The organism is Streptomyces sp. NPDC007905 (assembly GCF_042959345.1).
GTDB lineage: Bacteria > Actinomycetota > Actinomycetes > Streptomycetales > Streptomycetaceae > Streptomyces.
Map to the genome: position 1 here is coordinate 1 of NZ_JBIBKS010000040.1, position 50,208 is coordinate 50,208.

Consider the following 50,208-nt stretch of genomic DNA (forward strand, 5'->3'; position numbering starts at 1 on the left):
CCTCCAGCACCACACGCTGTTCGAGGAACACACGGCCTTTCCAACCGCTCTCGCCGCAGCTGCTTGACACGTTGAGTGCCTGAGGTGTCTCTACCGCCGGATTTAACGAACTACCGGTAATCAGGCTTGCGCTTCGCTCCAGCCTGATCGGCGGGCCCGCTGACGCGGGCCAAGCTGGCTACGAGGGAAGCATGGGCGTGGCATCCGTTGACAGGCCGTCAACGGATGCCACACCCACGGGGGTCAGCGTCTGCGGGCCCAGCCGGCACCGACTCCGGCCACATGCAAAGCCAAAGCCGTCAGCCCCAGCAGCATGACGTTCGTCGAAGAGAACGCATCGTTGGTACTGATATCAGCCGCGTTGATCAAAAACGCAAAGAAGAACAGCACTGCCGCGACTATGCCAAGCATGACGAGCTCCTTCCACAAGGCGTGAAGCCCGTATGCCCGGCTATCGCTCCCGCAGACGCTCGGATGCTCCGGACCCTTCGCCAGCGGTACATCAGGCGTGCGCAGGGCGTGGCCGAGTCGCCCGCCGTGGTGCGGCATGGTGGGCGGGCTCGGCCGAGCCCGCGGGTTGGAGACGCTGCAGCCATATGGAGGAGGTGAGCAGCAGGCCGGTGAAGATGGCCAGCAGGAGGGCGGATACCCACATCTGCCGGCTTCCGGGGGTATGCCAGCCGGTCCAGGCGGTCGATGCCGCCCACACCAGGACGCCCACCGCGTAGAAGGTGCGGACCCGGCGCAGCTGCCGCACGGCCCGCAGGGACAGGATGCGATCAGTCGTGGATGCCATGCCGGCCCGTGTACCCCCGTGCACGCTGTTCAGCGGACCGGTTCGCTGCTGTTTCGCTTACCAGTGCTCTCGCTGCTGGCTGCGTCCTTCGAAGTCACGCCGTATGGCTGCCCCTTCGTCTTCGATGAGCCCTGCACTGTCGGGGAGGTCCAGGGCGGCGCCGCAGTGGTTGCATAGTTTCCCGACTTCGGCGGGCGTGCCGCAGGCCTTGCAGAACCGGTTGCCTTGGTGGTTCTCGGTCTTCTGTTCCATGGTCTCTCCCCGATGGTGGGCAGTGTTGACTGCGGAGTACCCGTGGCTTCCGTGTAGATTCTTCTGGGGGGATACCGGGTGGGGCTATAAGAACGCGCGGGCCGCCGCCCGGCGAGCGGCAGTGAACGAGCAGCGGCGAGCCGAGGGGCTCCCCATCCAGTCGGCGGCCGGCACGCTGCCAGAGGAGCGGCGCGAGCAGTTCGAGGACATCGACCCCGCCTGGTGCCCCGCCTGGCCCGTCGACTGGCAACGCTGCTTCCACCTCACCCGACAGCACCTCGACACCGGCGGCACACTGCCTATGACGCCGGGCGACGTTGTGCACCAGGGCGAGGATCTGGGGCGGTGGGTACGAGCACAACGGCTGGGCTGGGAGAAGCTCACCACGGTGCAGCAGTGGATGCTGGAGCACATCCTCGGCATCCAACCCGCCAGCGACGACGAGAAACCGGCCGCGTTCAACGACGCCGCGAAGGATCCCTTCGGCAACGAGCGCGTGGGCTTCGAGAGCAAGGCCGAGATCAAGCGCTCCGAGTGGGGCCTGACCTGGAACGCCATCCTGGAGACGGGCGGCGTCCTGGTCTCCGACAAGATCAAGCTGAACTTCGGCATCTCCGCGATCAAGAACGCGTGACCCGGTCGCCGCGAATCAGCAGGTGCGCCGGTACGGGAGATCCGGGAGATACGTCTTCCAGACGGACTCGGACAGCCCCGAACCGGCGCGCTCGCAGACCTCGGTGATCAGATGGTATGGGTTCAGGTCGTACCGCTGTTCGGGGACGTGGGTGCCGGAGGCGTGGAGCGACCCGTCGGCGCCGAACGCGAGGGCGCGTATCTCGTCGCCCGCGGTGGGCAGGGTGGTCGCCAGGAGTCGTTGGGACGCCAGGTCCCACAGCTGGAGACCGCCCGCCGAACCGGCGACGGCGAGCGTACGCCCGTCGTGGGAGAAGGCGAGCGCGGTCACCGCGCCGGTGGTGTCTGTCGTCGGGTCGGACGTGGTGCCGTCCAGCACACCGAGGCGCACCCGCGCGGTCCCGTCCCAGAGGGTGACCCGGCCCAGGACGTCTCCCACGGCCAGCCGTGAGCCGTCGGGGCCGAAGGCCGCGGTGGTGATCAGGTCCTCGCCGAGCACGCGCGGCTCCATGCGCCCGGCGCGCAGGTCGGCGACCAGGCCCTCCTGGGTGACCAGGGCGGCCCCGTCGTACCGCAGGGCGAGGCCCACGCCCTCCGATGCGGAGGTGACGACGTCGCTGGGACGGGCACTGCGCACGGTCTTCACCCGCTTGTGCCGACGCACGTCCCACACCTCCACGGAGGGCCGTTCCAGGGACCGGTAGACCAGCAGGGTGCGGCCATGGGTGTCGAGGGCGAGACCGTCCGCCGCGAGGGACCCGTCTTCGGCGGCACCGATGACCACGGCGGCGTGTGCGCGACGGGTCTTGAGGTCCCAGACCGTGATCCGGGCCCGGTCAGGCCGCGTCCTCTCCTCGGAGTGGTACGGGTTCGGGCCGGTCGCCAGATATCTGCCGTCGCCACTGAGCGCCATGAGGTCGGCGCAGGAGTCCGTGCCGGGACACGGCCGCGCCGGGGGCTCGAAGACCACCCCTCCCCCTCGGGTGTCGAGCACCTGCACCCGCCGCTTGCCGCCCGTCTCCACGGAGCGGGCCAGGACGCGGCCGTCGTCGGAGAGTTCCGCGCGGTACGCCGTGGGCTGCCGCTGGCTGGCCGTCGCGGCGGCGCCGAGGGCCAGTGAGCGGACGACGGTCGCCGAGCCGCCGAGGTAGCGCACCACCCCCGCGGCACGGTCGTAGGCAACGTCGGTCCACTCGTCCGCGACGATCCGCCGGCTCAGCACGGGCACCTGCGGGCGGTCCGCCCGCGCCACCACGAGCCGGTGGGGTCCGGTGCCCACGAGGAAGGTGCCGCCCGGCCACACCTGGGTCAGTCCCTCGCCCTTGCAGGACGGGGTTTCGCGGCCGGTGCGCAGATCCCATCCGTGGATCCCGTCGTCGCCGGCGACGGTGAGCGTGCGGCTGTCGGGGGTGAACGCCAGGGCGTGGTCGCGGCATTGGGCGGCCCGCGCCTTCGCCGTCCACGGCGCCGAGACCTTCCGTCGGTGCGCGAGATCCCAGAGCTCCAGCGCGTGACCGCCCGTGCACAGGGCGAGCCACCGCCCGTCGGGGCTGGCGGCGAGGCCGTCGACGCCCCCGTCCGGTTCGGGAATCTGCAGCGTCGGGCGGCCGCTGCGCGGGTCGTAGGCGTGCACATCGCCGTCGTCCCAGTCGACGGCGACCAAGGCGCGCCCGGTGAAGTCGAACGGGGTCTGCATCGCGTCCACTCCGGGGAGCGTCCTCGTGACCCGCCCGGACCGCACGTCCCACAGCTCAATGCGGTCTCCCGCCAGCAGCGCGAGAGTCCGGCCGTCCGGGCCCACGGCGGCCGGGACGCCGTCCATCAGCTTGCCGGGGCCCCGCGTGGACAGCGTGAGCCGACGCGTGCGCAGGTCCCAAATCCGGACCCGGTCCGCCGTCACGGACACCACGGACCTGCCGTCCGCCGTCAGCCGGTGCACGTCGTTGCCCGAGCCGTCGAAACCGGCGTCCGCGCCCGGCACCGCGAACACGTCCTCGTCCCGCTGGGCCATCGCCCCGATCAGCGTCGACCGGGTCTCCGTCGTGTCGGCCAGCCGCGCAGCGGCGACGCTGAGCCGCATCGCGGTGCGCGGATCGGAGAACCGCATGCCGTCCGCGACGGCAGCGACCCGACGGGCCTCGGCCTCCACTCGACGGCGGTCGCTGGTGCGGTTCTGCTGCCAGGCGGCGGCCCCGGCGACGAGTGCGAGCACGAGAAGCGTGGCGAGGGCGCCGACGAGTCCGCGGCGTCTGCGGCGCTCGCTCCGGCGCGCGGCACCACTCGCCGTCAGGAACGCCCGCTCCTGCTGGGTGAGCGCCGCTCCGGCCAGCTGTTCCTGCGCCGTGGCCAGCCGGGTGCCGCGGTATAGGGCACCCGGATCACGGCCGAGGTCCTCCCAGGTGCGGGCCGCCTCGGTCAGCCGTCGGTGCACCCGCAGCTGTTCGCGTTCCTCGTCGATCCAGCCGGACAGCCGGGGCCAGCCGGTGATCAGCGCCTCGTGGGCGAGGTCCACGGTGCCGTGATCGAGGGTCACGAGCCGGGCCCGCGCCAGACGATCGAGGACGAGGGAGACGTCGGCGGGGGCCGGCGGGCCTGCTGACGGGGCGGTGGCGGCGGGACTCGGCTGCCCGGTGAAGTCGAGTTCGGTGCGGTCGACCGGACGGCGGGTGTCCTGGGAGCCCTCACCCGGGGTGATGAGTCGCAGCAGGACAAGGCGGGCGAGTTCCGCGTGTTCGGGGGACAGGTCCGCCCAGACCTCCTCGGCGCTCTGGGCGATGGCCCCGTGGACACCGCCCGCGGCCTCGTACGCCTCCTCGGTGAGTGCCCGGCCGTGGCGGCGGCGCCAGGTCTCGCGCAGGACGTGCGACAGCAACGGGAGTCCGCCGGGCTCGTCGGCCATCTCGTCGACCAGGCGGGCGGTCAGGGTCCGTTCGACGATGTGTCCGGCGCTCTGGGCGGGCTTGACGATCACCTCGCGTAGCTCGGCCGGGTCCATCGGGCCGACCAGCAGGCCCGCCTCCCCCAACGCCTCGGTCAGACCCCTATGTTCGGCGCAGCGGCCGTAGAAGTCCGCCCGTACGGCGATGACGACCCGCAGCCCGCTCTCCGGCTCCCGGGCGGCGAGCAGCAGGTCGAGGAACGCCCGGCGCTCGTCCGGGTCCCGGCAGAGGGTGAAGACCTCCTCGAACTGGTCGACGACGACCAGGGTGTCGCCCGTCCCCGCCGGTCGAAGCGCGCCCGTGTGGGTGCGGGCCGGATGCGGGCCCGGGGTGAGAACGCGGATCGCGGCCAGCTCGCGCTCGGCACGCAGGGCCGGGATCAGTCCGGCCCGCAGGAGCGAGGACTTGCCGCTGCCGGAGGGGCCGAAGACCGCGGTGAAACGCCGGTCGCGGACCCGCTGCCGCAGGGCCGTGACAAGTCGGTCGCGGCCGAAGTACCGGTCGTGGTCGTCGAGTTCGAAGCGGGCGAGTCCCTGGTAGGGCGGCTCCGTGTCGTCGTCCTGGCCGGCGGCCGCCTCGCGGACCTCCCGGTCGGCCTCCTGCCAGCGGCGCTCCCACTCCCCCGGGTCGCCCCCGCAGGCCGTGGCGTAGGCCAGGGCCACCTGGAGCGAGGGCAGGTGCTCGCCGGCCGCGGCCTGGGAGAGCGCGGTCACGGAGAAGTGCGCCCGGCGGGCGAGTTCGCGGTAGGTGGGGCCTCCGGCCTCCTGGCGGAGCTTGCGGAGGGCGTACGCGAACCTCGGCACCGGCCCGGCGGCCGGATCGACCGGAGTCTCCCGACGGCCCATGTGTGCTCCGTCTCCCCGTGTCCGCCCGCGCCCCCGTGCCGTGAACGCGTATCCATCGCCGCCACCCTAAGGAACCTTCCGGACCGCCCGCAAGGTTCCGCAGCGGCCGCCACCAGGCACTTTGTTTTGTTCACAGTGGCGTGCGGTGGCTGCTGAACAACGCGCCGAGCGCTGGACTCGTGGTCACGGGCCTCGTTCCAGGGGCCGGTACCGCAGCGCGCGGTCCCTGCGCACAGACGCCACGAGAGACGACATGACCCTCACGAAGGGGGCGGCGACACCGCCCTCACGCACTGCCCGAGGTGTCCTCACGGGGGTGGGACACCTCGGGCAGGCCTCCCCGCTCGCGCTGCCCGGGCGACGGCGCTTCTCCCTCGCGCGCCGGGCCCTGGCCCACTGGCTCGGGTGCGCGGTCTTCGCGCTGATCCTGGCGATGACGACGGGGCTCGGCCCGCACCGCATCTGGGGTGCCTGTGCGGCGGCCGGATACGGTACGGCGGCACTGCTCGCCATGCGCGACTCACGCACCGGGAAACGGGCCGCGGTGACGGCCGCGCTCCTCGGGGCGGTCGTGGTGCCGCTGGTGGTGCTGGTCGTCTCGGGTGCGGCCCAGTCGGAGGTCGGAGTCGTCGAGCGCTCGGGGGCGCTGTTGCTGCACACCGGCAGCCCCTATCTGCCGCATCCGGCCCACACCGTGGACTACAACCCGTATCTGCCCGGGATGGCCCTCTTCGGCGTCCCCCGCGCTCTGTTCGGCGACGGTCCGCTCACCGACGCCCGCGTCTGGTTCTGCCTCACCTTCCTGGTCTGCATGTTCTTCGCCGGGCGGCGCCCCGCCGGGGGTCCTGGCCCGACGCCGGCGGGCGCGGTGTCGCTGCTCGCCGCCTTCCCCGCGGTGGCGCTGCCGCTGGCCGTCGGCGGGGTGGACCTGCCGGTGGTGGGGCTGATGTGCCTGAGTCTGGCGCTGGCCAGCCGTGGCGGCTCGGGCACGGCGGCCGGCGTGGCGATGGGCGCGGCGGCCGCGCTGAAGTGGACGGCGTGGCCGCTGCTGCCGGTGGGGCTGGTCCTGCTCGCGGTCACGGCGGGCCGCCGCACGGCGTTGCGGGCGGCTCTGGCCGCGCTGTCGGTGGCGGCCACGGCCGTCGTGCCCGTCGCTCTCGCCGACCCGCACGCCTTCGTCGAGCACGTGGTGCTCTTCCCGCTCGGTGCGGGCGGGGTCCGCTCGCCGGCGGCCAGCCCACTGCCGGGCCGTCTGCTGGCCGTGTACGTGCCGGGCGGCGCCGCTCTCGCGACGGCCGCGCTGGGGGCCGCCGCGCTGGGGGTGACGGTCTCGCTGCTGATACGGCCGCCCCGTACCGTCCGTGCGGCGGCGGACCGGCTGACGGTCGGCTTGGGGCTCGCCATCTGCCTGATCCCGGCGACCCGCTTCGGCTATCTCGTCCTGCCGTTGGTCCTCGCAGGCTGGTTCCGGTACACGTCGAAAACCGGCATCCGCCGTACCGGCCCACCACTCCGAGAAAGCCCACCGCACAGGGCATCGGGCTGGTCCCGGAACTCCGCTGCTGGTTCATGACAACTGACCGCGTTCGCTGGACTCGGGCTGGAGTGGGCGGCGCAGGTACAAAGCGGGGAGCAGCCGGCACTGGTGGCCAGCCGCTGCGTGCGCTCTCGGAAGGTTCGGGCGAGAGCCCTGGTCGAAGCGGCTCGGGATCGCTGAACGCGAACGCCAGTTTCCCGGGCCTGTCCCCGCCCTTCGAGCGGGGTCGGTGTCTACCTGCCGCTGCTCGCAGCCCCGGTGCACCTCCCCTCCTACTGTGGAGACCGTGACCGGAGGGATAGTTGGGGGTCATGGCATCCAGGAAGCGCATCTACGACGCCGAGTTCCGGGAGGGGGCGGTGCGGATCGTGACGGAGACCGGAAAGCCGATTCCGGAGGTGGCCGAGGATCTGGGCATCCATCCCGGGACGCTGCACAGCTGGGTCTCGCGGGCATGGCGCAACGGGTCGCCGTCGTCGGACCGGCCGGTGGCCGAGCCGTCTGGTGGCCGGTTTGCGGGCACGGCGCAACGTGCTCAAGGTCGAGTACGTCCACCGGCACACCTTCCGCACCCGCACCGAGGCCCGCATCAAGATTGCCACCTGGATCACCGACTTCTACAACGCCAGGCGGCTACACAGCGTGTGCGGGTTCAAGAGCCCGATCGACTACGAACGCGAGTACCGAGCCACCCTCGCCAAGGGCCTGGCCGCATAGACCGTCTCCACGCTTCGAGGGGATTGACACCCGCAACAAGATGGTCCGCCGACTCCGTCGGCGGACCATCAAGAAAGATCGAGGTTAGTGATTCTGAAGCAGATCTGGTGCGTCGGAGGCATTCCGTATCCCCGACCACGCGCGCAGGGCTACGGCATGCTCCTGAATCAGGGACATCCTGGCCTCCCACTCGGATCCGGCGCTATGGGCAGGATGTGTAGTGATCTGATCTGCATGCTTCCGGTACAAGAGGCCGATTTCATCGCTGAACCACCCGTGACTTAGGGCATCCAGCCCGAGCAGGAGCCCGGTGTCGCCAGAGGCAGGTAGCGCCATCCACCCGCCAAGCAGCGCAAGGAGCGGCCGACGCACACACAAGGTGGCCGGATGGATCTGAGGCCGGCGGTGCTGCTCCCAAAACGCGTAGCTGCTACCGCGGGGGAGAAGACCCGCTTCCGGGTCACCTTCGAAGGCGCGCGTCGTCCCGTCCTCCATCAGGTCCAACACACGCGATGTGGTCCAGCCGACGTCCGCACGAGAGGTCAGAACAGCGATGTCGCGCGCGAGGACGCCTGGCGCCAGCCTGTCGTCAGCATCAAGGCTCTTCACGTACTGCCCCGTCGACCGGGCAAACGCCATGGTGCGTGCCACGTGTGGTCCGCCCTGCCGCGAGGACCCGACGAGAATTCGAGGGTCGTCGGAAGGGAGCTGGACTGCGGCGTCGACCCCGTCTCCGTCTTCCTGCACGCACCATTCCCATGACCACCCGTCAGGGAGTTCCTGAGCGTCAATGGATCTGTAGGCGTCGGTGATGAATCGAACCCCAGGGCCATGAACGGGCGTGACGATTGAAATGATCTTGGTCACGAGGATGCCTTTCGGGCAGCCAGAGGAACCTTGGGCTTCCAGCTCCAGCCCAGACTTCGCAGGGCCTCAAGCCGCGGCAAGAGGAGATCATCGAGCGCGGCCCGCTCGTCTGGGTCCCAATGAGCCTGTTGTGCTGTTGCCTGCGACGAATGCGTGCGGTAGATGGCGCCGGGTTCATTAATCATCCAACCCTGCGATACCGCCTCGCAGAGCAGGAGCAGTGCGACGTCCTCCGAGGCTGGCAGCATTGGCCACCCTCCTACGGCGTGCACCAAGTCGGTGTGGGCCGTGAGCGTCGTACCGACGACCGGGAACCGCTCGGCTCGATAGCCGGCGAGCATGGTGTCACCAACCAAGCTGCCTGCCGGGGGGTCATGAGGGCCGGGGTGGAGCGAGCCGTCAGGTAGAAGGTCTAGGCACGCGGATACACACCAGGCGACGTCTGGGTGATCTGTGAGCGTGGTGATGGCTCGGCTGAGTGCTCCTGTCGGCAACAGATCATCCGCATCTAGGGCGCGGACGAGGTCACCACGCACGCGGGACATAGCGATGCTCCGAGCCATGGCGGCGCCGCCCTTGCGGTTGGAGCCGATGGAGATCCTGCTGTCGGTGGGCAGGACTGAAGCAGGGTTGCCGGGACCGTCCTCCTGCACGATCCATTCCCACTCCCAGCCCGGCGGGAGAGTTTGTGCTTTCAGTGAATCGTATGTTCCGCGCATGTACGCCTGCCCCCCGTCGTCAACGGGGGTGATGATGCTAATCATTGGCATTCCAGCGCTCCAGCCGGGTGGTATAAATCAGTTCAATTCGATCGGCGGCAATCGGAATATCCATCAGCTCTACAGGATCCCCGTCCGTTGAATAACTGATCTTTCGGATGCGGATCACAGGGACGTGCGGTGGGATGTCGAAGTCCCTAACCTCATCAGCCGTGGGCATGTCGGCGGTCACGTGATCCACGATCTTGTCGAGTTCTACCCCGATGGTGTGCAGTTGGTGCATAGTTCCTCCGGGCCAGGGTTCTCTGGCGGAGTCAAGCAGGTCAGGGTTTCCCTTGATCACGTCGTACGGGAGGTAGCTTGTGGATCGGTCTACACCCGCACGTTCGGCGTGCTGGCGCGTGTAGATCCGGCGCAGCACAGACGCTCCACTGGGAAGCCCGAGAGCCTCCCGAACATCGTCCGGTGCCTCGATGACGGAGTATTCGGCTCGATCTTCATGTAGCTCATCAAGAGGGATTCCGGAATCGGATTCTGAAACCCCCGAATTTGATCGCTGGGATTTCGGGAGCAGTACCGAAGATTTTTCTGCGTGATACCGCTCGTTGCTGCGCTTCTTGTGCTGCGGCGGCACACGCACCCACGTATACCCACCGGCCAGGCCCGAGAGAACACCCGTTGCCTTGAGGTTCATTACGGCCTTGGAGGCGGTGTTTTTGTTTACGCCGTATTGCTCGGCGAGAGCGGCGATCGTGGGGATCTGATCGCCAGGGCGCAGCGTGCCTCTTTCAATCTGCGCCATGAGCGCGTCGGCGAGGCGCTGGGCGCCGCCACGCGCTCCCTTCGTGGACTCCGTCATAGTTGCACCACCCTGGCAGATCAGACACGCCCTAGCAGCCCCTTCCTAGTAAGGAGTTGACGGGTGTCGGTTGCCTGCGCCAGCCTCTCCTCGCTGGATCTTCCTAGGAAGCCTAACTTAATACGTCTGGCTGTCCGTGCTTACGCGCGGCTGGGGTGACGAGGTCCACGCGGTCCCCGAGAGCAGCAGCTAGCTGTCCCACCCGCAGCCGTTGCGCTGCCCGCCCGCCACAGACCGCCCGCTTCCCAAGGGCGACCTGCGGTGGCGGCATCAGACCCCGACGCGCGTTCGACGAGGCTCTACAGCGCCTGAACAAGCTCGTGCAGCGCCTGGACGACGAGGGCGATCAAACGGCTCCGAGCCCAGCAGGCCGTCTGCAGATCGCGCCACTGCACGCCCGTCCGGATCCGGTACAGCACTCCGTTGATTACCTGCCGATGGTCCCGCCATCGGCCACAGCGTCGGTTGCTCACTGGCAGGAGCGGCTCAAGTCGCTCCCACTGGGCGTCAGTCAGATCACCCCTGTGTCCCACAGTCCTATCAACGACTCAACTGATCGGCAGGGCACTGCCTAACTCCTGATCCACAGTCAGGAGCGGAGCCGTCGGAGAAAGCCAGGAGCGAGCGTCGAAGATCGCTGGGTATAGTGCAGGCGCTTTGCCCGATGACCCCGTCGCCGAGGAGGCAGTCCCATGGACCCCGTCACGCTGATCACCGGTGGCTCGACCGGAATCGGCGCCGCCACCGCCCGCGCCCTGCTCAAGCAGGGCCACCGCGTGGCCGTCACCGGACGCGACGCGGGCAAGCTGGCCGCCTTCGCCACCACCGCGGGGGCGGGCGAGCGGCTGCTGACGATCACCGGCGACGCCAGCGAAGCGGATGACGTAGCCGCTGCCGTCCGCCACGTGCTGGACACCTGGGGCCAGCTGGACAACGTCATAGCCAACGCTGGTTTCTCGCTGCCCGGCAACCTGGAGACCCACGCCCCTGAGGACATGCGCGCCATGATCCTCACCAACGTCCTGGGCCCCGCCCTGCTGATCCAGGAGACCCTGCCCCACCTGAGGACCTCCAAGGGCCGAATCGTGATCATCGGCTCGGTCGCCGGCGTCCGCCACACCCCCGGCAACCTCTACTCCGTCACCAAGTGGGCCGCCCACGCCCTCGCCGAGAACACCCGCCTCCTGGTCGGCCAGGACGGAGTCGGCGTCACCGTTGTCGCCCCCGGCATCGTGGACACCCCCTTCTGGCACGCCCGCGGCGGCACCCCCGAGGCAGCCGCCACGATGACCGCCGAGCAGATCGCGGACACCATTGTGTTCGCCATCAACCAGCCCGCGGGCGTGGACATCAACCACATCACGATGCGGCCGACGGGGCAGGTTGGCTGAGGGATCGACCGGACAACCCCTAGTAGTGCCTGGTCAAATTCACTCGCCGGTGGCGTGTCCGTTGATCGCTTGTTCCATTGACCTTTTGTGATGGGTGAGGAGTTGGCCGCGGTCCGGTGTGATCTGGAGGACTTCGCGGTGGAGATGTTTGAGCCGTTCGCGCGGGCGGATCAACGCCGGTGGGGAACGGTCTATCTGCGGGGTCTGCTGCTGGACGGGCGGCGCAAATCGGTGGAACCGATGGCCGCCCGGCTGGGCGAGGACGGCAACCGGCAGGCCCTGGCGAACTTCATCACCACCAGCCCGTGGGACGCGGCGCATGTCCGCGCCCGCCTCGCCTGGCGGATGCAGCACGTGATCAAACCGACCGCGCTGATCGTGGATGACACCGGCTTCCTCAAAGACGGCGACGCCTCGGCATGCGTGGCCCGCCAGTACACCGGCACCGCAGGCAAGGTCAGCCCTGGTACAGCAGGTGGCCGGCGTGCCGACCGATGGCGAGCCGTTTGCGCGGCTTCACCGGGACACGCCCCGGCGCACTCCCTCACCTTGATCGGCTACACCACGACAAGGGACGCCACCCCGGCTGCGGCGGCCGCCCTGGCCGATACCGCAAAGCGGGCCCAAGACCGAGGCGCCTTGCCCGCTGCCTGTCGCGCCTACGAGCGCGCCGCCGACCTGACGTCCTCCCCCGTCGACCGGCCCCGCTCCCGATGATCGACTGATGGTCACCGATTACTGAGCATTTTCAGGGTGGCCACTGATCGGGCGACGGGGTCGACGTCCCCAACGCACGAGGCTCCTGTGCCGTTGAGAGAGGTGTTCGACGTCTCAACTCATCAACGCAGGCGGATCGTTGGTCCTTATCCTGCCGCACTCGACCTGCCTCACGCCCTAGTCGAGTGGGTAACCATGCTCATCGTCACCCGTGAGGGTGGCCCCCGCTGCAAGCTCTCGCCTCACCAGCGGCGTGCGAGTAATTGCCAATATCTGTGGATCAATTGAGCTCGCTCAGGTGGCGATAAGGGCCTGTCCTTCCTTCAGGGAAGCCTCCTTGCGGCCGGTCCACGCAGGGGCGGACGCCTGTGCGAAGATCGCGGCGTGAAGGATCTACGCTTTCGGCTCGCTGACGACGCCGATCTTGCCGCCGTCGTGCGTCTGCGGGACGACGCGGCTCGCTGGATGCTTGCCCAAGGCGTCACTGGTCAGTGGCAGCCTGGTGAGCTGGGCGGGGACCACTTCCGCCGGATCATGGAGAGCGGGGAGGTATGGCTCGCGGAGGCTGCCGATCGTGTGGTCGGGGCTTGGGAGCTCTGGTGGGAGGACGAGGACGCCTGGGGGCCGCAGCCGCCGACGACCGGCTATGTGCACCGGCTGATGGTGGACCGCAGAAGTGCCCCGCCCGGGACAGGGCGGCAGCTTCTGCGAGTCGCGGAGCGACGCGTGGCCGAGGCGGGCCGGCCATTGGTTCGTCTGGACTGCCTGGCCACCAACGCACGCCTGAGTGCGTACTACCTCAACGCCGGATACCGGGTTGTGGGACGCAAGGAGGGCAAGCCGCAGCCGGGCGGTACGCCCAAGTCGTTCACGCTCCTCGAAAAGTCCGTACGGGATGAGTTGAGATAGGTCAAGCGACGAGGGCCTCAGGACGCTCAACGAGCTGGCCGCGTTCGAAGCGGGCTCCGGCGCGGACGAGGGCAACGAGGTGGGGTCCGTTCACGGCCCGCCAGCGGGCCTGGGCAGACTCGACGAGCTTGAGGACCATGGCCAGGGCGGCGGCCGCGCTGCCGGCGCCTCGGGTGACCTCGGTCCGCAAGCGGACGGTGGCGAAGGTCGACTCAATCGGACTCGTGGTGCGCAAGTGGATCCAGTGCTCGGCGAGGAAGTCGTAGAACGCCAGCAGCTCGTCCATGTCGTCGGTGATCTTCTTGAGGGCCTTGGAAAATTTCGCGCCGTAACTCTTCTCGAACGCGGCGACGGCCTTGAGGTGTGGTCGCGGTCCTCGGCGTCGTAGATCTCCTGCAATGCCTTCTTCGCCCCGGCTGGGCGGACTTCGGCCGCCCGCTGAGCCGGAGGCTGCGCCGGACGCCGACTGGCTTGTGCTGGTCCTCGACGAGCCGCTGCGCGAGGCCCTCGCCGTACTGCGCGCCACCCGCGGCGCGCCGGACACCCCGAAGCAGAACGAGGCCGTCGCGCGCGCCGCCATCAGCGCCGTGGCAGACACCGACCTCGAGGGCCCGGCCGAGCACACAAGAAAGGTGCAGGCCGTGATCGCACCGGCATCCGTGCAGGCGATCCAGAGCGAGCTGGCGGACCATCTGCGCGCATGAAGCGAGTGGGACGAAGTCCCAGCGCTGTTCACCGCCCATGAGATCGAGGGACACGGCGTCCGAATGGTGCAGATCCCCGTTCCGGAGCCGTCTGGACATCCCAGGGACACCCGCCGACCGCGGTCGCCTCGCCCACCTGCCGCGCCCGCAGCGGCGCGTCGGCCGCGGCGAACACCGCCATGATCTGCTGGCAGGCCAGATGGTCCGGCAGCTTCGGTCCGCCGACGCGGGCGGCTGCGGATCGGGCAGCTCCAGCAGCGTCTTGCGGGTGATCCGGACCTCCTCGGCGGTCCGGCCGAGTTCGTCCAGCCGTGCGCCTGGAGAGATCTGCCCCCTCGTCGTCTCGGCCTGCGCGGCGATCTCCCGTTCCCACTCCTCCAGCCGTGCCGGCACCCGCTCCGAGGGTCAGCTCCTCGCCGGTCATGTGCTGCACCAAGCCGCAGCGGTGGCCCCAAGACGGCGGTTGGGCCAGGCGGCGCAGATCGCGCGTGTGGTGGGTCCGGATCTGCTCGGTGATGACGTAGCCGGCTGCGGCCCCCGATGACAGCGGGGATAGCGGCCCAGCCGATCAGGGCCAGCGGCCACGCGCATCACTGGGGGCGGACGGCCGCGGGCGAGGTGATCCCGATCAGTACGTCGTAGGCGTTCGACCAGCCGATCAGGAACCCGTTGCGTACATACAGGGCCGCGCACACCGCGAGCACGACGGCGCCCCGGCTGAGGAGCCAGTAGCCGAACCGGGGCAGGGCGCGCCGGTCGGCCCACCGTGCCCGCAGCCGTAACGCGTCGCCGAGGGGTAGGGATGTCCTGGCCGATCCGGAAGGACCGCAGCCGGAGCAGTCGACACCGAAGTGATGCACCGTCACTGCGACCGGGATTCCTGTTCGGCACCGGCGGACCGGTGCAATGGGGCCGGGACCTGGAGCAGTACGCCGCCGACGCCGTTGCGCACGGCATCGAGCTCGGGGCGTCCGCCCGGAGCTCGAAGGCGGGGTCCACCCCGGTTGCCGGGCGGTCACTCTCTCCGGGCGGTCACTCAGGCGATGTCGACCGGATCCCCGGACGGTCGCCCGTTCACTGGCCCCGCTCCAACCGTTCGACGCGCTCCACGAGTTCGGCCGCCATCGTTTTGATGGTCTCCAGTCCCTGGTGGCCCCAGGGATGCGGGTCCTGGTCCACCGCACAGATCGTGCCCAGCACCATGCCCGTGTGGTCGATCAGCGGGGCTCCCAGGTAGGAGTGGATCCCGATGGCATCGACGACGTGATTTCCGGCGAAGCGTGGGAAGTCGCGGACATCGTCCAGCACCAGAGCCTTGCGCCGTCTGACCACGTGCGGGCAGAAACCGATGTCGAGGTCACGAGGCATCACCCGGCCCGGCACAGGGTCGTCGAGCAGGGGGGACTCCAGTTCCACCGTCACGTCCGAGGCCGCGCTGTACAAGCCCGCGAAGTACTGGCGGTTCTCGTCGATGAAGAAGTTGACACCCGCATAGCATGCACCGGTGCGCTCCGCCAGTTCACGCGCGAAGTCGTCGAACTCCGGAACCGGCTTGTCCTCGATCCCCAGTTCCCGCAACCGGCGTGCCCGGGCCTGTGCCTCAGGGTCCTGCGGCGGGAGAAGCAGATGACGCACGGCGATCCCTGTCTCCCCTCCGAAGGGCGTTTTGGGCACCATCGCTGTCATGGGAACTCCTTGAAGTGATCAGATGCTGCACGAGTGAAAGTAGAGCGCGGATGCCCGAGCTGGACAGGCGAGCGTCACACAGGACCACCGGCACCTCGGGCTTGAGGTCCAGCGCCGCCCGCACCTCGTCCGGCTGGTAGTGGTGCGCGCCGTCGAACTCGTTGACCGCGACGATGAAGCCGATGCCACGCGCTTCGAAGAAGTCGACCGCCGGGAAACAGTGCTCCAGCCGGCGGGTGTCGGCGAGTACGACCGCACCCAGTGCACCGGCGGACAGTTCGTCCCACATGAACCAGAAGCGCTCCTGTCCGGGTGTGCCGAACAGATAGAGCACGTGCTGCGGGCTGATGGTGATCCGGCCGAAGTCCATGGCCACCGTGGTGGTGGCCTTGCTCTCCACTCCGTCCAGCCGGTCCGTGGCAGCACTGACCTCGGTCAGCAGCTCCTCCGTGTTCAGCGGCTCGATCTCGCTGACCGCCCCCACGAAGGTGGTCTTGCCCACCCCGAAACCGCCGGCGACCAGGATCTTGATCCCCATCGGAAGGGAGTCGGCGCCGAGTGCCTCAGAGTCGTTTGAGGAGCCCATCCCGCAAGGCCTCCAATAGATCCAGATCGGGGGCAGAGGATGACCCCTGCATTGCCAGGTTGAAGGGCCGTGTGGCGACCGCGCCACGCTCGACCAGGTCGGACAGCAGGACCTTGATCACCGCTGCGGGCATGCGGGTGAGCCCCGCGATCTCCGCCACCGTGACCGGCGACCGGCACAGCTCCAGCACATGGGTGTGGTCCAGTCCGAGGTTGCTCCGCAGTGTGGTACCGGTGGCCACCACCATGGTCATCAGGTCGAACTGGCACGTGGGTCTGGTGCGTCCTTCGCTGACGGTGTACGGCCGGACCATCCGTCCGACGGCGTCGTCGAGCAGCGGCCTTTCCGGGTCACCCGGGGCGTCCGGCATCTCTCACTGCCCCACCGACTGACGTGGAGCGGCCCCCAGGTGTCTGCGGACGCTCTTGACCATCATGGTCATCTCGTAGCCCAACACGGCCGCATCCGCCTCACGCCCGGCGAGCACTGCCAGCAGGGCACCTTGCCCGGCTGCCGAGACGAAGAGCAGCGAGTTGCTGAGTTCGGTCACGATCTGCTGCACGTCACCGCCGTCGTCGAATCGCTTGCCGGCACTGCGGGCCAGGGAGTAGAGCCCGCTGGACAGGGCCGCCAAATGATCCGCTGCGTCGGTGTCCAGTCCGTCCGCGGCCATCACCAGGCCGTCCGAGGACAACAGCAGTGCGCTGCGCGTATGGGGTACACGCTGTATGAGGCCGGTCAACAGCCAAGAAAGGTCTTCGCTCATCACGATCGCGTACTTCTCCTCAATGACGTGAAACGGTTAGTGGGCTTCTTCGGCTGCCAGCGGTTCTTCGGCTGCCTCGGACTTCTCGGCCCGGCGGACGCCGGTCTGGAAGGCGGCCATCAGGCCCGGATCGTTCTCGGCTTCCTTCTTCTCCACGTTCGTGTCCGTGCGGGGGGCCTCGCGCAGTTGGGGGGCGAGGTTTTCCTGACGGCGGCGCTTGGGCAGCGACGGGCGGTCGTCTTTCGGCGTGGGGGGCGCGACGGGGGCCGGCAGCGGTTCGGGTACCGAGGTTCGGGCGGCGGCCTTTTCCGGCGCCGGTGCCTGAGCCGGGGATGTGACGCCCGACGGTTGCTGCTGCGGTTCCGTCGCCTCCTGCTGCCGGCCCAGCAGTTCGTGCGGCAGCACGACGACCGCCTGTGTACCGCCGTAGACGTTGTTCTGGAGCCGTACGGCGATCCCGTGCCGCCGGGCAAGCGCGGAGACCACGTACAGGCCGATCCGGCCGTCCTTGAGCAGCTCGCCCAGAGCGACCCCCTCGGGCGAGGCGAGCAGGGAGTTCATCTGGTTCCGCTCGGCGGAGGTCATGCCCAGGCCGCGGTCCTCGACCTCGATGGCCAGACCGGCGGTGACGTGCTCGGCACGCAGCAGCACGTCGGTGTGGGGAGGCGAGAACACCGTGGCGTTCTCGACCAGCTCCGCCAGCAGGTGGACCACGTCGACCACCGCGTGCCCGCTCACCGTCCCCTCCACGGGGGGAACCATCTTGACCCGCGCGTACTGCTCGATCTCGGCGGCCGCGGAACGCATCACATCGCTCATGCTGACCGGTTGGGTCCACAGGCGGTGGGAGACGGCCCCGCCGAGCACGGCCAGGTTCTCGGCGTATCGCCGGATGCGGGTCGCCAGGTGGTCCACCCGGAACAGGCCCTTGAGCAGGTCCGGGTTCTCGACGTCGTTCTCCAGGTCGTCCAGCAGCCCGATCTCGCGGTGCACCAGGGACTCGAGTCTGCGGGCCATGTTGGCGAAGACCTCGAAGTGCTCGTCGCCGCGCGGTTGTGCGGCCAGCTCCCGCGCAGTCGCCTCGGCAACGCGCTGGACGGAGGCGACCTCATCGCCGAGCCGGTCCAGCGCGTTCCCCGCCGGGTCCGGCACCGGACCGCCCTGCAGCCGCCGGCGCTCCATCAACTCCTGGCCGCGCTCGAGCTGCAGCCGCAGCTGCGCCAGTTCGGCCTGGCCGCGGGCCGCCAACCTGCTCACCTCGGCATGGCGGCGTCTCAGCCCCCGCGCCTTTTCGGAGGCGAACAGCCCTGCGCCCGCGATGATTCCGCAGACGACCAGCAACGTGCCCGTGAGCAGACCCCGGAAGGCGTCCTTGTCGACGACACGGCCCACGCCCGCGGTGAACAGGAGAGCGGCGGCCGCGACCGAGACGGCCGCGACCAGCCCGGCGGGCAGCACCGCGAGAAGCACCACGTGGCGCTCAACTGCCTTGCCGTTCCCGGCCGGATCACTGTCCGGGGCATGCCACGCCGGAGAGTCGACTGCCGTCGGCTCCTGCGGGGCATGTGGGGGCAGCATCGAAGGTTCCTGCATCACAATCCCTGGTTGCTTATCGGCCAGCAGGCCAAAAGTGTTCGATGCACGTTACAGGTTACGGCAGTCCGCGTCACTACAAGTTACATCTTGGGCAATGATTACCAGGTCAGGCGATCACGAGCCAACCCCCCGGCGCCATGACGCACGCCTGCCGATCATTTCGGTTCGTACGGCGTTCGGCGGCCGTCACCACTCCTTGCTGTACGCGGTGGCGCTGCCGACCAGCGCCGCAGGCGTGCTGTTCAACACCGCCTACCCACCCATCTTCGCCCACCTCGTGCCACGTTCGTCCTACGTCGACGCCAACAGCAAGCTCAGCGCCAGCCGGTGCGCCTCCTACGTCGCCGGCCCCGCCATTGGTGGGGCTCTCATCCAGGCCATCACCGCGCCCGGCGCCGTGATCGCAGACGCCCTGACCTTCCTGGTCTCTGCCGCCCTCGTGGGACCGATCCAGGTGGACGAACCAGCGGCTGTCGGTGGCCGACAGGCAGGCTACTCCCTGCTGCGCCGTGCCAGAGAAGGGCTGGCCTTCATCGTCCGTCACCCAGTTCTGCGAGCGAGTCTCGGCTGTGCGACGACCGTCAACTTCTTCACGTTCCTGTCGGGCACCGGTCTGACCGTGCTGTTCGCCGACCGAGTGGTCAGTCTGTCCGCAGGGGTCATCGGGCTGGCTTTCGGTATCGGATCAACCGGAGCTCTCCTGGGCCCGGTGATCGACCCGACGATTTCGCGATGGTTCGGCCTGGGCCGAAGCATCGCGGTCGGCGCAGTACTGTTCCCGGCCCCCCTCGCTGTCGCCGCCACAGCCAGCGGTCCCACGTGGGCCCGCACTGGGGCCCCGGGTCTCGCGGAATTCCTTGCCGGAATCGGCGTCATGCTGTTCGACGTCAACCTCAACTCCCGGGCCCACACCCCTGTGCCGCTGCAACAGGCGCCCGACGACCCCGACCAACCAACAAAACTGATCAACACCCACGAAACCGGCCCAGAGCGGGAAACAGCGCTTCACAGGCCCGCCCAGCCGTGGCCCGCAAGCAGCGCCAAGCCCCTCGCCAACACACACCACACCGCCGGACCCAACCAACCAACTGATAGACCCACCTCAACGCCCCAGACACCGATCACAAGCAACGAACCGCGAGACCCCGCGTCAGGCTACGCGCCGCGAGAGGCTGGAGGAGATCGGCCTCGGCCGGGAACCGGGCCGGCTTCTCGCGGCCGACTGGGTGCACGGGACGGCATGCCCGCCCCTCGTCGCCTACCTCTACGGCGGCGGGCTCCTCCGCGAGGACGACCTCCAGGCGATCGGCTCCAGGAGGAGGAGTTGCTCTCCTGGCGACTGGTGCCGCGCGAGGAACTCACCACCCACCTGCCGGGCGTCCCTGGGCCGCCGTGTGCTCGCCGCGCTGGACGTGCTGGTGGACGGCGCGGGCACGGCGGAGCTGGAGAACGGGCACCAGGTCGGCTGACCGGACCCAGGCGCAAACAGAGGGTCACACACAGAAAGATCACGTTATAAGGATGATGATCCAATAATTACGGCGCGTCCCACCTTCTGCCTTTCTGTCCGATATTACGCTCCCGCTGGTGATCATCGGCGTGGAGAGGAAATGTCGTGCCCCTTGAGTCCGAGCACAGTCAGCGGTCGGCGGCGAAGTCCGAGCCCGCACGCTTGAAGTCCCCTGTCAGCAGGCGCCTGGGACGGCTGGGCACCGCCGTCGTGACCGGTTGCCTGCTCGCCGGGCTGAGCCCGGTGGCCGCCGGTGCCCAGCCGGCTGCTGCCGCGGCGCCGAACCGCAACGACGATCCGACGCGGTACTGGGACAACGTCCTGCTCCAGACCTTCCGTGACGCCCGGGGCATGGACGCCGCGCCCGGAAGGCTCACCAGAGCCGCCGCGATGGTGCACGCGGCGATCTACAACGCGGAGAGCGCGTATCAGTACACGTACGGAACCATGAGGTACCAGCCGTACCTCAACCGGCCGCTGAGGTACGCGGATCAAGCGCCGCAACGGCGTCCGGACGAGGAAGAGCGGCTGATCGACCGCACGGCGTACCGGATGATCTCGCAGCTCTTCCCGGGCGACCAGACCTACATCGACGCCTGCTTCACCGCCCGGACCGGCTCCGCGCCCGGTTCGTTCGACATCCTCGACCGACTCGTGGTCGACCCGGTGGTGAGGCAGATCAACGAAGCCCGCGCCGGCGACGGTTCGGACAACCCGCAGGTCTACAACGGCGACACCACCACTCCCGGCGCCTGGCGACCGACCGGCGGCAGCTGCCGGCAACCGAGCGACGCGGTCACCCCCTACTGGGGCAGGGTCAGGCCGTTCGTGCTCCGGCGGGGCTCGCAGTTCCGGCCTGCCGCCCTGGGCGCCACCTACGCCGATGTGCTGGCCCGCCCGGACTACCCGGCCCAGGTCGAGGAAGTACGACGGCTCGGTGCCGTCGACTCCACCGAGCGCACCCGCGACCAGACGGCCGCCGCCTGGTTCTGGGCCAACGACCTGGACGGCACCTACAAGGCCCCGGGACAGCTGCTCGAACTGACCGGGACCGTCGCCGGAAGGCTCCGGCTCGACACGTACGAGACCACCCGCTTGTACGCGCTGGTGTCGCTCGCGATGGCGGATGCCGCGATCGCGGTGTGGGACACCAAGTACGACACTCCGATCAAGCTGTGGCGGCCGGTGACCGCTATCCACGCCCTGGGTGGCGCGAACGCGACCTGGCAGCCTCTCAGCGCTGACCGCTCGGGAGCACCGTTCACGCCGTGCTTCCCCTCCTGGACGTCCGGGCACGCCGGCCTCGCGGCTTCCTGGGCGGGAGCCATGAGACATTTCTTCGGCCGTGACAGCGTCTCGTTCACCGCGCACACCGACGATCCGCACGCGCTCATGGCGAACCGGTCGTTCACCAGCTTCAGCCAGGCCGCCCGCGAGGATGCGCTGAGCCGGCTCTGGCTGGGCGTGCACTACCGCTGGGACCTCAGCGACGGGCTGGCAGTCGGTAGCCACGTCGCCGACTACCTGGTCACCCACACGATGCTGCCGACGAGTCCCGGCCGTCCGCCGCGACGGTGAACGGCACACACCTCGCCGCCTGAGAGCTTCCCGGGACCGCACCGCGGTACCGGCCGACCCGCACGGGTTGGCACCCGGGCCCTGCGCCCTCCGCCGCCCCCGCCCTCCGCCGCCCGGCGACACCGGCGGAGGGCGCGGGCCTGGATATCCGTTCGTCCCGAGGGGATGGGCGCCCAACTCTCGGGCACATGGACAAGCCCCTCGTCGCCGTGCTCAGCGGCGCCGGTATCTCCACCGACTCCAGGATCCCCGACTACCGCGGGCCGAACGGGCTGTGGCGGCGGGCCCCGGAAGCCGAGAAGCTCGTGACGTACGAGTACTACATGAGCGATCCGGAGATCCGGCGGCGCTCGTGGCAGCTGCGGCGGCAGAACCGGACACTGAGGGCCGGGCCGAACGCCGCGCACCGGGCCGTGGCCGAGCTGGAGCGATCCGGGGTACCCGTGCGGGTGATCACGCAGAACGTGGACGGGCTGCACCAGCTCGCCGGGATGCCCGCCCGCAAGGTGCTCGAACTGCACGGCACCGCGCGGAGCGTGGTGTGCACGGGGTGCCATGCGCACCGGTCGATGGAGGACGCCCTCGCCCGGGTCGAGGCCGGGGAGGACGACCCCCCGTGCCTGGAGTGCGGCGGGATCCTGAAGTCGGCGACCGTCATGTTCGGTGAGCGGCTGGACCCGGAGGTGCTGGGCGAGGCCGTGGCGATCACCAAGGCGTGCACGGTGTTCCCCGCGGTCGGCAGCAGCCTGCAGGTGCAGCCCGCCGCCGACCTCGTCGGCCTGGCCGCCGACCACGGGGGCCCGGCTGATCATCGTCAACGCCGAGCCCACCCCGTACGACGACCGGGCCGACGAGGTCGTACGGGAACCGATCGGCACCGCACTGCCCAAGCTGCTGCGCGGTCTCCAGCAGGGGTAGGCGGCCCTAGAACAGCGCCGGCCCCTGTCCGAACTCCAGCAGCCGGCGCTTGCGCTCCAGTCCGCCGCCGTAGCCCGTCAGGCCGCCGCTCGTGCCGGGGAAGCGGCGGCCCAAACTCTGGGCGCTATCGCACGTCGACGAAGTCACTGTCAGAGGTCTTGGCGCTCGTGGTCGTGGTGCCGGCGAAAGTCCACCGCCAGTAGCCGTCAGCGGAGGCGGTGACCGTGGTCTTCAACCCGCCAGTGCTGCTGGTCTTCACCGTCTTGACGTTCGTGTAGCTGCTGGAGCCCTTCTTGCGGAACTGCAGCGTGACCGACTGGCTGGTGTAGCCGTGGTACTTATAGTCGTCCCAGCTGGCGCGCTGAAGGGTGCCCGTGACGGTAAGCGTCTTGCCCTTCGTCACCGGCTCGGGGGACGCGTTCGTCGTCAGCGTGCTTGCGCGCTTGAGGCGGAAGCTGTCGATGCGCTCGTCCCATCGGTAGTCGCCGTCGATGGCGTCCACCCAGGATCCGACGTACCAGGTGCCGGCCTGGCTGTTGTCCAGGTCGACGCGGGGGTCGAAGGTGAACGAGTGCGTGCATGTGTAGTCGGTTTCGCAGATGGTCTTATCGCTCGCGTACCCGTAGCCGGGGCCGTCCAGGTCGGTGTCCGCAGACATCAGGCCCGAATCGTCGTAGGCGTCGATCTCCACGTTGAAGGTCTTCGCATAGGTGGTGCCGATGACCACACTGGAGCCGTTGTTGACGGTTATGCCGAGGATCTCGGTGTCGCCGGAGCCGCCGTCGGCGTACGCCGACGGAGCTATCGCGCCGACAACTGCGAGCGCGGCGGCGACAGACAGCGCTATGCGCTTACCCATGTGGTGTTTCTCCTCTTCTCAAGGCAACGGCACGCACCAGGAACGTCGGTTGCCTTGTAGGCAACCTTGACGAACGCGGTTCATCCTCGGTTGCCGGCTTCGCGGTCAAGGCAGGCCGCACCGTAGGTCAGGCGGTGAGCAGCGAGTTTCGCAGAAGGACGCCCCTCATGCAGCATTGGCAACGATCTTGTGATGAATCTGTGAACATGCAGGTCGGGTGCGGTGTCGGCCGATGGCGTAATTCCCCGGGCGGCGGCCCCCCGACGACTGCGTGTACGCGTTCGGCGCCCGCAGGAACCAGGGGGAGAACTATGGAGGTTGTTCGCGGCAGCCAGCAACCACTCGAATAGCTGGTAGTGGCTCGTCCCCACCAGGACCGCCCGCGAAGCCCCTGGCTCCGGCGACATGCTCACTGCCCCGAGTCCTCCTCGCCTGTCCGCACGAACCGCTACTCGGTCCCCATCCGGCTGACCGGCAAGCGGGTGAGGGCCATCCTTCATGCCTCTCATCTGGTGGTTTACGACCAGAACGTGGAGGTGGCCCGGCACGAGCGCTGATCGCCGAGGGCGCCGTCCGTCTGGAACTGGACCACTACCGGGAGGTCCGGGTCCGCAAGCCCGGCGCCTTCCCCGGCTCGACCGCTCTCGAACAGGCCCGCTCGGCAGGCAAGTTCACCCCGGTGCACGACGCTTGGTGGGCCCAGGCCGTGAACATCCATGGCGGGCGGGACGGCACCCGCGCCTTGATCGAGGTGCTGCTGCTCGGGTGCCGCATGGCACACGACCATGCCGTCGCCGGCCTGGCCGCAGCTCTACGAGCCGGGGCGATGACCGCGGATGGGGTCGCGCTGGAGGCCCGCAAGGCCGCCCAGGCCCAGGCCGAGCCCGCATCGGATGCCTGGCGCCCCGGCCGGCCGTCGGCGACGGTGACGTCGCTGCACGAGTGGCGCCTGGCGCAGCTTCCGCCGGACACCAGGCCGCTGGCCTCGGTATCTCACTACGACCAGTTGCTCCGACGCCGCCGCACCACCCTTGCCAGCTGCGAATGGACCAAGACGAGCGAGCCCCTCTGCCTCATCGGCGACTCCGACACGGGCAAGTCCCACATGCTGATCGCTCTGGGACCCGAGGCTACGGGCGCGTTGATCTCCTCTGCTTCGACGAACTCGGCTACATGGAACTCGACCGCCACGGCGCCGAACTCCTCTTCCAAGTTCTGACCGAGCGTGAGGAGAAGAACAGCGTCGCGATCGCCTCGAACGAATCGCTCGGCGGGACCAAGTCGTTCACCGACCCCAGGCTCTGCGTGGCGATCGTCGACCGGCTCACGTTGAACGGCACCATCATCGAGACCGGCACCGACCCCTACCGCCTCGCCAACACCCGAGCCCGAGCCGAGGAACCCGCCAAGGTGGGAGGACCGCAGTCGCGGCAGGCCGGTCGGCGCTCGCTGAGCCGTCCGGCACCGCGACGGGACGCAGCACAGCGAGTCTTCCCGGCTGGGGAACCGGGAGGCGCTCTACCGGCGGACCGCCGAGATCAGTCCGCCGGGCCGCTCCTCGCGCTGCGGAGGGGTGCTGATGGGGCGGCCGTAGGCGGCAGCGCGTTCGCGCAGGGTGTGGCAACTGGCCTCCCAGCCGTGCCCGGCCAGCCAGCCCACCGGGTCGTCGGGCATCTCCGAGACCCACATGGACGCCGCCGATCCCGGCACGGCGTCCGCGCCGAAGCGCTCGATCACACCGCGCGAGCCCAACGTCAGCCCCATCCGACTGCCTGCCGCCGACTGCGCGCTGATCCGGGCCAGCAGCAGCTCCACCGCGTCCTCGGGCAGATAGATCAGCAGTCCTTCGGCGATCCACACGGTCGGCACCGCCGGGTCGTGCCCTGCGGCGGCCAGCGCGGCCGGCCAGTCCTCACGCAGATCCACCGCGACGGTGATCCGCTCGCAGCCTGCGACGGCCCGCTCCTGGCGCAGCACCGAAGCCTTGAAGTCCAGTGGCGCGGCGGTGTCGACCTCGAACAGTCTGGTGCCCTCGGGCCAGTCCATCCGGAAGGCCCGGCTGTCCATGCCGGCGCCGAGCAGCACGACCTGCCGGACCCCGGACGCGGAGGCCTGCTGCAACAGGTCGTCGAGAAACTTCGTCCTGATGACGATGGAGAACGACACGGCCAGCCGGCGGCGTCGCGCCGCCTCGTCGTCGGGCAGCGGCGGCGAGGAGGGCCACAGGCCGCCGGCGGTGGCGAAGGCCTGTGCCAGTGGGTCGCGGAACAGCGCGTTCTCCCGCTCGGTCTCCAGCGCCCGCACCCTGGCCACCCCCACCGCCGTGGCCCACACTCCCGACGGCTGCACCCGCTCCTGCTCATCAGTCACCGCGCCAGCCTAGATGATCGATTCCAAGGGGGGCCTGATGAGGGTGAGCCAGCTTCATGCGCGGCCAGCCAGTCATGCGCGCACTGACCGCCTACGACCACTAAAACCACCATTGGGCAACGATCAAGGGCCTTCCCCCGCGAAGGTGGACACGCGTTCGGGCCGTTATGCGGCCAGCGTGAGCCTAGCTGACTCCTGCTGGTGTCGGTGTTCGTAGTCGACGGGGCTGAGGTGTCCGTTGGCGGAGTGCCTGCGGCGGGTGTTGTAGCGGGCCAGCCACCGGAAGACGGTGCGCCGGCAGAGTTCCGCGCCCGGGTAGTGGTGGGCCCCTTGCAGGGTCTCCCGCTTGAGGGAGGCGTGGAAGCTCTCGCAGGCGGCGTTATCGGCGGAGGTGCCGACCGCGCCCATGGACTGGGTGACCCGCAACTCGCCGCACAGAGCGGCGAATTCACGCGATGTGTACTGGGCGCCGTGATCGGAGTGGAAGACGGCCCCGCTCAGACCGCCGCGGGTGGCGGCTGCCATCCGCAGGGCGTCGGCGACGAGGCCGGTGCGCATGTGGGCGGCGATGGACCACCCGACCACCCGGCGGCTGAAGCAGTCCAGGACAGTTGCCAGATAGAGGAAGTCGCCGTCCCCGGTGGGAAGGTAGGTGATGTCGCCCATGTACTTGACCCCGGGTGCGGGGGCGGTGAAGTCCCGCTGGAACAGGTCCGGGACCGGTATTGCCGACGGCTCGGGGATCGTGGTGCGGACCCGTTTGCGCAGGCGTATGCCCTGGATGGAGAACTTGCGCATCACGCGGGCCACCCGTTTCTCGTTGATCTGGCGGCCGTCGGCGCGGAGCTCGGCGGTGATCCGCGGGGATCCGTAGGCGCCGTCGGAGTCGGCGTGGACGGCGCGGATCTGTTCGGCCAGGGCCCGGTCGGCGGCCCTCCGCGCGGTCCGCGCGTCGGCCCCGTCCCGCCACTTGTAGTAGCTGGACCGGTTCACGCCCAGTACCTGGCACAACCGCTTCACGCCGAAGGCGTCCCGGTGGTCGTGGACGAACTGGAAGCGGTTCACCAGTTCGTCTCGCCGGCGAAATACTTGGCCGCCTTGCGCAGGATGTCCCGCTCGGTGGCCAACTTCCGCTCGCTCGCCTCAAGCTCGGCCACCCGGGCCTCCAGCTGCCGGATCCGCTCGTCCGGGTCAGCGGACGGTACCGGCTGTCCTGCCCGGGCCGGCGCTGCCCTACCTGCCCGAGCGTTCGCAGAGGCGACGCCGCGACGTTCCCGGTCTCGCAGCACCCACTCACGCAGCGTCGCCCTGTTGATGCCCAGGTCAGCGGCGATGCTCTTGTAGGTCGCCCTGGGCGTGGACTCGTACAGGGCCACGGCATCGGCCTTGAACTCGTCCGAGTAGTCCTTCATCGCCATCGGCGGTGTTCTCGCTTCCTCCGGATCAAGCAGATCCAGTATCAGCGTGTCCACCACTCAGGGGGAGGCCCCCAACAGTCACCCTGTGTACGCGACCACACGAAGTGGACCAGAGCGAATTGATGTGGTTCCGAGGCGCCTTTGGGAGTCACCGGCGGACGATTTCCTTGATCGATGTCAGTGAGAAGTGACGTCTCTTGAACGTCTGAAGCTGAGCTGTTCGCCGGTGGGGAGATCGGTGATCGGGTTGAAGTCGCGTACCGGCTCGAAGCCCCCGAGGAAGCCGAGTTGGCAGACCCGGCTCCGGGGGCGGACCGTGGCCAGGGAGTCGCGCAGGACGTTGTTGCCGACGAGATCGAACGCCGCGTCGACAACGTGGTTGCCTGTGTTGACCTGGGCGGCCAGGTGACCGTCGTCGATGAGGACGTCCTCGGCGCAGAGTTCCTTCAGGAGCGGCGCGTGCGCCGGGTTGCGGGTGGTCGCGAGTACTCTCCCGCCGTGGTCGGCGGCGAGTTGACGGCGGCCTGACCGAGGGAGGACGTCGCTCCGCGCACCAGGACCCGCTCACCGGGGCGCAGATCGAGGTTGCCGAACAGGCCGTTCCACGCTGTCGCGTAGCCCTCCGGCACCGCCGCGAGCTCGGCCCAGCCCAGTGACGAGTTCACCGCGGCCACGTTGGTGGCCGGTACGGTGACCAGCTCGGCACAACTTCCGTTTCGGGTGCGGCCCCTGCCGCCGAGGATCGCCACGACTCTGGTTCCGGGGGCGAGTTGGCCCGAGGGATCGGCCTCGACCAATCCGGCGCACTCGATCCCCGGGACGGCCGCGACATCACCCCAGGTGCCTGCGCGCATGTATGCCTCGGCGTGGTTGAGGCCGAATGCCTTGACCGGATCAGCACCTCTCCCTGTGCGAGCACGGGGTCGGGGAGTTCGGTCATGTGCAGCATCTCGGGAGGACCGTAGGCGGAGATGACGATGGCCTTCATGAGGCAGACTCCATTCTTGAATGGTGGTTCAACTACTGGGGCTGAAAAAAGAGCCACCGCATGCGGTGGCCCCCGGGGTGGAGCCGTCAGGCAAGGACGGCGAAGGCGTTGTCGACGATGGTACGCAGGAGCGTCTGGTCGGGATTGACCTTTCCTACGACCATCAGCCCCTGGCACGTCGCGACCAGCAGCTTGGCGTTACCGACCGGGTCCACCGAGGCGCGCACCTCGCCGGCGTCGCGAGCGTTACGGAGGGCCGTGGCCATGCACTGCTCCAGGCGGACCAGATGGCCGCGCACGACGGCGGCGGCCTCATCATCCTCGGCCGCGTTCTCGATCGCGGTATTCACCAGCAGGCACCCCTGTCGGCCCTCCGGACTGAGCAGGTCGCTCACCAGTCCGTCGAAGTAGCCGCGCAGCGCGGCCAGTGAGGCGCCGGACGCCGCCAGCTCGCCCAGCTTCTGGGGAACGACCAACGCGGAATACCGCTCCAGCGATTTCAGGAACAGGGTGCGCTTGCCGCCGGGGAACGCGCCGTAGAGACTGCCGGGCTTCACCCCGGTCGCCTTCACGAGATCCTCGATGGACGTGGCCCGATAGCCCCGCCACCAGAACCGCAGCATGGCCTGGTCCACCACGGCGTCGGGCTCGAACTCTCGGGGTCGGGGCATGGCCCCAAAAAATATATGAGTGACCATTCAAGAACAAGCCCAACTCCACGCCTCCTTGCGCCGACCGCGGTTCCGGCCGATCACACTGCCGGAGTTTCTGGCCGTGCAGCCCCGTACCTCGCGCCCCGCTGCCCACATCGGCGGCGGTGAGGTCGGTCGAACCCGGTCCAGGTGCCGGGAATGCATGACCGCCGCCCCGCCCTCTCTCTTGTTGATCGCCTTGGACGCGGCACCATGCCCATGGACACGGCGGGACCGGCGCGCGACCGGCCGGCCGCGCGGCGCAGGATGGTCGCGGGCCTGTCGGCGGGCACAGCGGTAGCGGTCGCGGTGGGTGGGCTGCTGATTTCCGCGCCCGGCGTGGTGGTCGACCACGATCTCGCCGGGGCGAGCATCGCCGCGCAGGAGACCGGCTGACTGCGGTGAACGAAGTCCGCACCACGCTCCTGCAGGCCGTGGGCGCAGTGGTCGTGCTGCTCGGTGCGTACGCCACCTGGCGGCACTGCCCGTCGTCAACGGTTCGCTCGCCGAAGTGGCCGAAGGCGAGGTAGCAGCTTCTTTCCGGTGGGGCCGATGTGGATGGCCGTGATCATCTGGGGCGAGCAGCTGGGTACACCCACCCCGCTATTTGCGTCATGTCTACGAAAAAGCGCATGTACAAAATGACCCGTACTCGTGCCGGAAGACGGCGCAGTCCTTCTGTGACGGCTTCGCGGTCGATGATGACGTCGTAGGAGCTGTCCGTTGCGGCGAGGGTATCGGCGAGGCTGGGGCCGCCGTCAACCGTGGACAGCTCCATGTCCAGGGAAAAGGTGCTATAGCAATCGAGTGCCTCCAGGCCCGCGATGACGTCTTTTGCGGTCAGGTTGGTGCGGGCGGCGATGTCGGCGTGGGTGGGTTCGGCGGCTGCCAGGGGTCTGCATCAGTTCGATGCGGGCGAGGCGCACCCGGTTGCGTAGTTCCTGTACGCGGCGGGGCACGTGCATGGCCCACGTATGGTCCCGGAAATTCCGTTTGACCTCGCCGGCGATGGTGCGCACGGCATAGCTTTCGAAGGCCCCTCGGGTGGGATCGAACCCGTCGACGGCCCGGATCAGGCCGAGCGCGGCCACCTTACGCAGGTCCTCGACGGACTCGCCGCGAGCAGGAAGTGGTCGGCGATCCGGTGGGCCATGGGCAGCCACGCGGTCACCAGCTCATCACGTACGGCGTCCCACTCGCCTCCTTCGGCGAGTGCCGCCATACGGAGGAAGGGGCGGCGGTGTCAGGCGAGTCGTCATGGCCGCGTCGCGCGCACCGGAGAGGTGCCGGCAAGCCCGCCGAAGCGGCTTGTCGAGGTGTCGGCCGGCATGCGCGTCGCTCCAGTACGACGGCCGACCCGGAGTGCCGGGCATGGCTCATTGCTGGAAGGTAGGAGCCGCCGCACGGGCGCCGTCCGGTCTGCCTCGGAGGGGGCCGCCAGCCGGGTTGTTCCCGCTGGCGCACGCCTCCGGACCGAAGCGCGACCCCGAATCCCCCCTGGCTCCCCTCAGCGAACATGTCTTGGGGCAACCCCGCATATGGGCCGTGACAATGGGAAACCGGAGTGAGCCCCCTTTGGAACCGCGAGGCGGGAGTCCACGATGAGCCAGGTCAGGACGAGTTGGTCGGATCTTCCGCAGTGGGTGCGTGGGATCACCTCTGCACTGCACCGCTTGCCCGGAGCCGAGCAGGTGAGCAGGGCCGCCGACGACGCGCTGGACCGGATCGGCGCGGTCTCTCCGGCAGGCCGCCGGATGGCGGTCTATGCCGGGGCCGGGGTGCTGGGGGTGGCCGGGGCGGTGGAATGGCCGGTCGCTCTCACCGGTGCGGCCGTCGCGTGGCTGACCCAGCCGCGACCGGAACAGCGAGCGCAGCCCGATCAGCAGGCGCAGCCCCCCGCAGGAGCAGACGCGGCCGGCGAGACGATGCCGGAGCGCGAGGCCCACACAGTGGGCGGGCCCGGCCCTACGCACGCGGAACCCAGCGGCGCAACGTCGTACCGCTCGGGTGCCGGTGACAGGTTCCCACCCTCCCACTTCCACCACCGGGAGGGCCCCGTACATGAGCAGCCCGCCAAAGTCGGTGATGCCATCACGACCCGGGGGCTCAAGCAGGTTGCAGAGGCCTCCGCGCACCACCACGGCGCAGCGCCGCCGGAAAAGCACCCCTGACACGGCCAGGGCCGGCGCCGGGACCCGGGCTCCCTGACACGGCCGGGCCCCGCGCCGGGACCCGGGCTCTGGTCGCCTCCGGCGGCGCCTCGCCCGGAGATCCAGCCGATCCTGCGAAGCCGTTTCCTCGGCCCCCGCCGTTGCCGGGACCCCCAGTCCGCCCGCCCGGCATGGGGCCCCGTACCGCGAGATGCGTGTATGAGGGAGGGTAGGCAGAAGCGAAGCATGGTGAACGGGATGGAGCACTTGATGGACTGGCGTGCGTTCGCGCAGCAGATGGCGTCCATGGCCCGGAAGCTGCTCGCGCAGTCCTCGGTCGAGGACACGCTGAAGAGCATCACGTCGGCGGCGACCGACCTGGTGGAGGGCTGCGACGCCGCCGGCATCCTGATCCTGCACGGACGCCAGGTGCAGACGGTGGCCGCGACCGACCAGCTGGTCACCGACAGCGACCAACTTCAAGAACGTCTGGGCGAAGGCCCCTGCTTCGACGCCGCCCGCAGGCGGGAAGGCGAGCGGGTCTTCCGCATCGCCGACTTCACCCATGAGGAGCCGCGCTGGCCCGCCTACGCACCCCAGGCTCGCGACCTGGGGGTGGGCAGCATGATGGGCTTCCTGCTCTACACCGACGACGAAGAACTCGGCGCGCTGAACGTCTACTCACGCAAGCCGGGCTCGTTTACCGACGCCAGCGAAATAGCCGGCTGGCTGCTGGCCTCCCACGCCGCAGTCGCCTTCTCCAGCGCCCGCACCCACGCACAGATGGAACAGGCCGTCGCCACCCGCCATGCGATCGGTGAGGCCATGGGCATCCTCATGGGTAGCCATCACCTGACCGAGGACCAGGCCTTCGACGTGCTGCGCCGCTTCTCCCAGGAGAACAACATCAAACTGCGCGAGGTCGCCCGCCGGGTGTGCGAACAGGGCGGTCTGTAGCCGCTGTGCCCACCCGGGGGTCCCCCGGCACGCTGCCGAGCCGAGGAGCCGACACACAGTCGGCCATGTCGACGGTAGCGCCGCTGAGCATGGGCGATCGGTGATCTCGTCGGCCGGGAACCAGGCCGCCCGCAAGGGTGAAGTGAGCTGCCTCGCAGCACGACGCCGACGGCAGCAGCTGGTGCTGGATTCCGCGGCCAGACTCATCGTCGTGGTGCGCCGGACCCAGTGGAAGCCTCGGCCAGCAGCTCGGCCGCATCACCCGCAGGGGTCACGCGGCGGAGTGTCGCGCTGCGCAACCGCCCAGGTCGCCCAGAACAGGGGCGGCCCGCCTCGCCGGTGTCGCACCGGCGTTTCGTCTTGGGTGGTGGGGGCTACTCGCACAAAAAGCCTGCGCCGCAACCAGGGACGAAAAGAGGTCGGCGCGCTGTCGGCAGTCTGCGCCGACGGGGCCACTCAGAGACAAACGACAAGGGGATGGTCGCGATGACCGTGACCACACAGCAGGGCGGCGGGGGCGGTTCCAGCGGCCTGTACGACGTCCTGGAACTCGTCCTCGACCGCGGACTGGTGATCGACGCGTTCGTGCGGGTCTCCCTGGTCGGTATCGAGATACTCAAGATCGACATCCGGGTCGTGGTGGCCAGCGTCGACACCTACCTCCGCTTCGCCGAGGCCTGCAACCGCCTCGACCTGGAAGCAGGGCCCCACAAGCCGGCCGGGCTCACGGAACTCACCGGAAAGCTCACCAAGTCCGGCGAACAGCTGTCCGAGTCCGAGTCCGGCACCCAGGTCAAGACCAAGGGAGCACTCTCCGGGGCCGCGGAGACCATCTCCGACGCCTTCAACGAGGCACGCGGCGAGGGCCGGGAGCGTCAGGGCGACCGGGCCCCGCGCAGGAGAGGGCAATGACAGATGAGTACCTACGTCTACGGGATCATCCGCGCCTCACACTCCCCGCTCCCCCAGGACCTCGAGGCATCGGAGACCCCCCGCGGCCGGTACGGGTAATGCGCCAGGGTGAGCCGGCCGCGATCGTCAGTGACGCCCCCGAGGAGCTGCGGCCCAAGCGCCGTGATCTGCTCGCGCACCAGCGTGTGCTGGACGAAGCCGGAGCCAGTGGCGTGGTCCTGCCGATGCGGTTCGGCAGTGTTGCCGCGGACGACGACACGGTGACCGCGGTGCTCGACGAACATGCGGAACACTTCCTCGAGCGCCTGCAAACACTGGACGGCACGGCGGAGTACAACATCAAGGCCAACCACGACGAAGAGGCCGTACTCCGGCTGATCACGGCGGACAACGACGACATCCGGTCCCTGGCGGATGCGAACCGGGAGACCGGCGGCGGCACGCAGGAGCAGAAGATCCAGCTCGGGGAGATGATCGCCGCCGCCGTCCAGGCACGCGAGGCGACTGACGCCGAGCTGCTTCAGCAGGCACTGGAGTCGACGGCCGAGGCAGTCAGCACCGGGCCGCAGAGCACCGGCTGGCTGGCCAACCTCTCCTTCCTGGTGAACCGCGGTTCGACGGAGCAATTCCTGTCGGCAACCGACGAATTCCGCACGAAGCACCCGCACCTCGAACTGCGCGTCAACGGCCCGCTACCGCCCTACAGCTTCGTCGACACCTCCTCGTCCGAGCAGGCCGAAGGCGGCACCGCGGAAGCGTTCGGGAACGCGGCAGCCCAGCCGAACGGCTGACGTGGCTCCCGGCCCGAAGGCTGCGGATGCACAACGGTTGAGGCCGGCCCCGCCTCTGCCTGGCCCGGGTGCAGGCTCCCCGGGCGCTGATCGTTGTCTCAAGATCGGCGCGGGCCTGATGCGTTCGCTCCTGGGTGGGGCAGCGGTGCGTCTCACCGGCCGGGTGTCCGCAACGCGGCACTCGACTATCGCAAACCCTTCATAACCGGTTTAATATTCTCCAAACCTCTGCCGGAACTGCGGCGCTGTATGCGCCGCAGTCACAACGCCGTGCCCGCGGGCAGCCGGGAAGGGGTTCGTAATGACCTGCACATCAAGCGGAGATCCGGCAGGATCCGACTGGCGTGATCGCGCGGCCTGTGTCGGAGAAGACCCCGAGATCTTCTTCCCTCTCTCGGACCTCATAGCTCCTGATGCGGAGGCCTCCCTGGCCCGAGCCATATGCCGCCGCTGCCCCGTGATCATCGACTGTCGCACCTGGGCACTCGACCACGGTGAAGACGACGGCATCTGGGGCGCCACAACCGCCGTCCAACGCCGCGCCATCCGACGAGCAACCACAGAACCCCTCCTCGCGACCAGGCGCCTTCGCGACGAGACGGAGGAAGTGTCGAGTTAGCAGGCGCCCGCGCCCACGGGGCAAGGACGACGCACGCCGGTGCGCGACCGCACCGCGGGCGGTCCGGATCTTGTTGCTGAGCAGCATGCTCACGCCCCAAGGGCCGGGAAGTCTCCGTCCGCCGACTTCGCCTATTCGTCCTCTATTCGTCTTCGATGGGGCGCAGGGCGCCGGGGTCGCCGAACACGATCATGGTGTCACCGGCCTGCACGGCGGTATCGGGATCAGGGTTGGGCTCCAGGGCGCCGTCGGCGCGGCGGATCAGCAGGGGCAGCGCTCCACCACAAGCCTGTCGCAGAGGCCGCCCCAGAAGACGGGAGTCCGCATCGATGCGGATCTCCTCGATCAGGAAGTCGGAGCTGCCGGGCCGGGTGAACTCGAGAAAGTCCACCACGTGCGGGCGGACCGCCAGCAGGGCCATACGTCGGCCGCTGGTGGTGTAGGGAGAAACCACGCTGCTCGCGCCGGCGTGGGTGAGGCGTTCGGCCGACGCCGCCTCCGAGGCGCGGGAGACGATGGCGAGAGATGGATTGAGGGAGTGGGCGATCAAGGTGATGTAAACGTTTTCGGCGTCGGAGTCGACCGCGCAGACCAGGCCGCGGGCGTGATCGATGCCCGCGCGGCGCAGTACCTGTTCGGAGGCGGCGTTGCCGATCAGGTAGGGCGCATGATCACGCTGCAGCCTCTCTTCCAGTGCGGCCTTGTTCTCGATCACCACGAATGGGATGCCCTCGGCCTCGAATTCGCGGGCCACGGCCTGGCCGACCCGACCGTAAGCGCAGACGATGAAATGGTTGCGCAGCGCGTCGATGTGATGCTGCATGCGCCGCTTCCTTCCCGCAGGGCCGAATCGTCCCTCCACCAGTGCCGTCCCGATCAGCCCCAGGGCAGCGACGAAGACCGCGACACCCACCACCGCCAGCGCGGCAGTGAAGAGCTTGCCGCCCTCGGTGAGCCGGTCGGCGCCGGAGAACCCCTCCGTGGTCAGCGTCATCACCGTCATGTAGATGGCGTCCGGCAGGGAGAACCCGAGCAGCGCATACCCGCCGACGCCACACGCGAGCAGCGCCACAAGCGCGAACGCCACCAGGAGCACCCGCCGCCCTATACCGCGTGGCGGCCACACAGCACCTCCTGCCCCTTACCTTTCCCTCTCAGTGTCCTCCCCGGGCATCTCGGAGCAACACGGCGCCCGAGGGAGGGTGAGTGGCTGTCAGTGCAGGACGCTGACGGCCCGCGCGATCACGAGGAGCGAGGTCAAGAGGGCGGAGACGCTCTGAATGCTCATCATGATTTTGGCGCGGGTCGACAGCGGCATGGTGTCGGTCGGGCTGAAGGCCGTGGAGTTGGTGGTGGACACGTACAGGTAGTCCATCAGCGCGGGGACCCAGTCCGAGGTGGCACTGGCACCGTCGGCGACTTCCTGGACGGCGTCGTCGTTCTCGTCCTGGGAGAAACGGAAGTCCGCCAGGGGCAGCGCGGAGCGGGGCGCCTGGGTGCGGCTGACCGGACCGCCCCGGTCCAGCTCCCAGTAGGCCAGACCGAAAACGATGATGTTGGTGAGCCAGACCTGCAGCGCGGCCACCAGCAGTGACCGGCCGTCCTTCACCCCGGCGTACACCAGTTCATGAACCAGGATGGCCAGCGCCACGAGATTGCTGACCGCGATGACCCCTACGAGCGTCAGCGACAGCACGCGGAAAGTCTTCGTCTGCCGGGTCAGTCGTTTCGGGTTGATCGCGATGAGCGGAATGAGCAGCAGGCACTCCAGGGCGGGCAGCACGTAACGAGGAGCGATCAGCAGCCGTTGCGGCAACACCAGGTACAGAGCGATCGCGGCAAGCGTCGCGACCACCGCCGGCAGCCGCGCCTCCCCCCTGCGCTCATGCCGAGGATGCCTGGTACTCGCCTCTGCACGCGTACGCGCCATACCGCCTGTCCTTCCGGTCGGTGCCACGGACAGTGCCACGGCGCCTCGCACCCCTCCCCGGTACCGGCCGCCGCGCACCTCCAGCATGTACCCCGAAGCCCGTTGCCGGTGCCTGCGCCTTTGCGGTCCGGGTGGGCCGTCATGCGGCCCGCGTTGCTCCCCGGGTGCGGGCCAGTTGCCGTAGCTCGGTGCGCGCCGTCGGCACCGTGCGGGCGGTGTTCCAGTACGGGTGCCGCCACAGGCGTACGGACAGCCGTAGCAGACGACGGCGCAGGGCGATGGTGTCACGGCGGTGGGGCACGGCGAGTGCGGCGTAGGTGGCGTTCCAGGCGGCTTGCGTCTGCACCAGGTCGTCGGGGGAAGGCGGTGGCGTCCACGGCTGCATTAGATCGCTTGTTCGAATTCACTGTCACCTTGAGCGCGGCGCCTGGCGGCCTGCGACCCGGATCCACGCCCCGTGCAGCCGTCCCGCTAATAACGCATTCTTCGTATGTCGAAGATGGTTTGTCCGCGCATGATCCGGAAGGCGTGTCCGCATGCCGGCAGGGTGAGCAGGGCGGCCACGTGCAACTCGGTGCGCGGCTGCTGTCTGCGTGCGAAGAGGCCGGCGTACTCCCAGCCGTCGACCGGTTCGAGGCAGTGGGGGCACCAGGCGACAGTGATCGGTCCGTCCGGCGGGGCGACGCCCTGGATGGGACCCGGCAGGTCGAGGGCGTCGTCCCAGCGCTGGACGACGTCGGGGCCGGTGCTCAGCTCCCAGCCGAGCGGGAGGAGCTCGCCGAGGCTGCCGACGCGTGCGAGGAGGGTCATCGTTCGCTTCCCGTACGGTTTGGGTTACAGAACAAAGCGTGATTCGGACGCTCGGGTACCCGCCGGGTACGGGTGCATGGGGCCTAAGCACCCGTCGGGTCCCTCACCCCGCCAGCCGGTCTCGGGCCGTGCGCACCCGCCTGTGTCCGGCGCCGCTACTCGGCAGCCCAGCTCCGTTGCCAGCGGTCCTGGGTCAGGAGATCGGCAACGCTCTCACCCGAACCCGGACCGCGACGCACGCGGGCACGACACGCCCGACTGAACGCGTCCACCCAAGACAGCTGGGGTGCAGGGGCGGCTGGCTGCCGGATCAGCAGCCCGCCGGCCCCCCACCAGCCCAGTCATAACCGCCCGGCAGCAGAACCCTCGTTCCAAGGCAGCCCAGGGCTGCGATGAAGAGATCGGACAGGACTGCCCCAGCTGTGAACGCCCCTCCGCGCCGGGCAGGAATAGGAGGGGCGGACCGGGCCGGAGGCGGCAGCAAGGCAGTGCTCACTGCGTCCCGCTGCACAGGCCTTCAGGAGCCAAAGCGGCTGGGCCCCGCGCCTGGCCGCACGGCAACGGGCCGTCCGGGTCCGGCGGTAGTCGGCCTCTCACATGCCGTTGAGGCACGAATCAGGACCAGGCCGGGCGCTCCGGTTCCCCTCCGTCGGCGTTGAACACCTTGGTGAAGACGGCCCCGCATCGGCAGCGGGAGTGCTCAATCAGTTTCCCGTCTTCCGACACGCTCAGCCCCTGGTTGAGCCGCACGTGCACATGATCGCCCATGAGAAGCTGCTTTCCTTGACATGCCTGAATCCGGCCATGGTGGACGCCGGTCGCGTTGGCCGGCAATGCCGCAGCTCACACCGGCATGTAGCAGGACTGAGGCAGGTCGAGTCCGAACCGCAGCTCGCAGGGCGAGGAGGCGGTCGGCGACGCAGGCGCGGGAACAGACGGCGGACTTGTACGCGGTGCTGGGGCGGAACCGTCGGCGACGGCCGAGCTGATCACCTCCGCCTTCCGCGCCCGGGTGCGGGAACTGCGCCCGGACACCCGCGTCGACGCGGCCACCGCTGAACGCTTCCGCGAACCGCGGGCGGCCTACGCGACCCTGCGCCATCCGGACCCGCGCGCGGCGTACGACCAGACCTACGAACCGGCGCACGACGGCCGGGATGCGACACCCCGCCGGTCCGGCCGTGCCGCAGTGGATGTGCGCACACGTCCTCGGGATCGAACCCGCAGCCGAGGACGAGAAGCCCAAGCCACGCCGCACACAGGCCGACAAATGGGCCACCAACTACGCCACCGCCCGGCAGTAGGGTCGGGGCCTCACGGCGCGCACCGCTTCTGGCCGCGAGATGCCGGCCGGCGCGGCCCGTCACCCTGCAGGCACGGCGTCCGGTCCCCCGGTGTCCGACCCCACTGCGGTGATGGCCGCCGCCTCGCGTCGTTCCCGCCGCCAGGCTGCGACCAGCGCGACCGCAATACCGCCCACCGTGTAGGCGGCGAGCACCCACCAGGCGGCCGCTGTGGCGTGCGCGCCGAAGTACACGGTGTTGCGGACCAGCGTGGTGCCCGCGCCCGGGGGCAGTACCTGTCCGATCGCGCTCCAGAACCTCGGCAGCAGCACCGACGGGTACACCCCGCCCGAGCTCGGGTTGCCCAGCACCACGAACAGCAGGATGGTCAGCCCGGTGCCGAGCATGCCCAGCAGCGTCTGCAGCGCGAGCGAGGTCGCCGCCGACGCGAACACCACCAGCGTGCCGATCCCTGTCAACGCCCAGAAGTGACCGCTCAGCGCGTCGAACACCGGGCCCACGATCACCGCCCCGGCGACCCCCGACACGATCGCGTACAAACCCAGCACCGCCAGCCTGATCACGATCCGGTGCCGGTTGGCCGGCCGCGAACCGGCGGACATATTAATGATCGTCGCCGTCAGGTAGCCGCCGACCACCCAGCCGAGCACCAGGTAAAAGGAAGTCATGCCGCGCCCGTCGCCCTTGTTCGGGGCCTTGATGTCGGTGACCGTGACCTGCCGCTTCTGTGCGGCTTCGATCTTCTGGGCGAGTTGCGAGGCGGTCTGCGACACCGAGGGGCCACCCGCCGAGGCGACCAGCAGTGTGTCCTCCGTGCTGGTCGCGTTGAACAGGAAGGCAGCGTCTGCGTTCCGGTCCAAGATCCGCTGTCGGGCGGCGGACTCGCTGGCGGCGGCGGTCGCCTTCACCGGGTCGCCACCGAGCCCGTTGAGCTTGGCCACGATCCGCGCCGAGGCCTGCTCGGGAGCCACCACCGCCACTGGAATCCGGTGCGGGGTGGGAGAGTGAAATGCGCCCAGATAGGAGATGGTGAAGGCGAGTTGTATCAGCAGGCCGCCCAATACGAGCCCGAAGGCGCGGAAACTGATGGCGTCCCGCAGTTCGGCCAGGAACCCGCCGGCCGGGAGGCCCGAAGTGGAGGGAGAATCGGCGTTCATGCCACGCATGGTCTCAGCCGGGGAGCGCCGCTGTTCGCGCGGGCCCGCCTACCGCTGGTAGCCCGGGCGCTCGTACGCGATGGTCTGCTTCGTCCGGGGTACGGCTCTGTTCGCGGCCCATACGTCCTGTGCGACGGCTCGATTGCGGAACTGTGCAGTTCTGTACAGATTCACCGCAGAAGGCGGCGGGTGTCGCTCCCCTCGTAGCGCGAACACCGTGACTGCAGGGGACGTTGGTGGGCGCCGTCCGGCAGGTGGATGTCGTCGGTCTCGCCGAGCGAGCGGCACTCGCCCTTGCGGCCGGTATGCCGACGCGGCCGGTAGCACAGGCGGGCGGACAGGCCCGGCCGGTAGCACAGCAGCCCCAGCCACCGAGAGCCATCCCCGGCTGCGGCCGGACACCTTCAAGGCATACGCCGGCGCGGCACCCGTGACACGCGCTTCAGGCCGAAGCCATGTCGTCGTGGCTCGGACCGTCAATAACCAACGACTTGCCGGCGCCGGCTACATGTGGGCCTTTGCCACACTCCGCACTGACGCTCCACGCAGCCATTACGACAGGCGACGAGCTGGCGGAGAACGTCACACCGCCGCACTGCGGAACCTGTTGAACACTGACTTGACCTCTCAACGGCATGAGATGTCTTCGACTGCTCGGCGACCGTGTGTTCGCGGGTGGGGACCAGGGTGCCGTCCACGATCAGCACGGTGTCGTTGCGAAATCGCTTGCGCTGTTGAAGGGCCAACTCGGGTCCGAGGTGCTCGACGATGCGGTCAGAGGCCGACTTGGCCACAGCGTCGATCCTGTCGGGGCCTCCTGCCGCAGCTTCGACGCCTGAGTGAGTGGAGCGCTCGTACGCCTGGGCAACGTGCACAAACGGCGTGTGCACCACGGTGGGAGGCTGGTGCGGTCCGTACGCCATGGCCCGTTTCACTCATCGTTGCGAGACACGAGATGTCGCGCAACAAGACGGGCGATACGATGAAAAAGGCACAGCACCTCGGGAGAAATCGCCCTGAAGACGGACTGGATGGCACGGCCCATGTGAGGTGGCGTGCGAGCCTGGCGTGACGGAGCGAGGCTTTTCTCCTCGGCTGTCTTGCACGAGCGCTGCTTATGGGTTACGAGGTCGTCACGTCTGACTGATAACACTGGCAGCCCTCCGGGAGGTTGAACGATGAACCGCACGCGTCGTCTCGCAGCACTCACGGTCCTGGTCGCGCCCGCACTCGCGGTAGGTGCTGCGGTTGCCGCACATGCGTCAGCCACCACCGTGCCTGGGGCCGTAGCTAGCGCGGCGTGTCATGTCGAAACCGAGTCGAACGGCAAGTACCACCTCTGGGGCGAGGGATTCGCCGGCGGCACGAAGGTGACCTACTCGGGATCCAACTCGGGCACCGTCTCCACGGACCGATCGGGCAGGTTCGACCTCGGCGGCCTTGGCGGGAACAGGTTCTCCGTCAGGTACGACGACGGGAAGACGCTTACCTGCACCATGGTCAGGCACTAAGGGGTCCGCGCTCCCCGCTCCCCGGTCGGTCCCAGGTCAGCGAATCCACGAACGTGTGTCCGCGCCGCATGTAGTGACAGCGTCGGGCACGCGCTTGGTGGCGGCGCCTCCAGCGGGACCAGCTCACCGCGTGGTCGCCGCGTGCAGGATGGCGGCGGGGCTCAACTGCCAGCAGACGGCGGATTTCAGCGGGTATGAGGTCCACCAGTTCGGGCGCGTCCGCCTCGGCACCCCTTTTTCGTACTGGTCCAGGCCGCACTCGTTCTTCGCGCTCTGGAAGCACTCCTCGATTTTCCATCGGCAGCCTGCGACGCGGACCAGGTCGGCAACGGTGGCATCCAGGTGGCGCAGGCGAGGTAGTAGGAGATCTCGTCCGGCTTGTGGATGCTGCGGCGGGCCAGCATCCACCGCTGCCGCGTGGGCTCGTGGCCGTCGAACTCGGACACGGCGGGCAGTCGGGCGGCGGCCCAGTCGTAGTAGCGCTCCCCCTTCACCCTGTCCGGCGAATAGGCGGGCCGTGGACCTGCTGGGACTTGGGCACGGCGACGACGTAGAAGAGACCGCGGTCTTCAGGGAAGCGGCGGAAATGGGAGTCCTGACTATAGGCGGATCGGCGGTGACCCAGGTGACGGTGTCCGGTCGGCGGAGCTCGACCGGCCCGTCGAGCGGGGGCGGTAGAGCCTAGGGCCAATGCCAGTGACTTTGCGGCCTTCCAGAGGCAGTCAGCGGCGACATCACCGCAGTTCAAAGGATCGCGCGCGTCGTTAAGTAAGTGGCATTGAGCCTAGTAGTGCTTCGTTACGTGGAGTGATCTCGCCTGGTGGTGGGCACCTCTCCGGTATGAGGTTGGGGGAGGTGGAACGGCTCCGGGGTGAGTTATCGGAGTTCGTTGCCGATGTGTTCGGGTCGGTGCCGCGGCGGGATCAGCGGCGGTGGGGCGAGTGTTATCTGCGGGGCCTGATGCTGAACGGCCGGCGCAAGTCGATCCAGCCGATGGCCGAGCGGATGCCGGACGGCAACATGCAGGCCCTCCAGCAGTTCGTGAACCAGTCGCCGTCGGATCCGCTGCCCGTCAGACAGCGGATCGCCGAGCGGCTGTCCGAAGTTGTCATGCCCGAGGTGTGGGTGATCGATGACGTGTCGTTCCCCAAGTGCGGCAAGACGTCGGTCGGGGTGGCCCGCCAGTACTGCGGAGCGGTCGGCAAACGCGCGAACTGCCAGGTCGCGGTCAGCGTCCATGCCGCCACCGACACCGCCTCGTGCCCGCTGGAGTGGCAGTTGTATCTGCCGCGTGAGTGGACGGACGAGCCGGACCGATGCCGCAGGGCAGGTGTCCCCGACGACGTGGTGCACCGGGAAAAGTGGCGTCTCGCGCTCGGCCTGCTGGACACACTCGCCGAGTGGCAGCTGAAGGCGCCGGTCGTGATCGCCGACGCCGGCTACGGCGTCAGCACCTCCTTCCGGCTCGGTCTCGAGGAGCGAGGACTGTCCTATGTCCTGGCCCTGAACGGGAAGGAAGTCGCCCACCCGGAGGATGCCGAGCCGCACCAGCCTGCTTATGGCGGACTGGGCCCGCCCACCCTTCCCCGCTACCGCACCCCACCGCGAGCCGTCTGCGTCCTCGCAGCGCAGGCGGGTGCGGAGCGGTTCACCGAGGTGACCTGGAGGCAGGGCAGCAAAGGCGCGATGACCTCGCGGTTCGCGGTGCTGACAGTGCGGCCCGCGGCAAGCAGTCCCTGGCCGCAGCTCAGGAGGCGGGCGGCGGCCGCAACCGGTGGGACGGCGTCCTGCCCGTCCAGACACTCCTCGTCGAAGTTCCAGGCGGCTTGCGTCTGCACCAGGTCGACGGGGAAGTCGTTGACGTCCATGCCCGCATTAGAGAGATCTCTCTCTTGTTCGAATTCACTGTCATCTCGAACGCGCCGCCTGGTGGCCTGCGGCCCGGCTCCGCGTCACCTTCAGCCGCCCGGTGAATGCCCACTGAATAGCACATTCTTCGCAAAAGGTGTGACTTACCCCTAATCGGCCACTCGAGCAAGGCAGGGTCCCATGAGATCCGTGGGGCCGCCGTGCCGAGGAGAGGGCTACTGATGAGTGAGTCCATACAAGACGGGGGCGGAAGGCTGCAGCAGGCCGGGGAGACGGCCATGGCCGAGGCGTCCGCCACGGCGGGTCAGACCAAACAGGCCGCCGGGCAGGTGGCGGCTACGGCCGCGCAACAGGCGAAGGAGGTCGCGGGAGAGGTGCGGCAGCAGGCCGGCTCAGTCGTCCAGGATCTGCGCGGCCGTGCCATGGACGAGGCCGAGGGACAGACCCGGCGGGCCGCGGGCGTACTGCGGCAGTGGGCGCAGGACCTGTCCGAGCTCGCGGAGAACGCTCCGGGAGACTCGCCCGCCCGCAGCGTCGCGGCTCAGGTGGCCGATCGCGGACACCGGGCGGCCGACTACGTGGACAAGCAAGGTGTCGAAGGCATCGTCGGCGACCTTCAGAGCTTCGCCCGTCGGCGCCCCGGACTGTTCCTGGGCGGGGCGTTGCTGGCCGGGCTGGCCGTGGGGCGCTTGGGGAAGGTGGCGGGCAAGGCCGCGCAGCCCGGTCACGGCGGGCAGTCCGCGGGAGCGGTGCATCCGCAAAACTCGCTGGAGCCCGAAATGCCGACACCGCCGCCGGGTGCCGGTCAGTGGACACCACCGCAGCCCGTGTCACCACCGGCCGCGCCGTACGTACCGCCGCCCTTGCCACCCATAAGCCAGGCACCCGGCGGCATGCCGGCGCCTCCGCATCCGGGGGTGTGAGGTGTCCTCGATCCGACCGAACCGGAGCGGCCCCCACGGGCAGGACGCATCAGTGGGTGAGCTGTTGTCGCTTGTGACCTCGGACGTCCAGATTCTCTTCCGTCAGGAGGTCGAGCTGGCCAAGACCGAGGTCAGGCAGGAAGCGACCAAGGCGGGCAAGGCAGCCGGCATGTACGGCGGCGCCGGCTTCGCCGGCTACATGGTCCTGCTGTTCCTGTCCCTGGCCGTCGTCTTCGGCCTGGCCAACGTCATGGACGGCGGCTGGGCCGCTCTGATCGTCGCGGCCGTGTGGGCCGTGGTGGCGGCCGTGCTGTATGCGCGGGGCCGCGCCCGTATGCGCACCGTCTCCCCCAAGCCTGAGCAGACCGTCGAAACGATGAAGGAGAACACGCGATGGGCACATCACCCGACCAGTTGAGGGCGGACATCGACGCCACCCGCGACCGGCTGTCCACCGATGTCAGCCGGCTCGCCGACCGGGCCAGCCCCCGGCAGATGGTGCGCCGTCGCACCGACCGGGTGCGAGGCAGGGTCACCGGCCTGCGGGAGCGGGTCATGGGCTCCACATCCCACACCGCGCACAGCGTCGCCGACAGCGCACGGTCAGCCGCTGGTTCCCTGCAGGAAGGCGCCGGACAGGCCACCGACACCGCCCGCGACACGGCCCAGCAGGCCGGTGAGGCAGTCAGGCAGGCACCCGAACAGGCCATGCGGCAAACCCAGGGGCATCCGCTCGCCGCCGGCCTGATCGCGTTCGGCACCGGCGTGCTGGCCTCCTCCTTCCTGCCCACGTCCAAGAGCGAGCAGGAGGCCGCCTCCGGCCTGATCGCACAGAGCCAAGAAGCCCTTGAGCCGGTGAAGCAAGCCGCCCTCGAGTCGGTGCAGAACGTGAAGGAAGGCGTCCAGTCGGCAGCACAGAGTGCGGCGGACGAAGTGAAGGGCACCGCCGGCGAGGCGGTCCGCGCCACCCAGGAGGAAGCCCGGGATCAAGCCGGCACCGTAACTGACCAGGCCCGCGACTCCGCATCGCACATCACCGACCAGGGCAGCCAGCAACGGTGAGGACTCCCACCCGCCGAGCGTGGCTGCGGCTTCCCTTCAGCGCTTCTCACCGGTAGTACCGGCAGCCGGCGACTGTGTGGCCGGCCGACGAAAAGCGGGACGACGCCCCCCCCGATGGCCTCCTCGAGCGTGGTATCCGCCTCCGGCATCACGCACCCGCCGGCTGCAGGGGTGCGGGCGGGCCCAGCGGCCGGCTGGCCGAGGGCGAACGGTTGCAGACGGTGCGGCAACTGGCCGCGGACCTCGGCCTCGCGGCGGGCACCGTGGCCCGTGCCTACCGCGAACTGGAGGCGGCCTCCCTGATCCGCACCCGGCGCGGCGCGGGGACGCGGGTGGCTCCGCCCCCACCAGGCACCCACCGCCGGTCGCCTGGGCGGCGGCCCTGGGCTTCGCAGAGGACACCGTCCCCCGTGAAGAAGTGACTCGTACTCACCACTTGTATCAAGTGGTGAGTACAAGACGTGTGACCGGCCGTCTTGTGTCAATCTCTTGCTACCAGATGCGATCAGTGGCGCGCACATGGAGTACGGCTCGATCGTCGACATCGAGCGCAGCCCGTACGAGTGGTGGCGCAAGTCGAAGTCGGACATGACCTACTCCTGGTCCGCAGCGTGCCCGGTGACATGAGGCTGCTGGAATACGCGGCGACGGGGACTCCAACCTCGACCACGCGGGTGTGGTCTACAGTGCCGGCTCAACGACGGGCTCCGCCAAGGTCTACCAGCACTCCAGCAAACACAGGAACACCACGCTCTCCGCGATCATCAAGCGCCGCAAGGGCGTCACGGTCTACATCGCCCACATCACCCCGCATTGGTACTGACGTGAAAATAAAGCGCAGCTACGTGCTGTGGGCCGCCTTGGCCCTTGTCGTCCTGCTGGCCGCAGGCGCAGCCGCCTGGGGTGCGCCGCGCGCCCAGTGGGACTACCGCCAGGCAAGCCGGGCAGGGTTGCCTGCGGTAACCTTCACCGGCGACAAGACAGCCCCCGACACGCTCAAGCTCTATCTGCAGCTTTTCGTCGAGCGCGTGCGTGACGGCGACACGAACGGCCTGGAGGACCTGTCCTGGCACAACCATTGGTTCGCTCGCCGCGACGAGGCAGCCGGCGCCCGCCGACTCATCCGCACCTACAGGAAGGGCGCGGCAGGCCCGGTCTCCGTCGACATGACCGCCGAGGACCCATACGACGTCCGTGGCGGCACCATCCACTTCCGCCGCACCGGACAGCAGCAGACCTTCATCGTCTTCAAGCGAAACGGCCTGTGGCTGTCCGCCATCGCCACGGACTGGAACAGGACGCCGAACGCGTCCGGCAGGCAGCCGCTGAAGGGCTGACGTGAACGATCACTGCTGTGAGGGTGGGACCCCGGTCCTAGCCCTCCCAGCAGTGCACGTACGGCACGGCCCAGGGTCGCGGCGAGGTCGAAAAAGGCGAGGTCCTGACGGTGGAGCGAACGGGACGTCGCAGCCACCAGGAGCGGGTCCACTCGGCCGGGGGCCATCAGCGCCTGGGCACAGCCACCGCCGTCATCGAACGGCACGGCCGGCGGCCGGCCTTCTTCGAGCCCGCGTGGGGTGCTCGCGGTCCCGTCGGTGAACGGGGCCGCGAGCTCTCGGGAGGGGTGTCGACGGGGCGGTCCCGGGGAGTGGAGGGACGCGTCAGGCAGGGGGCAGCGTCCACTTCTGGGCGGCGGTCCCGTTGCAAGCGTAGACCTGCAGTCGGGTGCCTTCCGCGGTGGACGAGTCGGGATCGTCCAGGCACAGACCGGAGTGGGGGTTCGTCAGGGAGCCGTCCGAGCCGGCCGTCCACGTCTGGGCGCCGGTGCCGTTGCAGGTGTACAGCTGGACGAGCGTGCCGTTGGTCGCCCCGCTGTTCGCCACGTCGAGGCACTTGCCCAGGGTGCGCAGGGTGCCGTCGGCCGCGATCGACCAGTCCTGGGCGTAGGTGCCGTTGCAGGTCCACAAGCGGATCGCGGTGTGGTCGTCGGTGCCAGAGTTGGCGTCGTCCATGCACAGGGCGGCGTTCACCCCGGACTTGACCGGACCCACCCGTGGCTTCGGCGGGGCGCCTGTGTCACCCGGGTAGGAGGGCGGGGCGGCCGAGGCGGTCGTGGCCCAGTCGGTGTTCGGGCTGGTGCCGAGCTGGTAGGTGAGCGTTCCTCCGGAGGTGATCGCGTTCTTGGGTGCGTAGGAGTTGTTCCACGCGGACCCGTTGAAGGTCGCGGACTGCACGTAGGGTGCGTTGTCCGCTGCGCCGTCGCCGTTGATGGTCAGGGTCCTGCCGGAGGGCAGAGTGATCACGGCCTGGGTGAACAGCGGTGAGCCGAGGGCGAGGTCGGACGTGCCCGGCGTCATGGGGTACATGCCGAGCGCGGACCAGACGTACCAGGCGCTCATCGCGCCCAGGTCGTCGTTGCCGTCGGCGAGGCCTGCGGGAGTGTCGGACCATATCCGGTCCTGGATGGAGCGCACCGTCGCCTGGGTCTTGTAGGGGCGGCCGATGTAGTCGTACTCCCAGGGCAGTTCGATGCTCGGCTCGTTACCGACCCAGGCATAGCCGTTGGCGCCGGTGTAGCTACGCAGCACCGTGTCCAGGTAGTCGCTCATCGCCTTGTCGCCGCCCTTGGCGGTGGCGAGTCCGGCCATGTCGAACGGCACCATGCCGGAGTAGATCCACGAATCGGCCTCGACCATGTCCGTGCCGCTGGTGGGGTCGAATCCACCGGTCCAGGAGCCGCCCGCGTTACGAGGCTGAACGAAGCCCGAGGCGGGGTTGAGCGTGTTGCGCCAGTCCTGGGCGCGGTGGGCGTACGTCTGCTGGCTGCCGGTGTCGCCCAGGGCGCCGGCGAAGGCGGAGAGGGCGAAGTCGGCGGTGTCGTACTCCAGGGTCGTGGCCACGGGGCCGTAGAAGTTGCAGCAGCCGTAACTGCCGTCGTGGGGTTCGTAACCCGGATTGTCCAGGTAGTTCAGTCCCGGCCGGTCGTTGTTCGCGGTGCTCGCCTGCTTCAGCAGTCCCGCCAGCGCCTTGGAGGTGTCGAAGTTCCGGGCGCCGAAGGCGTGGTAGTCGGCGATGATCGCCGTCGCGGGGTCACCGACCATGACGTAGGACTCACCGTTGTTCTCGGACCACTTGGGGAAGATCCCGGTCTGCGTGTAGGCGTCGGTCATCGACTGGGCGGTGTCGGAGGCGACCTGGGGACTGACCAGCGCCTCCAGTTGGGCCTGGGAGCGGTAGATGTCCCAGCCGGAGTAGTTGGCGTAGGCGGCGCTGTGTCCTGCGTCGACGGTGTGGGTCTTACCGTCGAAGCCGTAGTACTGACCGTTGGTGTCGCTGATGACGTTCGGGTGCAGCAGGGAGTGGTAGAGCGCGGTGTAGAAGATCTTCTGCTGGTCCGCCGTGCCACCGGCGATGCGCACCTTGCCGAGTGCACTGTCCCAGGCCGTGTGGGCTGCGGTGCGGACGTCGTCGAAGTTCCATCCGGTGTTCTCGGCCGTCCGGTTGGCTACGGCATTCGCCACCGACACGTAGGAGATGCCGACCTTGGCCTGGACGACCGGATTCGTGGCCGTGTCGAAGGTGACGTGCGCATTCGAAGCGGCGGCCTTCGACGCCGTGCCCGAGCCGTGCGAGGCGGTGGCGCCTGGGGAGGCGGCCTTGGGCATCGAGCCGTGCAGGCGCGGCTTGTTCGGCTGCTCGGGGGCGTTCTTGTCGGCCCGGGAGACCGAGGGCCGGGGCGTCTTCGCAGCGGGGGCGAGCGCACTGCCGCTGGAGGCGAAGGGCCGGTCGAAGACCATGTCGAAGTAGACGGTGTAGGAGTTCCCCGCACCGCAGAACCGCCCGCTGGTGACCTGGCCGCTGACCTCGGTGCCCGAGACGGCGTTGAACCGTGCGGCGGAGCCGCCGTTCTGGCTGCCGGTCAGCTTGAAGATCAGGTTGGCCTGGGAGGTGGACGGGAAGGTGAAGCGCGCCATGCCGCTGCGGGTGGTCGTGGCGAGTTCGGTGGTCACCTTGTTGTTCAGGGCGACTTTGTACGAACCGGCCGACGCGGATTCGTTGGTGTGGGAGAAGGAGTCCGAGGCCGAGTTGTCGACGGCGCCCACCGTGGGCAGCACGGGTATGTCACCCGCGGCTCCGCAGCCGGGTCCCGCGATGTGGGTGAGGCTGAATCCCGTGATCGAGGAGTCCTTGTACTCGTACCCGCCGCCCGGAGGCCGCGAGGTGGTGTCCGGGCTCCACTGCAGCATGCCGAACGGGACGTCCGCACCGGGGAAGTCGTTCGCGTCGTTCGACGTTCCGATGACGGGGTCCACCAAGTCCGCCGGGGACGAGATGAGTGGGGCCGCTCTCGCGGGCAGTGCCCAGGCGGCGGGAGCAGGTAACGCGTACGCGCCCAGCAGCACCGTTCCAGCGACGGCGCCCAGGGCCGTGGGGATGCGGTGACCGCGGGAGGGCCGTCTGCGGATACCGGGCCGGCGACCGCCGGCCGGAGTCGACAACATCGTGATCTGCCTCCTGAAGGGATGGTTCGGGATTGGGTCGAGCCGAGCCTGGCCGACGGGATGAAGCACCGAACTGGAGGGATGGAGAAGGAGCCGGAGAGGCGACGGTGGGCGGGCCGGATCGCTCACGAGCGGGGCGCGGTCGGCTCCCTAGTGGCAGCTGCCGCGGATTCCGCGTGAACAAGGCACTCCGCACGCAAGGGCGACCACGTTGTCTTGGGGACCGATACAAAGGCTCATTTCGACATCACCGCCATGACAACGTTGTCTAATCACATCGAACGTCACGCGTGTCAATCGGGCGGGTCGCACCGCAGGAAGCATGGAATCCGTCTCGCCCCTCCGGTCGCCGAGTGTCGGACCGGCAACTCGGAGCACCTGTCGCAACGTAGCTACTGAGCGTGATCATGTCAATAAGTGGGGGCCCAGGGTTTCTCTTCCTGTGCGCGAGGCGGACGGATGTTCATCCGCCGGGCCGTGAACGGCGGTTGGGCCGTCCCGGCCCCGATTCCCGAAGGCAGTGGCGTCTAAGCGGGCGTCGCGCGCCCCGACCCGGACGACCTAGTAGACTGTCGCGACTAAGTGTCGTTCTGGTTGGTGGAGTTGGGGTCGGGCAAGCTCCCCTTGTCGCTTCCGTTCGGCCGGGCAGGGGTGCCGTGTCCTCACAGAAGAAGTATCCGGTTGCGTTGAGTGCCGAAGATCGTCTGGCGTTGGTGCGCGTGACGACGACGGGGGTCCGCAGCGCGTCGATGATCAGGCGGGCACGGGTGCTGCTCGCGTTGGACACCTCGGCCGGCGAGGTCGCTCCGCGGGCGGTGATTGCGGACCGGGTCGGGGTCTCGTGCGATTCGGTCCGCCT

At 68.9% G+C, this 50,208-nt stretch carries 44 protein-coding genes and 18 pseudogenes; 29 read left to right on the forward strand and 33 right to left on the reverse strand.

The genetic code is table 11. The annotated features are described in order from the left end of the window. Window positions 1-243 precede the first annotated feature (243 nt). The 3 genes from ACFZDC_RS39260 to ACFZDC_RS39270 all read right to left on the reverse strand — a co-directional run bounded on the left by ACFZDC_RS39260 (window position 244) and on the right by ACFZDC_RS39270 (window position 1,048). Window positions 244-411, reverse strand: coding sequence for a hypothetical protein (locus ACFZDC_RS39260; protein WP_190201688.1), 168 nt, complete (start codon window positions 409-411; stop codon window positions 244-246). A 91-nt stretch (window positions 412-502) separates the two neighbouring features. Further along, on the reverse strand, window positions 503-796 hold the full coding sequence (locus ACFZDC_RS39265) for a hypothetical protein (protein WP_391331549.1): 294 nt from the start codon (window positions 794-796) through the stop codon (window positions 503-505). 57 nt (window positions 797-853) lie between these two features. Continuing rightward, on the reverse strand, window positions 854-1,048 hold the full coding sequence (locus ACFZDC_RS39270) for a zinc ribbon domain-containing protein (protein ID WP_391331551.1): 195 nt from the start codon (window positions 1,046-1,048) through the stop codon (window positions 854-856). A 121-nt stretch (window positions 1,049-1,169) separates the two neighbouring features. On the opposite strand from ACFZDC_RS39270, the gene ACFZDC_RS39275 reads away from it, so the two are divergent. Beyond that, window positions 1,170-1,682 carry a YceI family protein gene (locus tag ACFZDC_RS39275; RefSeq protein WP_391331552.1) on the forward strand — a complete coding sequence of 171 codons (513 nt, stop codon included), beginning with the start codon at window positions 1,170-1,172 and terminating at the stop codon, window positions 1,680-1,682. A gap of 15 nt (window positions 1,683-1,697) precedes the next feature. Here the strand turns inward: ACFZDC_RS39275 and ACFZDC_RS39280 are convergent, their stop codons facing one another. After that, complete coding sequence (locus ACFZDC_RS39280; protein WP_391331553.1) at window positions 1,698-5,465, reverse strand: DNA-binding protein; 3,768 nt, start codon at window positions 5,463-5,465, stop codon at window positions 1,698-1,700. A 253-nt stretch (window positions 5,466-5,718) separates the two neighbouring features. Between ACFZDC_RS39280 and ACFZDC_RS39285 the strand changes: the two genes are divergently transcribed. The 3 genes and pseudogenes from ACFZDC_RS39285 to ACFZDC_RS39295 all read left to right on the forward strand — a co-directional run bounded on the left by ACFZDC_RS39285 (window position 5,719) and on the right by ACFZDC_RS39295 (window position 7,719). Continuing rightward, the gene (locus ACFZDC_RS39285) at window positions 5,719-7,038 is read left to right on the forward strand and encodes a glycosyltransferase 87 family protein (RefSeq protein WP_391331555.1); all 1,320 of its coding nucleotides are present in this window, start codon (window positions 5,719-5,721) and stop codon (window positions 7,036-7,038) included. A gap of 275 nt (window positions 7,039-7,313) precedes the next feature. Next, window positions 7,314-7,469: pseudogene (locus ACFZDC_RS39290) on the forward strand (transposase); the annotation flags it as partial. Window positions 7,470-7,515: 46 nt separating this feature from the next. Then, window positions 7,516-7,719 carry an IS3 family transposase gene (locus tag ACFZDC_RS39295; RefSeq protein ID WP_391331556.1) on the forward strand — a complete coding sequence of 68 codons (204 nt, stop codon included), beginning with the start codon at window positions 7,516-7,518 and terminating at the stop codon, window positions 7,717-7,719. An 84-nt stretch (window positions 7,720-7,803) separates the two neighbouring features. On the opposite strand, the gene ACFZDC_RS39300 is transcribed toward ACFZDC_RS39295, so the two are convergent. The 4 genes and pseudogenes from ACFZDC_RS39300 to ACFZDC_RS39315 all read right to left on the reverse strand — a co-directional run. Next, window positions 7,804-8,586: a glycosyltransferase gene (locus tag ACFZDC_RS39300; protein WP_391331558.1), complete on the reverse strand. Its 783-nt coding sequence runs from the start codon at window positions 8,584-8,586 to the stop codon at window positions 7,804-7,806. Next, window positions 8,583-9,350 carry a glycosyltransferase gene (locus ACFZDC_RS39305; RefSeq protein ID WP_391331560.1) on the reverse strand — a complete coding sequence of 256 codons (768 nt, stop codon included), beginning with the start codon at window positions 9,348-9,350 and terminating at the stop codon, window positions 8,583-8,585. Before ACFZDC_RS39305 ends, ACFZDC_RS39300 begins: the two co-directional genes overlap by 4 nt. Next, window positions 9,343-10,164 (reverse strand): UTRA domain-containing protein, encoded by an 822-nt coding sequence (locus tag ACFZDC_RS39310; RefSeq protein ID WP_391331562.1) that lies wholly within the window; start codon window positions 10,162-10,164, stop codon window positions 9,343-9,345. The genes ACFZDC_RS39305 and ACFZDC_RS39310 overlap by 8 nt, the downstream gene beginning before the upstream one ends. 377 nt (window positions 10,165-10,541) lie before the next feature. Continuing rightward, window positions 10,542-10,697 (reverse strand): annotated as a pseudogene (locus ACFZDC_RS39315) (transposase); the annotation flags it as partial. 159 nt (window positions 10,698-10,856) lie between these two features. Between ACFZDC_RS39315 and ACFZDC_RS39320 the strand changes: the two are divergent. From ACFZDC_RS39320 to ACFZDC_RS39335, 4 genes and pseudogenes are all read left to right on the forward strand, one after another. Further along, a complete protein-coding gene (locus ACFZDC_RS39320) occupies window positions 10,857-11,555 on the forward strand; it encodes an SDR family NAD(P)-dependent oxidoreductase (RefSeq protein ID WP_391331563.1) in 699 nt (232 codons plus the stop codon). Window positions 11,556-11,645: 90 nt separating this feature from the next. Then, window positions 11,646-12,032, forward strand: a pseudogene (locus tag ACFZDC_RS39325) (transposase); the annotation flags it as partial. 375 nt (window positions 12,033-12,407) lie between these two features. Beyond that, window positions 12,408-12,548: pseudogene (locus ACFZDC_RS39330) on the forward strand (IS5/IS1182 family transposase); the annotation flags it as partial. 108 nt (window positions 12,549-12,656) lie between these two features. After that, window positions 12,657-13,181 (forward strand): GNAT family N-acetyltransferase, encoded by a 525-nt coding sequence (locus ACFZDC_RS39335; protein WP_391331564.1) that lies wholly within the window; start codon window positions 12,657-12,659, stop codon window positions 13,179-13,181. A gap of 1 nt (window position 13,182) precedes the next feature. Here the strand turns inward: ACFZDC_RS39335 and ACFZDC_RS39340 are convergent. The 7 genes and pseudogenes from ACFZDC_RS39340 to ACFZDC_RS39370 form a co-directional block, all read right to left on the reverse strand. Continuing rightward, window positions 13,183-13,624: pseudogene (locus ACFZDC_RS39340) on the reverse strand (transposase); the annotation flags it as partial. A gap of 851 nt (window positions 13,625-14,475) precedes the next feature. After that, window positions 14,476-14,751, reverse strand: coding sequence for a hypothetical protein (locus tag ACFZDC_RS39345; RefSeq protein ID WP_391331566.1), 276 nt, complete (start codon window positions 14,749-14,751; stop codon window positions 14,476-14,478). Between the two features lie 208 nt (window positions 14,752-14,959). Further along, complete coding sequence (locus ACFZDC_RS39350; RefSeq protein ID WP_391331567.1) at window positions 14,960-15,571, reverse strand: GAF domain-containing protein; 612 nt, start codon at window positions 15,569-15,571, stop codon at window positions 14,960-14,962. After that, window positions 15,486-16,157: an ATP/GTP-binding protein gene (locus tag ACFZDC_RS39355; RefSeq protein ID WP_391331569.1), complete on the reverse strand. Its 672-nt coding sequence runs from the start codon at window positions 16,155-16,157 to the stop codon at window positions 15,486-15,488. Before ACFZDC_RS39355 ends, ACFZDC_RS39350 begins: the two co-directional genes overlap by 86 nt. Continuing rightward, window positions 16,135-16,527, reverse strand: coding sequence for a DUF742 domain-containing protein (locus tag ACFZDC_RS39360; RefSeq protein WP_391331570.1), 393 nt, complete (start codon window positions 16,525-16,527; stop codon window positions 16,135-16,137). Before ACFZDC_RS39360 ends, ACFZDC_RS39355 begins: the two co-directional genes overlap by 23 nt. Before the next feature lie 3 nt (window positions 16,528-16,530). Continuing rightward, on the reverse strand, window positions 16,531-16,923 hold the full coding sequence (locus ACFZDC_RS39365) for a roadblock/LC7 domain-containing protein (protein ID WP_391331613.1): 393 nt from the start codon (window positions 16,921-16,923) through the stop codon (window positions 16,531-16,533). Between the two features lie 36 nt (window positions 16,924-16,959). Further along, the gene (locus ACFZDC_RS39370; protein WP_391331572.1) at window positions 16,960-18,501 is read right to left on the reverse strand and encodes an ATP-binding protein; all 1,542 of its coding nucleotides are present in this window, start codon (window positions 18,499-18,501) and stop codon (window positions 16,960-16,962) included. A 1,154-nt stretch (window positions 18,502-19,655) separates the two neighbouring features. Here ACFZDC_RS39370 and ACFZDC_RS39375 point away from each other — a divergent pair. The 3 genes and pseudogenes from ACFZDC_RS39375 to ACFZDC_RS39385 all read left to right on the forward strand — a co-directional run. Beyond that, window positions 19,656-19,988, forward strand: a pseudogene (locus ACFZDC_RS39375) (NUDIX domain-containing protein); the annotation flags it as partial. Between the two features lie 146 nt (window positions 19,989-20,134). Then, entirely contained in the window at window positions 20,135-21,607 is a 1,473-nt protein-coding gene (locus tag ACFZDC_RS39380; protein ID WP_391331573.1) for a phosphatase PAP2 family protein, read from the forward strand. Window positions 21,608-21,795: 188 nt separating this feature from the next. Continuing rightward, a pseudogene (locus ACFZDC_RS39385) lies at window positions 21,796-22,525 on the forward strand (NAD-dependent deacetylase). 6 nt (window positions 22,526-22,531) lie between these two features. Here the strand turns inward: ACFZDC_RS39385 and ACFZDC_RS39390 are convergent. Both ACFZDC_RS39390 and ACFZDC_RS39395 read right to left on the reverse strand, forming a co-directional pair. After that, window positions 22,532-22,630, reverse strand: a pseudogene (locus ACFZDC_RS39390) (cysteine methyltransferase); the annotation flags it as partial. A gap of 19 nt (window positions 22,631-22,649) precedes the next feature. Then, on the reverse strand, window positions 22,650-23,384 hold the full coding sequence (locus ACFZDC_RS39395) for a calcium-binding protein (protein WP_391331574.1): 735 nt from the start codon (window positions 23,382-23,384) through the stop codon (window positions 22,650-22,652). 482 nt (window positions 23,385-23,866) lie between these two features. Between ACFZDC_RS39395 and ACFZDC_RS39400 the strand changes: the two genes are divergently transcribed. Further along, entirely contained in the window at window positions 23,867-23,941 is a 75-nt protein-coding gene (locus ACFZDC_RS39400; protein WP_391331615.1) for a hypothetical protein, read from the forward strand. Window positions 23,942-24,210: 269 nt separating this feature from the next. Beyond that, a pseudogene (locus tag ACFZDC_RS39405) lies at window positions 24,211-24,791 on the forward strand (ATP-binding protein); the annotation flags it as partial. A gap of 111 nt (window positions 24,792-24,902) precedes the next feature. Here ACFZDC_RS39405 and ACFZDC_RS39410 read toward each other — a convergent pair. The 5 genes and pseudogenes from ACFZDC_RS39410 to ACFZDC_RS39430 form a co-directional block, all read right to left on the reverse strand. Next, complete coding sequence (locus ACFZDC_RS39410; RefSeq protein ID WP_391331576.1) at window positions 24,903-25,754, reverse strand: SAM-dependent methyltransferase; 852 nt, start codon at window positions 25,752-25,754, stop codon at window positions 24,903-24,905. 165 nt (window positions 25,755-25,919) lie between these two features. After that, a protein-coding gene (locus ACFZDC_RS39415) for an IS3 family transposase (protein WP_391331617.1) occupies window positions 25,920-27,172 on the reverse strand; the annotation gives its coding sequence in 2 pieces (ribosomal slippage) (window positions 25,920-26,830 and window positions 26,830-27,172; 1,254 coding nt in all). Window positions 27,173-27,349: 177 nt separating this feature from the next. After that, window positions 27,350-27,628: pseudogene (locus ACFZDC_RS39420) on the reverse strand (hypothetical protein); the annotation flags it as partial. Further along, entirely contained in the window at window positions 27,619-28,182 is a 564-nt protein-coding gene (locus ACFZDC_RS39425) for an alcohol dehydrogenase catalytic domain-containing protein (RefSeq protein WP_391331619.1), read from the reverse strand. The pseudogene ACFZDC_RS39420 and the gene ACFZDC_RS39425, both read right to left, overlap by 10 nt. Window positions 28,183-28,246: 64 nt before the next feature. Next, the gene (locus ACFZDC_RS39430; RefSeq protein ID WP_391331578.1) at window positions 28,247-28,831 is read right to left on the reverse strand and encodes a TetR family transcriptional regulator C-terminal domain-containing protein; all 585 of its coding nucleotides are present in this window, start codon (window positions 28,829-28,831) and stop codon (window positions 28,247-28,249) included. Between the two features lie 234 nt (window positions 28,832-29,065). Between ACFZDC_RS39430 and ACFZDC_RS39435 the strand changes: the two genes are divergently transcribed. After that, window positions 29,066-29,248: a hypothetical protein gene (locus ACFZDC_RS39435; protein ID WP_391331580.1), complete on the forward strand. Its 183-nt coding sequence runs from the start codon at window positions 29,066-29,068 to the stop codon at window positions 29,246-29,248. 211 nt (window positions 29,249-29,459) lie between these two features. Here ACFZDC_RS39435 and ACFZDC_RS39440 read toward each other — a convergent pair. Continuing rightward, window positions 29,460-30,232: pseudogene (locus ACFZDC_RS39440) on the reverse strand (sigma-70 family RNA polymerase sigma factor); the annotation flags it as partial. 221 nt (window positions 30,233-30,453) lie between these two features. On the opposite strand from ACFZDC_RS39440, the gene ACFZDC_RS39445 reads away from it, so the two are divergent. Beyond that, window positions 30,454-31,023 (forward strand): hypothetical protein, encoded by a 570-nt coding sequence (locus ACFZDC_RS39445; RefSeq protein WP_391331581.1) that lies wholly within the window; start codon window positions 30,454-30,456, stop codon window positions 31,021-31,023. Window positions 31,024-31,272: 249 nt separating this feature from the next. Further along, window positions 31,273-31,959 carry an ANTAR domain-containing protein gene (locus tag ACFZDC_RS39450; RefSeq protein ID WP_391331583.1) on the forward strand — a complete coding sequence of 229 codons (687 nt, stop codon included), beginning with the start codon at window positions 31,273-31,275 and terminating at the stop codon, window positions 31,957-31,959. 115 nt (window positions 31,960-32,074) lie between these two features. Here the strand turns inward: ACFZDC_RS39450 and ACFZDC_RS39455 are convergent. Further along, a pseudogene (locus ACFZDC_RS39455) lies at window positions 32,075-32,193 on the reverse strand (serine/threonine-protein phosphatase); the annotation flags it as partial. 252 nt (window positions 32,194-32,445) lie between these two features. Here ACFZDC_RS39455 and gvpJ point away from each other — a divergent pair. The 3 genes and pseudogenes from gvpJ to ACFZDC_RS39470 all read left to right on the forward strand — a co-directional run bounded on the left by gvpJ (window position 32,446) and on the right by ACFZDC_RS39470 (window position 34,281). Next, complete coding sequence (gene gvpJ / locus ACFZDC_RS39460; RefSeq protein ID WP_391331585.1) at window positions 32,446-32,871, forward strand: gas vesicle protein GvpJ; 426 nt, start codon at window positions 32,446-32,448, stop codon at window positions 32,869-32,871. 3 nt (window positions 32,872-32,874) lie between these two features. Beyond that, window positions 32,875-33,662 (forward strand): annotated as a pseudogene (locus ACFZDC_RS39465) (GvpL/GvpF family gas vesicle protein). A gap of 301 nt (window positions 33,663-33,963) precedes the next feature. Next, window positions 33,964-34,281: a WhiB family transcriptional regulator gene (locus ACFZDC_RS39470; protein ID WP_391331587.1), complete on the forward strand. Its 318-nt coding sequence runs from the start codon at window positions 33,964-33,966 to the stop codon at window positions 34,279-34,281. A gap of 142 nt (window positions 34,282-34,423) precedes the next feature. Here the strand turns inward: ACFZDC_RS39470 and ACFZDC_RS39475 are convergent, their stop codons facing one another. From ACFZDC_RS39475 to ACFZDC_RS39495, 5 genes are all read right to left on the reverse strand, one after another. Then, window positions 34,424-35,368, reverse strand: coding sequence for an NAD-binding protein (locus ACFZDC_RS39475; protein WP_391331588.1), 945 nt, complete (start codon window positions 35,366-35,368; stop codon window positions 34,424-34,426). Between the two features lie 126 nt (window positions 35,369-35,494). After that, window positions 35,495-36,136 (reverse strand): hypothetical protein, encoded by a 642-nt coding sequence (locus tag ACFZDC_RS39480; RefSeq protein ID WP_391331590.1) that lies wholly within the window; start codon window positions 36,134-36,136, stop codon window positions 35,495-35,497. 214 nt (window positions 36,137-36,350) lie between these two features. Next, the gene (locus ACFZDC_RS39485) at window positions 36,351-36,596 is read right to left on the reverse strand and encodes a hypothetical protein (RefSeq protein WP_391331591.1); all 246 of its coding nucleotides are present in this window, start codon (window positions 36,594-36,596) and stop codon (window positions 36,351-36,353) included. An 86-nt stretch (window positions 36,597-36,682) separates the two neighbouring features. Next, on the reverse strand, window positions 36,683-37,021 hold the full coding sequence (locus tag ACFZDC_RS39490; RefSeq protein ID WP_391331593.1) for a hypothetical protein: 339 nt from the start codon (window positions 37,019-37,021) through the stop codon (window positions 36,683-36,685). A 615-nt stretch (window positions 37,022-37,636) separates the two neighbouring features. Next, on the reverse strand, window positions 37,637-37,789 hold the full coding sequence (locus ACFZDC_RS39495; RefSeq protein WP_391331595.1) for a hypothetical protein: 153 nt from the start codon (window positions 37,787-37,789) through the stop codon (window positions 37,637-37,639). A 244-nt stretch (window positions 37,790-38,033) separates the two neighbouring features. On the opposite strand from ACFZDC_RS39495, the pseudogene ACFZDC_RS39500 reads away from it, so the two are divergent. Beyond that, window positions 38,034-38,087: pseudogene (locus ACFZDC_RS39500) on the forward strand (J domain-containing protein); the annotation flags it as partial. Window positions 38,088-38,178: 91 nt separating this feature from the next. Continuing rightward, a complete protein-coding gene (locus ACFZDC_RS39505) occupies window positions 38,179-38,325 on the forward strand; it encodes a hypothetical protein (RefSeq protein WP_391331596.1) in 147 nt (48 codons plus the stop codon). Window positions 38,326-38,384: 59 nt separating this feature from the next. Here ACFZDC_RS39505 and ACFZDC_RS39510 read toward each other — a convergent pair whose 3' ends face one another. The 3 genes and pseudogenes from ACFZDC_RS39510 to ACFZDC_RS39520 all read right to left on the reverse strand — a co-directional run bounded on the left by ACFZDC_RS39510 (window position 38,385) and on the right by ACFZDC_RS39520 (window position 40,980). Beyond that, the gene (locus ACFZDC_RS39510; RefSeq protein ID WP_391331598.1) at window positions 38,385-39,482 is read right to left on the reverse strand and encodes a DUF3533 domain-containing protein; all 1,098 of its coding nucleotides are present in this window, start codon (window positions 39,480-39,482) and stop codon (window positions 38,385-38,387) included. Window positions 39,483-40,111: 629 nt separating this feature from the next. Beyond that, window positions 40,112-40,276 (reverse strand): annotated as a pseudogene (locus ACFZDC_RS39515) (IS5/IS1182 family transposase); the annotation flags it as partial. A gap of 581 nt (window positions 40,277-40,857) precedes the next feature. Continuing rightward, the gene (locus ACFZDC_RS39520) at window positions 40,858-40,980 is read right to left on the reverse strand and encodes a hypothetical protein (RefSeq protein WP_391331600.1); all 123 of its coding nucleotides are present in this window, start codon (window positions 40,978-40,980) and stop codon (window positions 40,858-40,860) included. 853 nt (window positions 40,981-41,833) lie between these two features. Here ACFZDC_RS39520 and ACFZDC_RS39525 point away from each other — a divergent pair. The 7 genes and pseudogenes from ACFZDC_RS39525 to ACFZDC_RS39555 all read left to right on the forward strand — a co-directional run. Continuing rightward, window positions 41,834-42,819, forward strand: a pseudogene (locus ACFZDC_RS39525) (IS701 family transposase); the annotation flags it as partial. Window positions 42,820-43,083: 264 nt separating this feature from the next. Next, a complete protein-coding gene (locus ACFZDC_RS39530) occupies window positions 43,084-43,785 on the forward strand; it encodes a hypothetical protein (protein WP_391331602.1) in 702 nt (233 codons plus the stop codon). A gap of 52 nt (window positions 43,786-43,837) precedes the next feature. Next, window positions 43,838-44,203 carry a phage holin family protein gene (locus ACFZDC_RS39535; RefSeq protein ID WP_391331604.1) on the forward strand — a complete coding sequence of 122 codons (366 nt, stop codon included), beginning with the start codon at window positions 43,838-43,840 and terminating at the stop codon, window positions 44,201-44,203. Next, complete coding sequence (locus ACFZDC_RS39540; RefSeq protein ID WP_391331606.1) at window positions 44,179-44,847, forward strand: DUF3618 domain-containing protein; 669 nt, start codon at window positions 44,179-44,181, stop codon at window positions 44,845-44,847. Before ACFZDC_RS39535 ends, ACFZDC_RS39540 begins: the two co-directional genes overlap by 25 nt. A 185-nt stretch (window positions 44,848-45,032) precedes the next feature. Further along, window positions 45,033-45,209, forward strand: a pseudogene (locus ACFZDC_RS39545) (GntR family transcriptional regulator); the annotation flags it as partial. Between the two features lie 314 nt (window positions 45,210-45,523). Further along, window positions 45,524-45,670 (forward strand): hypothetical protein, encoded by a 147-nt coding sequence (locus tag ACFZDC_RS39550; RefSeq protein WP_391331608.1) that lies wholly within the window; start codon window positions 45,524-45,526, stop codon window positions 45,668-45,670. 22 nt (window positions 45,671-45,692) lie between these two features. Beyond that, window positions 45,693-46,184, forward strand: coding sequence for a hypothetical protein (locus ACFZDC_RS39555; RefSeq protein WP_391331610.1), 492 nt, complete (start codon window positions 45,693-45,695; stop codon window positions 46,182-46,184). A gap of 324 nt (window positions 46,185-46,508) precedes the next feature. Here ACFZDC_RS39555 and ACFZDC_RS39560 read toward each other — a convergent pair whose 3' ends face one another. Further along, on the reverse strand, window positions 46,509-49,349 hold the full coding sequence (locus ACFZDC_RS39560; RefSeq protein ID WP_391331612.1) for a lectin: 2,841 nt from the start codon (window positions 49,347-49,349) through the stop codon (window positions 46,509-46,511). Between the two features lie 656 nt (window positions 49,350-50,005). Here ACFZDC_RS39560 and ACFZDC_RS39565 point away from each other — a divergent pair. Next, window positions 50,006-50,208, forward strand: a pseudogene (locus tag ACFZDC_RS39565) (helix-turn-helix domain-containing protein); the annotation flags it as partial.

Coding starts and splice junctions, on each gene's coding strand:
- ACFZDC_RS39490 (WP_391331593.1), bottom strand. CDS start 37,021: ATGACCCTCCTCGCACGCGTCGGCAGCCTCGGCGAGCTCCTCCCGCTC.
- ACFZDC_RS39310 (WP_391331562.1), bottom strand. CDS start 10,164: ATGACGGAGTCCACGAAGGGAGCGCGTGGCGGCGCCCAGCGCCTCGCC.
- ACFZDC_RS39530 (WP_391331602.1), top strand. CDS start 43,084: ATGAGTGAGTCCATACAAGACGGGGGCGGAAGGCTGCAGCAGGCCGGG.
- ACFZDC_RS39560 (WP_391331612.1), bottom strand. CDS start 49,349: ATGTTGTCGACTCCGGCCGGCGGTCGCCGGCCCGGTATCCGCAGACGG.
- ACFZDC_RS39470 (WP_391331587.1), top strand. CDS start 33,964: ATGACCTGCACATCAAGCGGAGATCCGGCAGGATCCGACTGGCGTGAT.
- ACFZDC_RS39350 (WP_391331567.1), bottom strand. CDS start 15,571: ATGACAGCGATGGTGCCCAAAACGCCCTTCGGAGGGGAGACAGGGATC.
- ACFZDC_RS39305 (WP_391331560.1), bottom strand. CDS start 9,350: ATGATTAGCATCATCACCCCCGTTGACGACGGGGGGCAGGCGTACATG.
- gvpJ (WP_391331585.1), top strand. CDS start 32,446: ATGACCGTGACCACACAGCAGGGCGGCGGGGGCGGTTCCAGCGGCCTG.
- ACFZDC_RS39395 (WP_391331574.1), bottom strand. CDS start 23,384: ATGGGTAAGCGCATAGCGCTGTCTGTCGCCGCCGCGCTCGCAGTTGTC.
- ACFZDC_RS39260 (WP_190201688.1), bottom strand. CDS start 411: ATGCTTGGCATAGTCGCGGCAGTGCTGTTCTTCTTTGCGTTTTTGATC.
- ACFZDC_RS39370 (WP_391331572.1), bottom strand. CDS start 18,501: ATGCTGCCCCCACATGCCCCGCAGGAGCCGACGGCAGTCGACTCTCCG.
- ACFZDC_RS39355 (WP_391331569.1), bottom strand. CDS start 16,157: ATGGGCTCCTCAAACGACTCTGAGGCACTCGGCGCCGACTCCCTTCCG.
- ACFZDC_RS39510 (WP_391331598.1), bottom strand. CDS start 39,482: ATGAACGCCGATTCTCCCTCCACTTCGGGCCTCCCGGCCGGCGGGTTC.
- ACFZDC_RS39430 (WP_391331578.1), bottom strand. CDS start 28,831: ATGCCCCGACCCCGAGAGTTCGAGCCCGACGCCGTGGTGGACCAGGCC.
- ACFZDC_RS39360 (WP_391331570.1), bottom strand. CDS start 16,527: ATGCCGGACGCCCCGGGTGACCCGGAAAGGCCGCTGCTCGACGACGCC.
- ACFZDC_RS39540 (WP_391331606.1), top strand. CDS start 44,179: ATGGGCACATCACCCGACCAGTTGAGGGCGGACATCGACGCCACCCGC.
- ACFZDC_RS39320 (WP_391331563.1), top strand. CDS start 10,857: ATGGACCCCGTCACGCTGATCACCGGTGGCTCGACCGGAATCGGCGCC.
- ACFZDC_RS39435 (WP_391331580.1), top strand. CDS start 29,066: ATGCCCATGGACACGGCGGGACCGGCGCGCGACCGGCCGGCCGCGCGG.
- ACFZDC_RS39450 (WP_391331583.1), top strand. CDS start 31,273: ATGGACTGGCGTGCGTTCGCGCAGCAGATGGCGTCCATGGCCCGGAAG.
- ACFZDC_RS39365 (WP_391331613.1), bottom strand. CDS start 16,923: ATGAGCGAAGACCTTTCTTGGCTGTTGACCGGCCTCATACAGCGTGTA.
- ACFZDC_RS39270 (WP_391331551.1), bottom strand. CDS start 1,048: ATGGAACAGAAGACCGAGAACCACCAAGGCAACCGGTTCTGCAAGGCC.
- ACFZDC_RS39485 (WP_391331591.1), bottom strand. CDS start 36,596: ATGCAGCCGTGGACGCCACCGCCTTCCCCCGACGACCTGGTGCAGACG.
- ACFZDC_RS39280 (WP_391331553.1), bottom strand. CDS start 5,465: ATGGGCCGTCGGGAGACTCCGGTCGATCCGGCCGCCGGGCCGGTGCCG.
- ACFZDC_RS39520 (WP_391331600.1), bottom strand. CDS start 40,980: ATGGTGCAGGTAAGCGTCTTCCCGTCGTCGTACCTGACGGAGAACCTG.
- ACFZDC_RS39445 (WP_391331581.1), top strand. CDS start 30,454: ATGAGCCAGGTCAGGACGAGTTGGTCGGATCTTCCGCAGTGGGTGCGT.
- ACFZDC_RS39285 (WP_391331555.1), top strand. CDS start 5,719: ATGACCCTCACGAAGGGGGCGGCGACACCGCCCTCACGCACTGCCCGA.
- ACFZDC_RS39495 (WP_391331595.1), bottom strand. CDS start 37,789: ATGGGCGATCATGTGCACGTGCGGCTCAACCAGGGGCTGAGCGTGTCG.
- ACFZDC_RS39265 (WP_391331549.1), bottom strand. CDS start 796: ATGGCATCCACGACTGATCGCATCCTGTCCCTGCGGGCCGTGCGGCAG.
- ACFZDC_RS39505 (WP_391331596.1), top strand. CDS start 38,179: ATGCGACACCCCGCCGGTCCGGCCGTGCCGCAGTGGATGTGCGCACAC.